General features: G+C 59.5%; 57 protein-coding genes (2 of these 57 running past the window's edge). 33 read left to right on the top strand and 24 right to left on the bottom strand.

Annotated features, from left to right (window positions below; genetic code table 11):
- The 21 genes from Q1A07_RS09555 to Q1A07_RS09455 form a co-directional block, all read left to right on the top strand.
- A protein-coding gene (locus Q1A07_RS09555; RefSeq protein ID WP_299780121.1) for an ABC transporter ATP-binding protein crosses the window boundary here: on the top strand, positions 1-771 show its 3' portion. It extends 225 nt beyond the left edge of the window; 771 of the gene's 996 nt are visible here — the last part of the coding sequence; the start codon falls outside the window, past its left edge; the stop codon is at positions 769-771.
- 12 nt (positions 772-783) lie between these two features.
- On the top strand, positions 784-2415 hold the full coding sequence (locus Q1A07_RS09550) for a dihydroxyacetone kinase subunit DhaK (RefSeq protein WP_299780119.1): 1632 nt from the start codon (positions 784-786) through the stop codon (positions 2413-2415).
- A gap of 10 nt (positions 2416-2425) precedes the next feature.
- Positions 2426-3502 (top strand): LacI family DNA-binding transcriptional regulator, encoded by a 1077-nt coding sequence (locus Q1A07_RS09545; RefSeq protein ID WP_299780117.1) that lies wholly within the window; start codon positions 2426-2428, stop codon positions 3500-3502.
- Between the two features lies 1 nt (position 3503).
- A complete protein-coding gene (locus tag Q1A07_RS09540; RefSeq protein ID WP_299780115.1) occupies positions 3504-4559 on the top strand; it encodes a sugar phosphate isomerase/epimerase in 1056 nt (351 codons plus the stop codon).
- A gap of 92 nt (positions 4560-4651) precedes the next feature.
- Complete coding sequence (locus Q1A07_RS09535) at positions 4652-5788, top strand: Gfo/Idh/MocA family oxidoreductase (protein WP_299780114.1); 1137 nt, start codon at positions 4652-4654, stop codon at positions 5786-5788.
- A 219-nt stretch (positions 5789-6007) separates the two neighbouring features.
- A complete protein-coding gene (locus Q1A07_RS09530; protein ID WP_299780113.1) occupies positions 6008-6715 on the top strand; it encodes a PAS domain-containing protein in 708 nt (235 codons plus the stop codon).
- A gap of 105 nt (positions 6716-6820) precedes the next feature.
- The gene (gene pcaF, locus Q1A07_RS09525) at positions 6821-8026 is read left to right on the top strand and encodes a 3-oxoadipyl-CoA thiolase (protein WP_299780112.1); all 1206 of its coding nucleotides are present in this window, start codon (positions 6821-6823) and stop codon (positions 8024-8026) included.
- 30 nt (positions 8027-8056) lie between these two features.
- Entirely contained in the window at positions 8057-9049 is a 993-nt protein-coding gene (paaA, locus tag Q1A07_RS09520) for a 1,2-phenylacetyl-CoA epoxidase subunit PaaA (RefSeq protein WP_299780110.1), read from the top strand.
- Between the two features lie 5 nt (positions 9050-9054).
- Complete coding sequence (gene paaB, locus Q1A07_RS09515) at positions 9055-9399, top strand: 1,2-phenylacetyl-CoA epoxidase subunit PaaB (protein WP_299780109.1); 345 nt, start codon at positions 9055-9057, stop codon at positions 9397-9399.
- Between the two features lie 29 nt (positions 9400-9428).
- Positions 9429-10151 (top strand): 1,2-phenylacetyl-CoA epoxidase subunit PaaC, encoded by a 723-nt coding sequence (gene paaC / locus Q1A07_RS09510; RefSeq protein WP_299781392.1) that lies wholly within the window; start codon positions 9429-9431, stop codon positions 10149-10151.
- Positions 10145-10612, top strand: a complete 468-nt coding sequence (paaD, locus tag Q1A07_RS09505; RefSeq protein ID WP_299780108.1) for a 1,2-phenylacetyl-CoA epoxidase subunit PaaD — start codon at positions 10145-10147, stop codon at positions 10610-10612. Before paaC ends, paaD begins: the two co-directional genes overlap by 7 nt.
- On the top strand, positions 10612-11676 hold the full coding sequence (locus tag Q1A07_RS09500) for a 2Fe-2S iron-sulfur cluster-binding protein (RefSeq protein WP_299780107.1): 1065 nt from the start codon (positions 10612-10614) through the stop codon (positions 11674-11676). Before paaD ends, Q1A07_RS09500 begins: the two co-directional genes overlap by 1 nt.
- Positions 11677-11697: 21 nt before the next feature.
- Entirely contained in the window at positions 11698-13728 is a 2031-nt protein-coding gene (paaZ, locus tag Q1A07_RS09495; RefSeq protein WP_299781390.1) for a phenylacetic acid degradation bifunctional protein PaaZ, read from the top strand.
- Complete coding sequence (locus Q1A07_RS09490; protein WP_299780106.1) at positions 13718-14494, top strand: PaaX family transcriptional regulator C-terminal domain-containing protein; 777 nt, start codon at positions 13718-13720, stop codon at positions 14492-14494. Before paaZ ends, Q1A07_RS09490 begins: the two co-directional genes overlap by 11 nt.
- A 42-nt stretch (positions 14495-14536) precedes the next feature.
- Complete coding sequence (locus Q1A07_RS09485; protein ID WP_299780105.1) at positions 14537-15151, top strand: ribonuclease D; 615 nt, start codon at positions 14537-14539, stop codon at positions 15149-15151.
- Positions 15148-16110, top strand: coding sequence for a KpsF/GutQ family sugar-phosphate isomerase (locus Q1A07_RS09480; RefSeq protein WP_299780103.1), 963 nt, complete (start codon positions 15148-15150; stop codon positions 16108-16110). Before Q1A07_RS09485 ends, Q1A07_RS09480 begins: the two co-directional genes overlap by 4 nt.
- Before the next feature lie 33 nt (positions 16111-16143).
- On the top strand, positions 16144-16725 hold the full coding sequence (locus tag Q1A07_RS09475) for a hypothetical protein (RefSeq protein ID WP_299780101.1): 582 nt from the start codon (positions 16144-16146) through the stop codon (positions 16723-16725).
- 42 nt (positions 16726-16767) lie between these two features.
- The gene (locus tag Q1A07_RS09470) at positions 16768-17220 is read left to right on the top strand and encodes an LptA/OstA family protein (protein WP_299780099.1); all 453 of its coding nucleotides are present in this window, start codon (positions 16768-16770) and stop codon (positions 17218-17220) included.
- Positions 17221-17979, top strand: coding sequence for an LPS export ABC transporter ATP-binding protein (gene lptB / locus Q1A07_RS09465; RefSeq protein ID WP_299780097.1), 759 nt, complete (start codon positions 17221-17223; stop codon positions 17977-17979). It begins immediately after the preceding gene.
- 252 nt (positions 17980-18231) lie between these two features.
- On the top strand, positions 18232-18798 hold the full coding sequence (gene raiA, locus Q1A07_RS09460) for a ribosome-associated translation inhibitor RaiA (RefSeq protein ID WP_195820973.1): 567 nt from the start codon (positions 18232-18234) through the stop codon (positions 18796-18798).
- A 42-nt stretch (positions 18799-18840) separates the two neighbouring features.
- Positions 18841-19305, top strand: a complete 465-nt coding sequence (locus tag Q1A07_RS09455) for a PTS sugar transporter subunit IIA (RefSeq protein WP_299780093.1) — start codon at positions 18841-18843, stop codon at positions 19303-19305.
- A gap of 36 nt (positions 19306-19341) precedes the next feature.
- Here the strand turns inward: Q1A07_RS09455 and Q1A07_RS09450 are convergent, their stop codons facing one another.
- The 6 genes from Q1A07_RS09450 to cysQ form a co-directional block, all read right to left on the bottom strand.
- On the bottom strand, positions 19342-21042 hold the full coding sequence (locus Q1A07_RS09450; protein WP_299780091.1) for a beta-1,6-N-acetylglucosaminyltransferase: 1701 nt from the start codon (positions 21040-21042) through the stop codon (positions 19342-19344).
- Complete coding sequence (locus tag Q1A07_RS09445) at positions 21039-22025, bottom strand: glycosyltransferase family 2 protein (RefSeq protein ID WP_299781388.1); 987 nt, start codon at positions 22023-22025, stop codon at positions 21039-21041. Before Q1A07_RS09445 ends, Q1A07_RS09450 begins: the two co-directional genes overlap by 4 nt.
- A 205-nt stretch (positions 22026-22230) precedes the next feature.
- On the bottom strand, positions 22231-23247 hold the full coding sequence (locus Q1A07_RS09440) for a glycosyltransferase family 2 protein (protein ID WP_299780089.1): 1017 nt from the start codon (positions 23245-23247) through the stop codon (positions 22231-22233).
- A gap of 227 nt (positions 23248-23474) precedes the next feature.
- Positions 23475-24368 carry a UTP--glucose-1-phosphate uridylyltransferase GalU gene (galU, locus tag Q1A07_RS09435; RefSeq protein WP_299780087.1) on the bottom strand — a complete coding sequence of 298 codons (894 nt, stop codon included), beginning with the start codon at positions 24366-24368 and terminating at the stop codon, positions 23475-23477.
- A gap of 259 nt (positions 24369-24627) precedes the next feature.
- Positions 24628-25428, bottom strand: coding sequence for a manno-octulosonate cytidylyltransferase (locus Q1A07_RS09430; RefSeq protein WP_299780085.1), 801 nt, complete (start codon positions 25426-25428; stop codon positions 24628-24630).
- Positions 25428-26225, bottom strand: coding sequence for a 3'(2'),5'-bisphosphate nucleotidase CysQ (gene cysQ, locus Q1A07_RS09425; protein ID WP_299780083.1), 798 nt, complete (start codon positions 26223-26225; stop codon positions 25428-25430). Before cysQ ends, Q1A07_RS09430 begins: the two co-directional genes overlap by 1 nt.
- A 118-nt stretch (positions 26226-26343) precedes the next feature.
- On the opposite strand from cysQ, the gene Q1A07_RS09420 reads away from it, so the two are divergent.
- Positions 26344-27168, top strand: a complete 825-nt coding sequence (locus tag Q1A07_RS09420) for an ABC transporter permease (RefSeq protein WP_299780081.1) — start codon at positions 26344-26346, stop codon at positions 27166-27168.
- Positions 27169-27171: 3 nt separating this feature from the next.
- Here the strand turns inward: Q1A07_RS09420 and Q1A07_RS09415 are convergent, their stop codons facing one another.
- The 3 genes from Q1A07_RS09415 to Q1A07_RS09405 all read right to left on the bottom strand — a co-directional run bounded on the left by Q1A07_RS09415 (position 27172) and on the right by Q1A07_RS09405 (position 30133).
- Complete coding sequence (locus Q1A07_RS09415) at positions 27172-28026, bottom strand: NAD(P)-dependent oxidoreductase (RefSeq protein WP_299780079.1); 855 nt, start codon at positions 28024-28026, stop codon at positions 27172-27174.
- 143 nt (positions 28027-28169) lie between these two features.
- Positions 28170-29396 (bottom strand): caspase family protein, encoded by a 1227-nt coding sequence (locus Q1A07_RS09410; RefSeq protein ID WP_299780077.1) that lies wholly within the window; start codon positions 29394-29396, stop codon positions 28170-28172.
- Positions 29397-29530: 134 nt separating this feature from the next.
- On the bottom strand, positions 29531-30133 hold the full coding sequence (locus Q1A07_RS09405) for an alpha-ketoglutarate-dependent dioxygenase AlkB (protein ID WP_299780075.1): 603 nt from the start codon (positions 30131-30133) through the stop codon (positions 29531-29533).
- 211 nt (positions 30134-30344) lie between these two features.
- Between Q1A07_RS09405 and dnaK the strand changes: the two genes are divergently transcribed.
- The 3 genes from dnaK (at position 30345) to radC (ending at position 34501) form a co-directional block, all read left to right on the top strand.
- Positions 30345-32255 (top strand): molecular chaperone DnaK, encoded by a 1911-nt coding sequence (gene dnaK / locus Q1A07_RS09400; RefSeq protein WP_299780073.1) that lies wholly within the window; start codon positions 30345-30347, stop codon positions 32253-32255.
- Between the two features lie 77 nt (positions 32256-32332).
- A complete protein-coding gene (gene dnaJ / locus Q1A07_RS09395) occupies positions 32333-33487 on the top strand; it encodes a molecular chaperone DnaJ (protein ID WP_299780071.1) in 1155 nt (384 codons plus the stop codon).
- 252 nt (positions 33488-33739) lie between these two features.
- Positions 33740-34501 (top strand): DNA repair protein RadC, encoded by a 762-nt coding sequence (radC, locus tag Q1A07_RS09390; RefSeq protein WP_299780070.1) that lies wholly within the window; start codon positions 33740-33742, stop codon positions 34499-34501.
- A gap of 3 nt (positions 34502-34504) precedes the next feature.
- Here the strand turns inward: radC and Q1A07_RS09385 are convergent, their stop codons facing one another.
- The 3 genes from Q1A07_RS09385 to secA all read right to left on the bottom strand — a co-directional run bounded on the left by Q1A07_RS09385 (position 34505) and on the right by secA (position 39934).
- Complete coding sequence (locus Q1A07_RS09385) at positions 34505-36064, bottom strand: phosphate ABC transporter substrate-binding/OmpA family protein (protein WP_299780069.1); 1560 nt, start codon at positions 36062-36064, stop codon at positions 34505-34507.
- A 22-nt stretch (positions 36065-36086) separates the two neighbouring features.
- Positions 36087-37115: a hypothetical protein gene (locus tag Q1A07_RS09380; RefSeq protein WP_299780068.1), complete on the bottom strand. Its 1029-nt coding sequence runs from the start codon at positions 37113-37115 to the stop codon at positions 36087-36089.
- A gap of 107 nt (positions 37116-37222) precedes the next feature.
- Complete coding sequence (secA, locus tag Q1A07_RS09375; protein WP_299780067.1) at positions 37223-39934, bottom strand: preprotein translocase subunit SecA; 2712 nt, start codon at positions 39932-39934, stop codon at positions 37223-37225.
- A 173-nt stretch (positions 39935-40107) separates the two neighbouring features.
- Between secA and Q1A07_RS09370 the strand changes: the two genes are divergently transcribed.
- From Q1A07_RS09370 to Q1A07_RS09355, 4 genes are all read left to right on the top strand, one after another.
- Positions 40108-40977: a peptidylprolyl isomerase gene (locus tag Q1A07_RS09370; RefSeq protein ID WP_299780066.1), complete on the top strand. Its 870-nt coding sequence runs from the start codon at positions 40108-40110 to the stop codon at positions 40975-40977.
- A 2-nt stretch (positions 40978-40979) separates the two neighbouring features.
- Entirely contained in the window at positions 40980-42206 is a 1227-nt protein-coding gene (argJ, locus tag Q1A07_RS09365) for a bifunctional glutamate N-acetyltransferase/amino-acid acetyltransferase ArgJ (protein ID WP_299780065.1), read from the top strand.
- Between the two features lie 5 nt (positions 42207-42211).
- The gene (locus Q1A07_RS09360) at positions 42212-42610 is read left to right on the top strand and encodes a (deoxy)nucleoside triphosphate pyrophosphohydrolase (protein ID WP_299780064.1); all 399 of its coding nucleotides are present in this window, start codon (positions 42212-42214) and stop codon (positions 42608-42610) included.
- Positions 42611-42739: 129 nt separating this feature from the next.
- Entirely contained in the window at positions 42740-42874 is a 135-nt protein-coding gene (locus Q1A07_RS09355) for a hypothetical protein (RefSeq protein WP_268247480.1), read from the top strand.
- 73 nt (positions 42875-42947) lie between these two features.
- Here the strand turns inward: Q1A07_RS09355 and infB are convergent, their stop codons facing one another.
- The 6 genes from infB to pip all read right to left on the bottom strand — a co-directional run bounded on the left by infB (position 42948) and on the right by pip (position 50281).
- On the bottom strand, positions 42948-45419 hold the full coding sequence (gene infB, locus Q1A07_RS09350) for a translation initiation factor IF-2 (protein ID WP_299780063.1): 2472 nt from the start codon (positions 45417-45419) through the stop codon (positions 42948-42950).
- 9 nt (positions 45420-45428) lie between these two features.
- The gene (locus tag Q1A07_RS09345; protein ID WP_299780062.1) at positions 45429-46049 is read right to left on the bottom strand and encodes an RNA-binding protein; all 621 of its coding nucleotides are present in this window, start codon (positions 46047-46049) and stop codon (positions 45429-45431) included.
- Between the two features lie 22 nt (positions 46050-46071).
- Positions 46072-47691, bottom strand: a complete 1620-nt coding sequence (gene nusA, locus Q1A07_RS09340) for a transcription termination factor NusA (protein ID WP_299780061.1) — start codon at positions 47689-47691, stop codon at positions 46072-46074.
- Positions 47692-48282, bottom strand: coding sequence for a ribosome maturation factor RimP (gene rimP / locus Q1A07_RS09335; RefSeq protein WP_299780060.1), 591 nt, complete (start codon positions 48280-48282; stop codon positions 47692-47694). It abuts the gene before it with no gap.
- A gap of 134 nt (positions 48283-48416) precedes the next feature.
- Complete coding sequence (locus Q1A07_RS09330) at positions 48417-49313, bottom strand: ABC transporter substrate-binding protein (RefSeq protein ID WP_299780059.1); 897 nt, start codon at positions 49311-49313, stop codon at positions 48417-48419.
- The gene (gene pip, locus Q1A07_RS09325) at positions 49310-50281 is read right to left on the bottom strand and encodes a prolyl aminopeptidase (RefSeq protein WP_299780058.1); all 972 of its coding nucleotides are present in this window, start codon (positions 50279-50281) and stop codon (positions 49310-49312) included. Before pip ends, Q1A07_RS09330 begins: the two co-directional genes overlap by 4 nt.
- Positions 50282-50329: 48 nt before the next feature.
- Here pip and ubiG point away from each other — a divergent pair, with 48 nt between their 5' ends.
- Positions 50330-51076: a bifunctional 2-polyprenyl-6-hydroxyphenol methylase/3-demethylubiquinol 3-O-methyltransferase UbiG gene (gene ubiG, locus Q1A07_RS09320; protein ID WP_299780057.1), complete on the top strand. Its 747-nt coding sequence runs from the start codon at positions 50330-50332 to the stop codon at positions 51074-51076.
- Here ubiG and Q1A07_RS09315 read toward each other — a convergent pair.
- The 4 genes from Q1A07_RS09315 to Q1A07_RS09300 are packed head-to-tail and all read right to left on the bottom strand — an operon-like array spanning position 51073 to position 53371.
- Entirely contained in the window at positions 51073-51516 is a 444-nt protein-coding gene (locus tag Q1A07_RS09315; protein ID WP_299780056.1) for a MarR family winged helix-turn-helix transcriptional regulator, read from the bottom strand. The genes ubiG and Q1A07_RS09315 overlap by 4 nt on opposite strands.
- Positions 51516-52346 (bottom strand): carbon-nitrogen hydrolase family protein, encoded by an 831-nt coding sequence (locus tag Q1A07_RS09310; protein WP_299780055.1) that lies wholly within the window; start codon positions 52344-52346, stop codon positions 51516-51518. Before Q1A07_RS09310 ends, Q1A07_RS09315 begins: the two co-directional genes overlap by 1 nt.
- Entirely contained in the window at positions 52343-52600 is a 258-nt protein-coding gene (grxC, locus tag Q1A07_RS09305; RefSeq protein WP_299780054.1) for a glutaredoxin 3, read from the bottom strand. Before grxC ends, Q1A07_RS09310 begins: the two co-directional genes overlap by 4 nt.
- A gap of 39 nt (positions 52601-52639) precedes the next feature.
- A complete protein-coding gene (locus Q1A07_RS09300; RefSeq protein WP_299780053.1) occupies positions 52640-53371 on the bottom strand; it encodes a ComF family protein in 732 nt (243 codons plus the stop codon).
- Positions 53372-53386: 15 nt separating this feature from the next.
- On the opposite strand from Q1A07_RS09300, the gene Q1A07_RS09295 reads away from it, so the two are divergent.
- Both Q1A07_RS09295 and hemH read left to right on the top strand, forming a co-directional pair.
- A complete protein-coding gene (locus Q1A07_RS09295; protein WP_299780052.1) occupies positions 53387-54199 on the top strand; it encodes a methyltransferase domain-containing protein in 813 nt (270 codons plus the stop codon).
- A 55-nt stretch (positions 54200-54254) separates the two neighbouring features.
- Entirely contained in the window at positions 54255-55325 is a 1071-nt protein-coding gene (hemH, locus tag Q1A07_RS09290; RefSeq protein WP_299780051.1) for a ferrochelatase, read from the top strand.
- Between the two features lie 80 nt (positions 55326-55405).
- Here the strand turns inward: hemH and Q1A07_RS09285 are convergent, their stop codons facing one another.
- Entirely contained in the window at positions 55406-55582 is a 177-nt protein-coding gene (locus Q1A07_RS09285; RefSeq protein ID WP_299780050.1) for a hypothetical protein, read from the bottom strand.
- Between the two features lie 140 nt (positions 55583-55722).
- Positions 55723-56334 (bottom strand): L,D-transpeptidase, encoded by a 612-nt coding sequence (locus tag Q1A07_RS09280; protein WP_299780049.1) that lies wholly within the window; start codon positions 56332-56334, stop codon positions 55723-55725.
- 165 nt (positions 56335-56499) lie between these two features.
- Here Q1A07_RS09280 and Q1A07_RS09275 point away from each other — a divergent pair, with 165 nt between their 5' ends.
- Positions 56500-56835 carry the 5' portion of a CAP domain-containing protein gene (locus tag Q1A07_RS09275; RefSeq protein WP_299780048.1) on the top strand. It continues 192 nt past the right edge of the window, so only the first 336 of its 528 coding nucleotides appear in the window; the start codon lies at positions 56500-56502; the stop codon falls past the right edge of the window.

Raw genomic sequence — 56835 nt, 5'->3', positions numbered from 1 at the left:
GACGTGGCAATGGTGTTCCAGCAATATTCGCTCTATCCACATCTGACCGTGCGCGAGAACCTGGAATTCCCTCTGAAGTCTCCAATCCTCAACACGCCGAAGGACGAGATCATCCGCAAAGTGAATGAGGTCGCAAACGTCCTGCAGATCAGCCACAAGCTCGACAACAAAGCGACGGCGCTCTCAGGGGGCGAGATGCAGCGGGTCTCTATCGGGCGGGCGCTTGTGCGTGAACCGCAGGTCTATCTGATGGACGAGCCGTTGTCCTCGCTGGACGCCAAACTACGCACCGATCTGCGGATCGAACTCAAACGCATTCAGGCCAGCCTCGGCGCGACCATCCTCTACGTCACCCACGACCAGATCGAGGCCATGACCATGGCGACCCACGTGGGCGTGCTGAACGAAGGGCGCCTGGTGCAATACGGCACACCGCGGGACATTTACGAGAACCCGAATTCTGTCTACGTCGCCTCCCGCCTCGGTCAGCCGCGCATCAATATCCTGCCCGCCGATCTCTTTGGTACCGCTCCGAAAGGCGCCCATCAGATTGGCCTGAGACCGGAACACGTCACACAAGGTGGAGGCCGAGCCGCACAAGTAGAGCGGGTGGAACATCTTGGCGATCACAGCCGTCTGCATCTGCACCTCGACGGGCATGACATTATCACACTGGCTGACCCACATGCAGACTATGCCCCCGGCAGCGCTCTGCAGATCGCGCCAAAAGACCCGCTTTGCTTTGACGCGCAGGGCGACCGAATCTACTAAAAGGAGAAGACGATGGCACAGTTTATCAACGGCAAGGACAGGCTGGTCACCGATGCAATCGACGGTCTCCTCGCGACGTCAGGTGACAGGCTTTATCGCCTCGACGGATACCCGCACATCAAGGTGGTCTGCCGCAGCGACTGGGATAAATCCAAGGTCGCGCTGATCTCGGGTGGCGGATCAGGGCACGAGCCAGCGCATGCCGGATTTGTCGGAGAAGGCATGCTGACCGCCGCCGTCTGTGGTGAAGTTTTCGCGTCCCCGTCGGTGGACGCCGTGCTCGCTGGTATCCTCGCCGTCACCGGCGAAGCGGGCTGCCTTCTGATCGTCAAGAACTACACCGGCGACCGGCTGAACTTTGGTCTCGCCGCAGAACGTGCGCGTGCGTATGGTTTGAAGGTAGCGATGGTCATTGTCGACGACGATATCGCTTTGCCCGATCTGCCGCAGGCGCGCGGCGTGGCGGGCACCCTCTTTGTCCACAAGATTGCGGGCCACCTGGCAGAAGACGGTGCAAATCTGGACACTGTGACCAAGGCAGCAGAAGACGCGGTCCGCGATATGGCCTCAATTGGGAAGTCGCTGGACACCTGCACAGTGCCCGGATCGACAAAGGAAGATCGGATTTCCGTGGGCATGGCGGAACTCGGCCTCGGCATTCATGGGGAGGCGGGCGTACAGCAAGTCGCCTTTGAAGGTGCAACTTCGGCGATGGACATGGTACTCGAAAAGCTGTTGCCGCACGTGAACGAACAGGAGTGTGTTGCGCTCCTGAACAATCTGGGCTCCACAACGCCGCTGGAAATGGCGGTACTGGCCCATGCGTTGACGTCATCGGACAAGGCAAAAACCGTGAAGGCCATGATCGGGCCCGCTCCCCTGATGACCTCGCTGGACATGCATGGCTTCTCCGTCTCGCTTCTCCCGCTAACCGCCGACCGCACCGCCGCGCTGAGCCGCGATGTGCCCTTGCCCGACTGGCCTGGCATGACCATGCTGTCCCCCGTCACAATCAAACCTCTGCCCGATGGGTTGAGCCCGATCCAGCCGATACCGTCGGATAATCCCGCAACACGTGCCCTGATCGAGACATGTTGCGACTTGCTGATCGCGGCGGAGGCGGACCTCAACAGCCTCGACGCAAAGTCGGGCGATGGCGACACCGGCAGCACGCTGGCCACAGCGGCGCGCGCGCTCAATGGATCGATGGATCGCATGCCCTTGGCCGACCTGACGCAGCTTTTCCGCGCAGTGGGTAACGAGTTGAGCCAGACCATGGGCGGCTCCTCCGGTGTGATCCTTGCGATTTTCTTCGGTGCCACGGGGGATGCCTGTGCCAACGGCAAACCTACAGCCGAGGCCCTGCAGACCGGCTTGCAGCGGATCAGTGAGGTGGGCGGCGCTGGGCTTGGCGATCGCACGATGATCGACGCCCTGCAACCGGCGCTGCAAGCCCTGACCGACGGTGTTGACGCCGCTGCACAAGCCGCCCGTACGGGTGCGAATGGAACTGCTGCTATGGGGCGCGCCAAGGCAGGTCGGGCGTCCTATGTGCCCGAAGAGAACCTGATCGGCCACAATGATCCCGGCGCCGAGGCCGTCGCCCGGCTCTTTGAAGGGCTGGCAGCTGCAATGAAAGGGTAGACATCGGACCATGAAGGTCAGCCGCGACGCCCCTTTGAACCCAACGGTGAACGACATTGCCCGTGTCGCGCAGGTCAGCCTTGCGACCGTGGACAGGGTGCTGAACGAACGTCCGGGCGTACGCAAGGTGACGGTCGAAAAGGTCAACCGCGCCATCGCCGATCTGGGCTATGTCCGAGATACGGCTGCGGCCAATCTGGCACGCGGGCGCGTTTATCGCTTTCTCTTCATTCTGCCGGCCACCAACAATGAATTCGTCGCGCTGATCGAACGGCAGATCACCGACCTGTCTGGCGGATTGAAACGGGAACGCACGCAGGTTGCCTGCACCCGCGTACCTGCTTTTGACCCCATGGCGCTGGCCGAGGCGATCAACGCGCTTGATCCGACACAGGTGGACGGGGTTGCGATTTTCGGTCCCGAGACACCCTCCGTACGGGACAGTATCTCAAGACTGCGCGCGCATGGGGTGTCGGTCGTCTCGCTGGTCTCCGACATCCCCAGTTCCGAACGCAACGCCTATGTCGGCATCGACAACATCGCGGCGGGGCGCACGGCCGCACAGCTGATGGGGCGTTTTCTCGGTCCGGTGTCCGGGAAGGTCCTGGTTGTCACCGGCTCCATGCTCGCCCGCGATCATCTGGAACGGCGCCTTGGCTTCGACGATGTGATGGCGCGGGATTTCCCGAAACTTACCGTGCTTGCGTCTTTGGAAGGGCGAGATGACCCCGATCTGATCGAACGGCTGCTGCCGCAAGCGCTGGCGGGCACAAAGGATATCGTGGGCATCTATTCTTCGGCAGCGGGGAATGCCGGGCTGATCCGACACTTCGACCAGCATCAAGAGGCCCCGTCTCCGATTATCGTTGCACATGAACTGACACCGCTCTCACGCGCAGCGCTCGGGGACGGGTTGTTTGACGCCGTGATCAGCCAGGATTCAGGCCATCTTGTGCGCAGTGCGATACGCATTATGCGCGCGCACAGCGACAGCGCGCCGATCAACCTGGCTCAGGAACGCATTCGAATCGACATATACATGAAAGAAAACATGCCGCCCGATCCGGACGGCGCATTGGGAGGATGACATGAAAACCATCAAGGGACCGGCGCTGTTTCTGGCGCAATTTGCAGGCGACGAGGCACCTTTCAACTCGTGGGACGCCATCACGAAATGGGCTGCCGACTACGGATACAAGGGCGTGCAGGTGCCCAGCTGGGACGCGCGGCTGTTTGATCTTGAGAAAGCGGCGACAAGCAAGGACTACTGCGACGAATTTAAGGGCCAAGCTGCCGCGAATGGCGTGGAAGTGACTGAGCTCTCCACGCATCTGCAGGGACAGCTTGTGGCGGTGCACCCGGCCTATGACACAGCCTTTGACGGCTTTGCGGATCCGGCGGTGCACGGCAACCCGAAGGCCCGGCAGGAATGGGCAGTGGATCAGGTGATGAAGGCAATCAGCGCCTCAGCCAATATGGGCATCAAGAACCATGTGTCCTTTTCCGGCGCGCTCGCATGGCCCTATATCTATCCCTGGCCGCAACGCCCCGCCGGGCTGATTGAGACCGCGTTTGATGAACTGGCCAAACGCTGGCATCCGATCCTCGACCATGCCGACGCGAATGACGTGAACATCTGCTATGAAATTCACCCAGGCGAAGACCTGCATGACGGTGTGACCTTCGAGATGTTCCTGGAACGTGTGGACAATCACGCCCGCTGCAACATGCTCTACGATCCATCGCATTTCGTGCTGCAGTGCCTCGACTATCTTGACCACATCGACATCTACAAAGACCGGATCAAGATGTTCCACGTCAAGGATGCGGAATTCAATCCGACGGGTCGGCAGGGTGTCTATTCGGGGTATCAGCCCTGGGTGGATCGTGCCGGGCGCTTCCGCTCCCTGGGTGACGGGCAGGTGGATTTTGCAGGTATCTTTTCCAAGATGGCGGCGAATGATTTCGACGGCTGGGCGGTGGTCGAATGGGAATGCTGCCTGAAGCACCCCGAGGATGGCGCGCGCGAAGGGGCACAATTCGTCAAGGATCACATCATTCGCGTCACGGAACGCGCCTTTGACGATTTTGCAGATGGCGGAACGGATGAGGCAGCCAATCGCAAGATGCTTGGGATCGGCTAAGCGTACCACGCGAAGATCTCGCCTGCTCGGGCCGTTGCGTATGCATATTTTTGGAACAATGAAGGCGGGGCAAGGCCCCGGGAGGAGACTAGATGTCACGGATCAGACTTGGGATGGTGGGCGGCGGCAACGATGCCTTTATCGGGGCGGTTCATCGGATTGCGGCGCGGCTGGACGACCGATACGCTTTTGTTGCGGGGGCACTGTCTTCCACGTCTGAGAAGGCCCAGGCCTCGGGGGCCGCACTAGGATTGGACCCGGCACGAACCTACGATGACTTCAAACAGATGGCGATCCGCGAGGCGCGACTAAAAAACGGTATCGAAGCTGTTTCCATCGTGACCCCGAACCACGTGCATTTTGCTGCCGCACGCGAGTTTCTGAAGCGCGGCATTCACGTGATCTGTGACAAACCCCTCACGTCGACCATGGCGGATGCCCGCAAGATGGCGAAAGCGGTCGAAGAGTCCGATGCTCTGTTTTTTCTAACGCATAACTACACCGGCTATCCAATGGTGCGGCAGGCGCGCGAGATGATTGCCAAGGGTGACATCGGCAAGATCCGCGTGGTGCAGGTCGAGTATCCGCAAGACTGGCTCACCAAACACGAGGATTTCAAACAGGCGGCATGGCGCACTGATCCCGCGCAATCCGGGGCGGGTGGTTCAACCGGGGACATTGGGACCCATGCGCATAATCTCGCATGTTTCGTCACAGGTCTGCGCGTTGAGAGCCTTGCCGCTGATTTGCAGGCTTTCGTGTCGGGTCGTCAGTTGGACGACAATGCGCATGTGATGCTGCGGTTTGAGGGCGGTGCGCGCGGCATGCTGTGGTCCAGCCAGGTCGCGCCGGGAAATGAAAACGCATTGCGCATTCGAGTCTACGGCGAGAACGGCGGGCTGGAATGGGCGCAGGAACACCCCAACCACCTGTGGCACACCCCGTTTGGCGAGCCCAAGCGCCTGATTACCCGCAATGGTGCCGGTGCGGGTGAGGCCGCAGCACGGATGAGCCGTGTTCCACCCGGGCATCCGGAAGGATATCTCGAAGGGTTCGCCAACATCTACAGCGAAGCGGCTGAGGCGATTGTCGCCCATCGCAGCGGTCAGAAACCAGGCGCGGCGGTCATCTATCCAACCATTCTGGATGGGATAAGAGGCATGCAATTCGTGGATGCTTGCGTGCGGTCCTCGGCGCGCAATGCCGCGTGGATCACCCTGCCGGATTGAACCATCGACCATCTGTGAACAGATTGTTCACGCTTCGGTTAGAACCACGCGCCAGTCTAGCCGGTTGGCGGGTAGCGCCTTGATCCTCATGGGAATTCGACCAGTGCAGTTTTCACCGGCTTCTTTGCAGATGCAGCATTTCAAAAAATACCTAAAAAGCATCAGTTTTCTGAAACCTCTTGGCAAGAAATTTGCGCGACCCTTCCGGCTTAGTAATTTTTGAGAGAGACAATGCTAGACACAGACTCCGCAGATCACCTTGCGGCGATTTTCAATCAGTTCACAGTCCCTATGTTCGCGGCCGATCGTCCGTCCGCACAGAGCGAATTCAAAATAACATGCATTAATCAGGCCCACGCAGAAGCAACCGGATTTCAACCGGAGGCGTTGCGAAACGTTGCGTTGCGCGACCTGCTGCCAGAAGGCGAAGCGGCCACTGTTATCGGGCGTTACACCGAATGCGCCGATGGGCAGAAAAACATCCGATATCTGGAGACATTGACGCTGCCGGATGGCGTGCAGCGGTGGGATACTTCCATTCAACATGTTCCACTGGCAGATGGTGGCGACCGCGTGATCGGCACTGCCTTCAAAGTGACCGGCGACCAGTACGCCGAAGGCACGCGCATGACCTTCGATAACATCCGCTTCTTTTCATCGCTGGCAGATATGCATTTACAAAATCTCGTGTCCATGTTCGAGACCGCGCGGGATCAGGGCTTGTTTCATAACGACAGCGCGAACAGGGTGTCACAATTGTGCAGCGTTTGCCGTTCCGTGCAGCGTTCCGTGGAAGACATCCGGGAAACCGTGCGCCGCGCGCATCCAGAGACCGCTGGGATAGACAGCAACGCCCAGGCAATGTTGAACGATCTCGGGTCCAGCACCCTACGTGCGCTTTATGACAGTGCGCGCGAGGTATCGTGACTCCGCAAAACGTTACATATATTTGACACCCCTCGATAAATCGTAACATTTTGATTGAACCGAATCCGCACCTGACTTAGACTTTTCCCTCAACGGGAGGATTCTATGCAGGCTTACATCTGTGACGCGCAGCGCACGCCCATCGGGCGCTATGGCGGGGGCCTGTCTGCTGTGCGTGCGGATGATCTCGCCGCCGCCCCGATTGCAGCACTCATCGCCCGCAATCCGTCGGTGGACTGGTCGCGCGTGGATGACGTCATTTACGGCTGCGCCAATCAGGCAGGCGAAGACAACCGCAACGTGGCGCGGATGGCAGCATTGCTCGCAGGTTTGCCCGTGGAGGTTCCGGGATCGACCATAAACCGGCTGTGCGCGTCGGGCATGGATGCCGTGGGGGCGGCGGCACGGGCAATTCGCGCGGGCGACATCGATCTGGCGATTGCCGGGGGCGTCGAAAGCATGAGCCGCGCGCCTTTCGTGATGCCCAAGGCGGAAACGGCATTTTCGCGTACGGCTCAAATTTATGACACGACCATCGGCTGGCGCTTCGTGAACCCGAAGATGAAAGCCGAATATGGCATCGACTCCATGCCGCAAACCGCAGACAATGTGGCAGAGGACTACGCGGTCAGCCGGGCCGATCAGGATGCTTTTGCCGCGCGCAGTCAGGCTCGCTGGGCCAAGGCGCATGCGGAGGGCGTGTTTGCCGAGGAGATCACCCCCGTCACCATTCCGCAGCGCAAGGGCGATCCGGTTGTCGTCGACACGGATGAACATCCGCGCCAGGACACGACCACGGATAAGCTGGCCAATCTGCGGGGGATCAATGGCGCGGAGCTGACCGTGACGGCGGGCAATGCGTCGGGCGTCAATGACGGCGCCGCCGCGCTGCTCATTGCGTCGGAGGAGGCTGCCGCTGCCCATGGCCTGACGCCAATGGCCCGCGTGGTTGCAATGGCGGCGGCGGGCGTCGCGCCACGGATCATGGGCGTCGGACCGATCCCCGCCTGCGAAAAAGTCCTGAAACGCGCAGGACTGAGCATCGAGCAGATGGATGTGATAGAATTGAACGAGGCTTTTGCCGCGCAAGGACTCGCTACGCTGCGCGCCTTGGGCGTGGCAGACGACGCGCCGCACGTGAATGCAAACGGGGGTGCCATCGCCATTGGCCACCCGTTGGGCATGTCGGGCGCACGGCTGGTGATGACGGCCGCCTATCAACTCAAGCGCACCGGCGGGCGCTACGCGCTCTGTACGATGTGCGTGGGGGTCGGCCAGGGTGTCGCGCTCATCCTCGAGCGCGCGAACTAGGTAACGCTTATCCTTGAGAGGGTTTGAACCATGTATGCACAGATGATCAAATCGACCGGCAAGGGCGTCAAATCGCTCGACGAGATGGAGCCGGAGGAACGCGCCTTTCAGGAGCGCATCAATGCGGGTGGCAAGATCGAGCCCAAAGACTGGATGCCCGACGGCTACCGCAAGACGCTGATCCGGCAGATCGGCCAGCACGCGCATTCCGAAATCGTCGGCCAACTGCCCGAGGGCAACTGGATCACCCGCGCCCCCACGCTGGAGCGCAAGGCGATCCTGCTCGCCAAGGTGCAGGATGAGGCGGGGCATGGGCTCTACCTCTACTGCGCCGCCGAAACGCTGGGGGTGAGCCGCGATCAGCTGACGCGCGACCTGCTCTCGGGCAAAATGAAATACTCCTCCATCTTCAACTATCCGACCCTGACATGGGCGGATATGGGCGCGGTCGGATGGCTGGTCGATGGCGCGGCGATCATGAACCAAGTGCCGCTGCAACGCACATCCTACGGGCCCTATGCCCGCGCCATGGTGCGCATCTGCAAGGAGGAATCATTTCACCAGCGGCAGGGCTTCGACATCATGATGAAGATGGCGAACGGCACCGAGGCGCAACGCAAGATGGCGCAGGATGCGCTCAACCGCTTCTGGTATCCCTCGCTGATGATGTTCGGCCCCTCCGACAAGGACTCGGTCCATTCCGCGCAATCGATGGCGTGGAAAATCAAGATGAACACCAATGACGAGCTGCGCCAGAAATTCGTCGACCAGACGGCACCACAGGCCGCCTATCTCGGCCTGACCATCCCCGATGAGCATCTGGAATGGAACGAAGAGCGGGGACACTACGATTTCTCTGAGCCCGATTGGGACGAGTTCTTTGATGTGCTGCAGGGCAACGGTCCCTGCTCGGTGGATCGCATGGAAGCGCGCAACAAGGCCTGGGACGAGGGCCGCTGGGTGCGGGAAGGCCTGTTGGCCCACGCGGAGAAGAAACGTGCACGCAAAATGGCAGCGGAGTAAGTGACATGAGCAGCCCTGAATCCGGATCCTATGACGCCACCGAAGCCGCACCGCACGGCAAGCCCCGCGCCACCGAGTGGCCCCTCTGGGAGGTGTTTATTCGTGGCCAGCACGGGCTCAGCCACCGGCATGTCGGATCGCTGCATGCCGCCGACGCGGAAAGTGCCATCAAGAACGCCCGTGATGTCTATACCCGCCGCAACGAGGGCGTGAGCATCTGGGTGGTCGAAGCCGCCGCCATCGCTGCCTCCTCCCCGGAAGAGAAAGGCCCGCTCTACGAGCCCTCCAACGACAAGGTCTATCGCCACCCGACCTTCTTCAACATCCCCGATGACGTAGGTGCGATGTGACCGATCCGCTCTTCGAATTCCTGTGCCGCATGGGGGACAACACCCTGGTGCTGGGCCACCGCGTCTCCGAATGGTGCGGCGTGGCGCCAGTGCTGGAAGAAGACATCGCGCTTGCCAACACCGCACTGGATCTGATTGGGCAGACGACGCTCTGGCTGAACCTCGCAGGCGAGGTCGAGGGCAAAAGCCGCGATGCCGATGCGCTGGCCTTTCGCCGGGACGTTTGGGAGTTTCGCAATGTGCTGTTGGTCGAACAACCCAACGGTGATTTCGGCCAGACGATGATGCGGCAATTCCTCTTCGACCTCTGGCACAAGGGCATGCTGACCGCCCTGCAGGACAGCAGCCACGACCAGATTGCCGCGATTGCGGAGAAGTCGCTCAAGGAGGTGACCTATCATCTGGAACGCACCACGGACACGGTGATCGGGCTGGGCGATGGGACGGATGAAAGCCATGCGCGCATGCAAAAAGCCCTTGATAGGCTCTATCCTTTTGTCGGCGAGATGTTTGTCGCGGATGATGTGGATGGCGCGATGGTAGCTCATGGGATCGCTCCTGACCCCGCACATCTGCGTCCCGAATTCGATGCGACACTCGACGAGGTTCTCTCCAATGCAACGCTGGTCAAACCCGACAGTGAATTCGCACATAAGGGCGGGAAATCGGGGCAACGACACTCGGAACATCTCGGCCACATGCTGAGCCAGATGCAGTGGCTGCAGCGCGCCTACCCGGATGCGACATGGTAACTGACAAACCCACGACCGAGGTGATCTGGGAATGGCTGGATGCCGTGCCCGACCCGGAGATCCCGGCGATCAGCCTGACCGATCTGGGCATCATCCGCAACGTCGAATGGGTCGAGGATACGCTTGAGGTGACCGTCACGCCGACCTATTCCGGCTGCCCGGCGACGCGGATCATCAACCTCGACATCGAAACAGCACTGCGCGACCACGGGATCGAGAACCTCACCCTCAAGACCCAGCTCTCTCCGGCCTGGACCACCGATTGGCTGACGGAGCGCGGCAAGCAGCGGCTGGAAGACTACGGCATTGCTCCACCGCAACCGGCAGGCAGCCCGCAGCATTGTCCGCTGTGCAAATCGCACCATGTCGAACGGATCAGCCAGTTCGGCTCCACCCCCTGCAAGGCCCAATGGCGCTGCCAAAGCTGCCTGGAACCCTTCGACTATTTCAAGTGTATCTGATGTCCCAGTTTCATCCTCTCACCGTGACAGACATCCACCACACCATCCGTGACGCCGTGGTGCTGACCCTGAAACCGGACAGCCCCGAGGCGTTCAAATTCACCCAAGGCCAGTATCTGACCTTCAAGCAGGATTTCGACGGGACGGAACTACGGCGCAACTACTCCATCTGCGCCGGGCTTGACGACGGCGTGCTGCAGGTCGGGATCAAGCGGGTCGATGGCGGCGCGTTTTCCACCTTTGCGAACACGCAGTTGAAAGTCGGCGACACCCTGCACGCCATGCCGCCGTCCGGGTCGTTTTTCACCGCGTTAGAGCCTGAAAAGGCGAAATCCTACCTGGGCTTTGCCGGTGGCTCGGGTATCACGCCGGTCTTGTCGATCCTGAAAACGGTGCTGCGCCGGGAACCGCATGCGACCTTCACGTTGGTCTACGCGAACCGCGCGGTGAACACGATCATGTTCCGCGAGGAGCTGGAAGACCTGAAAAACCGGTACATGGGGCGGCTGACAATCATCCATATCCTCGAATCCGGTCAGGATATGGATCTCTTCACCGGACGCGTCGATCAGGAGAAATGCGACAAGCTGTTCCAGCACTGGATCGACGTCGAATCGGTCACCACCGCCTTCATCTGCGGGCCGGAACCGATGATGCTGGCCATTGCCGACAGCCTGAAAACCCACGGGTTAGAGCCTGATCAGATCAAATTCGAGCTCTTTACCGAGAGCCAGCAGGGACGTCTGGCCAAGCAGGAAATCGCGGCCCGCGCCGCCGACCAGAAAGGCACCGAGGCACAGGTCACGGTCGAGGGTGTCACCCGCAATTTCACCATGCCCAAGGATCAATCGGTGCTGGAAGCCGCCCTCGACAACGCGCTGGATGCGCCCTTTGCCTGCAAGGCGGGCGTCTGTTCCACCTGCAAGGCGCGGGTTTTGGAGGGCGAGTACGAGATGCTCTCAAACCACGCGCTGGAAGATTACGAGGTGGAGCAGGGCATGGTGCTGACCTGCCAGTGCTACCCGCTGAGTGACAAGATCGTCGTCGAATACGACACCCACTGAGGAGTCCCCATGCCCAAGGATCTGAACCTGCGCGATGTCATGAGCTTTGCCGCCGGGCAGTGGATCGGCCCCGGCGAAGGCGCGCGGTCGATCGCAAGCGCCATCACGGGCGAGGTCATCGCAACCGCGGGCAATGATGCGCTGGATGTGCAGGCCATGCTTGGTTACGCCCGCGACGTTGGTGGGCCGGGCTTGCGCAAGCTCACCTTTCACGACCGCGCGCGCATACTCAAGGCGCTGGCGCTGTATTTGAAGGACCATAGGCAAACCCTCTATGACCTCAGCTTTGACACCGGCGCCACGCAATCGGATCACATGATCGACGTTGACGGCGGGATCGGTACGATGCTGGTCTTTGCCTCCAAGGGACGTCGCGAGATGCCGGATGCGCGGGTCTATCTTGACGGGCCGGTGGAGCAGCTGGGACGTCACGGGCAATTCGTGGGCCGCCATATCGCAACCCCGCTGCAAGGCGTCGCGGTGCATATCAACGCCTTCAACTTCCCGGTCTGGGGCATGTTGGAGAAACTGGCCCCCACCCTGCTGGCCGGGGTGCCCGCCATCGTGAAACCCGCCACCGCGACCTGCTACGTGACGGAGGCCTGCGTGCGGCTGATGCTCGACAGCGGCCTCTTGCCCGAGGGCGCGGTGCAGCTGGTCAGCGGGGGGCTGGGCGACATGCTGGACCACCTCGATTGTCAGGACGCGGTCAGTTTCACCGGATCTGCGGATACGGCGCTAAAACTGCGCGCCAACCCGCGTCTGCTCGAACGGTCGGTGCGTTTCACGGCTGAACAGGACAGTCTCAACGCCTCGATCCTTGGCCCGGATGCCACGCCCGGCACCCCGGAATTCGACCTCTTCGTGAAAGAGGTGCAACGCGAAATGACCGCCAAGGCCGGGCAGAAGTGCACCGCGATCCGGCGCATCATGGTCCCGCAGCCGCAGGTCGATGCGGTTATCTCCGCCCTGTCCGAAAGACTGGCCAAAACCGCTATTGGCGATCCGCGCCTGGAGACCTCGCGCATGGGCGCATTGGTCTCTAACGCGCAGAAACGGGACGTTCTGGAGAAAGCCAACGTGATCGCACAAGAGGCGGACCGTGTCTTTGGTGACCCAATGGATTTCACCGTGCAAGGCGCAGACCGGGACAAGGGGGCCTTCCTGCCACCGATGCTGTTTCACTGCGCGGACCCGGACGGCGCGCAGCGGCTGCATGACACCGAAGCCTTCGGGCCTGTTTCCACCATCATGGGCTACCGCGACCTGGACCACGCGACCCGGCTGCTGAACCGGGGCAAGGGCTCGCTTGTGGCCTCCGTCATCACCAATGACCCCGAGGTTGCGACCGAGATCACGATGGGGGCCGCCGCCTTCCACGGGCGGCTCTATTTCAACAATCGGGCGTCGATGAAGGAAGCGACCGGGCACGGATCACCGTTGCCCCATATGGTGCACGGCGGACCGGGACGCGCTGGCGGCGGCGAGGAGCTCGGTGGCATTCGCGGCGTCATGCATTACATGCAACGCACTGCGATACAGGGCAGCCCCGATGTGCTCACCGCGATCACCGGCCAGTGGGTGCCCGGCGCGAACGAAAACCAGAACGCCGCGCATCCCTTCACCCGTCCCTTTGGCGCGCTAAACATCGGCGACACCCTCAACGCCGGGCCACGCGAGATCACGCTTGAGGACATCGAGACCTTCGCCCAATTCACCGGCGATACCTTTTACGCACACATGGACGAGGACGCGGCGGCAGCGAACCCGTTCTTTCCCGGGCGCGTTGCCCATGGCTACCTGCTGCTGAGTTTCGCGGCGGGCATGTTCGTGCAACCCGATCCCGGCCCAGTGCTGGCCAACACCGGTCTCGACAATCTGCGCTTCATGGCGCCGGTGCAACCCGGGGACAGCATCAACGTGCGACTGACCGTCAAGGCCAAAACCCCGCGCAACGAAGACTACGGCGAGGTGCGCTGGCACGTGACCCTGACCAATCAGGACGACGAAGCCGTCGCCGAATATGAATTGCTGACGATGAATGCTTTCTGATCCACTGGACCACCTGACAACCGCCCTGACCGACCTGGGGGGCCAGCGGGTCTGGTCTCTGCTGGTGACCGTATTCGGTGACCTTGTGCCGGACGCGGGCGCAGGCATCGACGGGCCGGTGCTGTCCACGCTTATGGGGCGGATGAACGTCCGGGCGGAAGCAACGCGCGTGGCCCTGCACAGGCTGCGCAACGACGGCTGGATCACCTCCGCCAAATCGGGACGCACCAGCCGCCACAGCCTGACGGAACATGGACGTCGCGAAACCATTCAGGCCAGCCGCCGCATCTATGCCGCACCGGATGACATGCCCGGCGGATGGGTGGTTCTGCTGACCGAAAAGGCAAATGGCGACCCGCGCAACCTGCTGGAAACTGCGGGGTTCACACAAATGATGCCGCGTGTCTACATCGGCCCCGCCGGGCGCGCAGTGCCAGAAAATACGCTGGCGCTGAGCGGTGATGCGGTGCCGGATTGGCTGCGCCGACAGCTGACGCCCGAGACACTTTGCGCGGATTACAGCAAGCTGCACGGTATCCTGACCGAGATCGACAGCGCCTTGCCAAACGGTGCCGATCTGTCGCCGGTTGACTGTGCCGTGCTGCGCTGCCTGATCGTGCACAACTGGCGGCGGCTGGTGTTGAAACACCCCGATCTGCCCGCCGCCCTCTACACCGAGGACTGGCGCGAGCAGGAGTGTCGCGCGCTGGTGACCGCGCTGCTGCACAGATTTCCACGGCCAGACCTCGCCGATCTCGCCACGTAACCTGTGCTTTCCCAAGCCAATAAGGCAGGCTATAGGGAGCACATGACACATAGCGTATACAAAAATGACCTTCCGGACGGGCTTGATCTGGGGCCTGTTGTTGCCATCGATTGCGAAACGATGGGCCTCAATCCACACCGCGACCGGCTCTGCGTCGTGCAGCTGTCAGGCGGCGACGGCAAGGCGCATCTGGTACAGATCGCCATAGGCCAGACCGACGCACCGAACCTCTGCGCCCTGCTGGAAGATCCGGCTGTGCTCAAACTCTTTCACTTCGGGCGGTTCGACATTGCCGCGATGCTGAACACCTTCGGCGCGACCGCGTCGCCGGTGTATTGCACCAAGATCGCCAGCCGCCTCGTGCGGACTTTCACCGACCGGCACGGGCTGGCCAAGCTGCTGCAGGAATTGCTGAACATCGACATCTCAAAGCAGCAGCAATCCAGCGACTGGGGTGCAGACACCCTGACCGATGCACAGGTCGATTATGCAGCCTCTGACGTGCTTTACCTGCACCGGCTGCGGGAGGCGCTGAACGTGATGCTGGAACGGGAGGGGCGTATGGAACTGGCGCAATCCTGCTTTGATTTTCTGCCGGTCCGGGCGCGGCTGGACCTCGAAGGCTGGCCCGACACGGACATCTTTGCGCATTCATGAGCACACCGTTTCTTGATACGGCCCGCCGGGTGATCCGGACCGAGGCCGATGCGCTCACCACGCTGGCCGAGGGGCTGGATGCGCGGTTTCGCGACGCCATCGACCTGCTGCTCAACAGCAATGGCCGCGTAATCGTCACCGGCATTGGCAAGTCAGGCCATATCGCGCGCAAAATCGCCGCCACCATGGCCAGCACTGGCACACCCGCGCAATTCGTGCACCCGGCAGAGGCGAGCCACGGCGATCTCGGCATGATCACCAGCGCCGATGTGGTGCTGGCGATATCTAACTCGGGCGAGGCGCCGGAGCTTGCCAACCTGCTGGCCTACGCGCGCCGCTTTGACATTCCGTTGCTCGGGATCACCAGCGCAGAAGGCTCCAGCCTTGGCCGCGAATGCGACGTGGTGCTGCTGCTGCCGAAACTGGGCGAGGCCTGCGGCACCGGCGTCGTGCCCTCCTCCTCAACAACGATGACGCTGGCCCTGGGGGATGCGCTGGCCATTGCGCTGATGGAGCACCGCGCCTTCACGCCTGAAAACTTCCGCGACTTTCATCCCGGCGGCAAGCTGGGCGCACAACTCAGCCGGGTGTCGGACCTGATGCATACCGGCGACCAGCTGCCGCTCGTCCGCCCTGACACGCCGATGTCGGATGCGCTGATCGAGATCAGCCAGAAAAGCTTTGGCGTGGTCGGGGTTGTTGACCAAAACGGGCTGCTTGCGGGCATCATCACCGATGGCGATCTGCGACGACATATGGACGGGCTGCTGTCGTTGACGGCGCAGGACGTCATGACACCCTCGCCCGTGACCATCGATCCCGGCGCGCTGGCTGAAAAGGCCGTCGCCATGATGCAGGCCCGTCAGATCACCAGCCTCTTTGTGGTCGACACCACGGGACCGGCCAAGCCACTTGGCCTGATCCGCATCCATGATTGTCTGCGCGTCGGTCTGGGGTAGGCCACGATGCGGGGGGATCGGTATTCACGCACGGTGGCCTGGCTGAAAGTGGCCCTGCCGCTTGCGGCCCTTGGCCTACTTTCGACCCTGTTTCTTTTGTCCCGTGTCGTCGACCCCACGGAATCGATCCCCTTCGCCGACACCGAGGTGCAGGACCGGCTGCTGAACCAGCAAATCTCGGGCCCCTATTATTCAGGGACGACGGCGAACGGTGACAAGATCGCCTTTGTGGCGGAGAAAGTCGTGACTCCAAACGGCCTGACCGGCGCCAACCGCGCAGAGGATGTCTTTGTGAAGATCGAGATGGTCGGTGGCACAACTGTGAACATAAAGTCGAAAACGGCGCGGGTTAACGTTGGACAGGACGTCGCGGACTTGACCGGCAACGTTGTGATCACCACGTCGCAAGGGTACATCATCACCAGCGAAGCGCTGATAGCGAGAATTGCCGCCTTGGACCTCCATTCCCCCGATACAGTATTTGCAACCACCCCTGCAGGCGAGCTGGTGGCGGGGTCCATGCGGCTGATGTCGCCCGAAACGGACGCGCCGGCTCAATTGGTTTTCACAAACGGTGTGAAACTGATATATCAGCCGAAACAGGTGAAAGACTGACCCGTGACTTTGTTAAGAATATTTATCCTGCCCCTTTTCCTTATGGCCATCGCGTCGGCATTGCTTGCGCAGGGAACGCAGGTTGCTTTCGGCAGCCTTCAACAGGACACCGGTCTTCCCGTGGAAGTCACCGCGGACAATCTCGCGGTTGATCAGGACACCGGAGAGGCCGTGTTCACGGGGAATGTTGTGGTCGGTCAGGGCGAAATGCGGCTGTCCGCCAAACGGTTGCTGGTTGTTTACCGCGAAGACACGGAAGGGATCGAACGGATGGAAGCCACCGGCGGCGTGACGCTGGTGTCCGGTCCGGATGCCGCCGAATCAGAACGCGCAGACTACAACATTGACGATGGTACGATCGTGATGACCGGCAACGTGCTGCTGACCCAGGGCCCCTCCGCTTTGACGGCGGACAAGATGACGGTGCAGCTCGACACTGGCACCGCCCAGATGGCCGGATCGGTAAAGACCATTCTGCAGACCGGCGACAATTAAATGGCACGACCCACCCTGACCGTCGCCGAAGGCTCTGCCGGGTTGCATGTAGAGCACCTGCGAAAATCCTATCGCAAGAAGACCGTGATCCGCGATTTTTCTATGTACCTGGAGCGCGGGGAAGTGGTGGCGCTGCTGGGCCCGAACGGCTCCGGCAAGACCACCACCTTTTATGCCGTCGCCGGGCTGGTCACGCCTGAAGGCGGCACCGTTCTGATTGATGGGCAGGATGTCACGGCCTTGCCGATGTATCGTCGCGCCCGACTGGGCATCGGCTATCTCCCACAAGAGATGAGCATTTTCAGGGGCTTGTCTGTACAAGACAACATCAGCGCCATCCTCGACATCGCCGAGGCAGACCGTCACAAGCGCCGCGAACGGCTCGAAGAGCTGCTCAGCGAATTTTCCATTGAACATCTGCGACGTGCGCCTGCCCTCGCCCTGTCGGGGGGCGAACGGCGCCGGGTCGAAATCGCCCGCTGTCTCGCGGCCAATCCCAAATACCTGCTCCTGGATGAACCTTTTGCAGGGGTTGATCCGATCTCCGTCGGGGATATCCGGCACCTCGTCGCCGACCTCAAGAAGCGCGGCATCGGCGTGCTGATCACCGATCACAATGTCCGCGAAACCCTCGAAATCGTTGATCGCGCCTATATTCTGCACGAGGGTCGCGTCCTGATGTCGGGCACCCCGGACGAGGTTGTCGAGAACGAAAACGTGCGCCGCGTCTACCTCGGCGACAACTTCAAAATCTCCTGATCCAGCCGCGCGCGCGTTAACGCTTTTTTCCGCGCACGCGACCCGCTTTTGTTTGACTCTGGTGTCGGTTATCGGGCTCAATGACGGCATGGCACGTACCAGTTTCTGTCTGACCGCGCATCAGCCTGCCTGCCAAGGCCCCGGAAGACAATCATCATATGGAATGCCATTTTCCGTGATCCTCTGACCCGTTGTCCCGGCGTATCTGCGCCCGGAAACCCGATGCAGGATCAACCATTCGAAGGAGAGACTATGCGGTATCAAATCAGCGGCAAACAGATCGACATCGGCGAAGCCCTGCAGACCCACGTGAAAGAAGAATTGGGTGAAGCAGTGAAAAAATATGCCGAACGCCCGACCGAAGCGGTTGTGGTGTTTTCCAAGTCGGCGCATGAGTTTGTCTGCGAGGCGACCGTCCATTTGTCTACGGGCCTGACGGCACAGGCAAAAGCGCACCAGACCGAGATTTACGCCGCCTTTGATTCGTGCTGCGACAAGATGGAAAAACAGCTGCGTCGCTACAAGCGTAGGTTGAAAGATCATCACAAAGATCGGGCGGAACCGGTTGAAATCTACGGCGCGTCCTCCTATATCCTCGCATCAGATGCCGACTCAGAGGCGCAGGAACCAGAGACACTGCAACCGATCATCGTCGCCGAGATGGAAACCAAGATCCCCTCTCTCTCCGTAGGTGAAGCCGTGATGCAGATGGAGCTTGCTGGTGCACCGGTTCTGGTCTTTAGAAACGAGGGCAAAGAGGGCCTAAATGTCGTATACCGTCGCGATGACGGGAACATTGGCTGGATAGACCCGCAGTAGGATTTCTTCGAGGCGATGGAGCCTCCCGAAAGTGCGAGCAGAATGGATTTTAACAAACTCCTCAAGCCTGAGGCTGTGAAGGTATTGACCTCCGCCTCGAGTAAAAAGCGCCTTATGCAAGATCTCGGCGATCTTGCGGAACAGGCATATGGGCTGAAATCAGGCCACGTTCTCGACGCGCTGCTGGCGCGCGAGGCGCTGGGGCCCACCGGTGTTGGACATGGGATTGCCCTGCCCCATGCACGGCTTGATGGGCTGGACAAAGTCGTGGGTGCATTTGTGTTGCTCGACAAACCCATCGACTTCAACGCCGTGGACCGTCAACCTGTTGACGTCGCCTTTGCGCTCTTTGCCCCGGAAGATGCCGGTGTAGAGCACCTCAAGGCGCTGGCCCTCGTGTCCCGTACACTGCGCGATCCGGGAATCTGTGCAAAGCTTCGGGCGAATCCGAACCCCGGCACACTGCACACCATTCTCACATCAGCGGAATCAGAACAGGCAGCTTAAATCTGCGCTGCAGATACGAGACGTTTGGCTGGCTCGTCACCGCACGAGATAGGGTTTGCGCGGTCTGTCTCGATCAATACCCGCGTCGGCCTGTTCTACGGGGAAATCCCCCATCAGATAGGGATGCATGCCCTGATTCTTAAGGTTCTGCAGGAACTGGCCAAAGCCGTTCAGATCCACCATGCGCGGCACCTCGGATAGGCGGCGCGCCGTGTTTGGCCCGATCTCATCCAGTATCGTCTGGAGAGGCTCCATCGGTGCTTCTATGAATTCCGCCATCGTCCAGATACGGACACGCGCCTTGACCCAAGTGGAGCGCAAAACATCCAGGTGCTCGCTTTCTGTCTTTTGCAACTGTGCAGCGGCTTTACGCAAGTCCATGAAATTGGCGTTTGACCGAAAGAGCGGCACAGCCCACGCGCCGCTGATCACGGAAATCTGCGCATTGGGGTCCTTGGCCACGCGCCAGTTTATCACCTGATTGTCCCGCGGGCCAAACTGAAAGCATTGCCGCTCGCCGCGGGTATTCCAAATCAGATTGGTCAAAAAACCGTGCGGGTTGTAGTCACGCAACGTCGCGCTGTTGCTCAAGGCACCATTCATCGCGGTCTGATTATCCGCAAAGTAAGCCTGCTCCGGCGCGAAGAGATGACCATGCACCCGCGCGCCCGTTGCCTTGGCAAGCCAGGGCTCAAAATTCTCGAAAAGCTCGGCAAATCCTTGGAACATGGAATAGGGTGCGGCGGTCACTCCGTTTTCCCAATCTTCGCGGGGAAAGCGGCTCTGCATATAGAGACCGGCACGGCCTCGCGTGCGACGCTCCACCGCCTTGGCAAAAATGCGGTCGATCTTGCCGGGATTGGGCTCTGTCTTTTTCATCGCGCCAGACGGGTCGGTAAGGAATGCGTCATAGAGCCGATGCGCGTGCGGCCAGATCTTGCGCGCGACAAAACAATCTGATCGACGTAGCAGCTGCAGATGATCGTCATAGAAGATATGCGGTTTGCCCTGAAAGTCGAACTTGGACAACGTCAGCGACCGGCTTTCAATGTTGATCGCGTATTGGCGCACCAGCGTCTGGAAATAGCTCTCGTCCGGAATCCAGACGCGGCGGAAGTAGTGGTCATATTCTGTGCGCGCCGGGTCCTGCAGAATGGCGGACAGCGTTTGCCGGGTCAGACACCACCATTGTGATCCCATATGCGGCACAAGACCTCCGGGCACCTGCCGGTTCACCCGCAACCGACGTTGCAAGGCCACGTAGCGGTCAAAAAGGAACCTTTGGCGCTTCCATGAAAACGGGAACCGCAGGGTGAACCGTTCGGCGTCCAAACCACCAACCGTCCAGGGAACGTCAGCCGTCGTCGCACTTTCAATGAAATCGGTCTTGGGTCGATCCGCGAGGTAGTCGATTAACTCCTGAACCGGGCGCAGCGGTAAGCAGGAGCCAGATGCGAGGTAGACATGCCGCACATCCGGAAAGCTGGAGAGTATCTGTTCTGACGCGGTCTGCGTCGCCGCCACGATCCCCCAGGTGCCCCATTCGCACCGATAGCGTTTTGAAAACGACACGTTCGGGACATCTGCCAGCGACTGCGTAAATGCGCTGAAAGCCTTGCGCGACACGCTCTTGTCCACATGGATCACAACCGGGCAGCCCGCAGCCGACCAGTGGCGCACAACTTGTTCCGCCCGCCCAAAGGCGGTGTGTACCAACATGACGACGCCGACGCTCACGCCCAGTTTCCTTTGGACATCAGGCCGAGTATCTCCAACTGCCTCCAGTTGATGTATTTCTCAGACCACTTGCACCAGAGCTCCGAATCCTCTGTCAGGCCTTGAGCATATGCCCGGTACTCGTGGGACTCCGCGTAATGCTGCTGGCGTTCGATCTCTTCGCTCGCCTTGTCAGCAAAGGTATCAAGGAACTTTGCGTGCAACAGAATCCCAGATGCCTTTTCTCCACCCCATTCGTCATAGACGAGGTTCAGGCCCCGCGGCAGTAACATATGCGTCGAGTGCACGTAGGCATAGCGTCGGTCCCATTTGACCAGGGGAACCTTGTTCAACGCAGGTGCGCGCTTTGGCTCCTCCGGGAAAAACACGCGGCTGCGCGGCCCACCCTGAATCCACAGGTTTCCATAAAGATGGTTGCGCGACATCGTGTAATTGCCACTGTCGAACCAGCAGGCAATGTCGATGGGATTCTGACCGGGCAGGTATTGCTGATCCTCCAGCCGTCCCTTGGGGTACATGTCCAGCAGCATCGCCGAAAAGGCCCGAATGGAGCAGCTGTCGAGCCAATCAGTCAGCGCACGGAGAGGTCGCGTATCGCAAAACGGATAGAGCAGGAATTCATCGGGATCGACCACGACGCACCAGTGGCCGTGGGCATACTTGCTTTGCAAGTAGTTCAGCCAATCCACCCCGTAACGCGATTTCTTGTAGCTGCTTTTCGTCCGCCACAGGGACACATCCGGTTGATCGGCAAGGTAATCCGCCGACCCATCTGTGCTGTCGTTGTCGACGATAAAGAAATGGGACACGCCCATCTCGCGGTAGTATTCCAGAAAATAGGGGAGGCGCACCTTCTCGTTCCGCTGGGTCGAAAACAGCAGGATATCCCCATCGCGCAGTTGCGCGGTTCTGTCGACAATCCGCTTTAGGTCAAAGCTCTTGCGCCGCGCGCGTACACGCAGACGCTTGCGCGCCAGACGCATCCGGTAAGATCCCAGAACACCCAAAGCTTCAGCCCTCTCCACCGCCCCACCGCCGGTGTTCAAAGGACCCCTGTCCCCATCTGCCTGCGGTCGATCTTGTGCCGCTTTTTTGGTTAATCGCGACTTATTGATATTTTATTGCTCAAAAACTCTATTTTCGCAATGATTTAAAGCGTTTTTGAAAGGCGGCGCGGTCAGCAGGACACTACCAATCCCCACGCGACATCAAGCGTAGGTCCAGAAGCTGCTGCCAACCAGTGAAACGGGTGGCGTCCGGGGACCACATATCGGGGTCTTCCGCCACCGCATCGTAATACTCATCGTAGAGCGCCGAGTTGGAAAAATGCTCCTTACGCATCTGCTCTTGTCGCGCACGCTCCGCCGATCCGGGCAAGAACTTGGTATGCAAAAGAACCCCGCTGACTTTGGATCTACCGGTCTCGTCATAAGTACGGTTCAACCCGGAGGGAAGTGCATTATGTGTCGAATTTACAAAGACATAGCGTCGGTTCCATTTGACCAATGGAATCTTGTTCAACGTCGGAGCACGCGCCGGATTCTTCGCAAAAAAACATCTCGCCCGCACCCCGCCCTGTAACCAGAGGTTTCCCATCTTGGCCTGCCGCTGAACCCAGTACCCATGCGCATCGAACCACTGGAGCACCTCACAGGGATTTTGCCCGGGTCTGTAAGCCTGATCATCGGGTGGCCCCTTGGGATAGAGATCGAGCATCATCGCCCCCATCATCCGCTGCTCTCTCGCGTCAAGCCACTTGGTGAGGTCAGGGAGAGGTCTCGTTTCGTGATCGGGGTAGATCAGCAGTTCATCTGCATCCACCGTTACCGTCCAATGGCCGTGGCCATAACGCATCATCAACCATGTCAGCCAGTCCATTCCGAAGCGCGCCGATTTGTAGCTCGCATCCGTGCGCCACACTGAGACATCCGGTGCATCCGTGAGCAGCGCCACCGTACCATCGTCACTGCCATTGTCGATGATCAGAAAGTGGCGCACGCCAAGCGCTCTGTAGTGCTGCAGGAAATAGGGCAACCGCAGGGCCTCGTTACGCACTGTCGCGAAAAGCAGGATATCCGTCGGTGCAATCTGCCGCGTATGGTTCTGCACAGGCGTCAGCTTGTGGCGACTGCGAAAACCGCGCCACAGCAATCGCCTGCGCCGCAGCCGCAACTTGTATCTGGACCAAAGCGTGGGCGGCGCCATCACGCGACCTTTCAGAACCGAGGGGCCGTACAGGCAAAGCCGTTACGATCTTGTCGCCATATTGCCCGAATTGATTGCGCAGCCAAGCTTTTCCCTGACCGGCATCGGCCTCTGACCTGCCTGCTGCCCCGGAGGGCTGCAAAACAGGCCCTGGCGTGGCAATAGAAAACGGCACAGAGATGCCTCTGCGCCGTCGTTAAGCCATTCTTGTTAGTTGGTGCGCGCCGTTACTCCGCCGCTTTACCCATGCTGACGACGTCATGCAGATACGCAGACAGGTCCTCACGCAGATCATCCCGATCAAGGCCGAAAGCAACTGTCGCCTGCAGGAATCCGGATTTGGAGCCGCAATCGAAACGCTGCCCGCGGAAGCGGTATCCATAGACATTGCTCTTCTTCTCAATGTCCTGCGCGATTGCATCCGTCAGCTGAATTTCACCACCGGCGCCGGATTTCATCTTGTTCAGGTTCGTCAACACCGACGGCGACAGGATGTAGCGTCCGATCACCGCAAGATTGGAGGGTGATTCCTCTGCCTTGGGCTTTTCGGTCATGCCTTTGACCTTGACCATCGAGCCCATGTCCTCGGAAACATCCAGCATCCCATAGGACGAAGATTTCTCAGGTGCAACTTCCATCGCCGCGACCATGTTGCCGCCTGTCTCCGCATAGGCCTCGACCATCTGCTGCAGACAGGGCTTGTCGGCGGCGATCACATCGTCCGGCAGGATAACTGCAAAAGGCTCGTCTGCAATCAAGCGACGCGCGCACCAGACGGCGTGTCCTAAACCCAACGCCTTGTGCTGGCGAATATAGGCGATTGCGCCGCTGTCCATGTTGGTTGTTTCGAGCACTTCAAGAAGGTCGTGTTTGCCCTTCTTGCGCAATTCCTGTTCGAGTTGGGGAGCATGGTCAAAGTAATCTTCCAGCGCACCCTTGCCGCGTGACGTCACGAAAATGAATTCCTTGATGCCAGCAGCGCGCGCCTCGTCGATCGCGTATTGAATCAACGGGCGATCCACCAATGTCATGATTTCCTTGGGTACCGACTTGGTCGCAGGAAGAAAGCGTGTTCCCATCCCAGCCACGGGAAAAATCGCCTTGGTTACCTTGCGTTTCATACTGTTGCCCTCACACTTAAAAAAAATCAATCGCACCCCGCGAGCATAAAACTAGTGCTCGAATGCGTCAAAAACACGACTTGCTCGTCAATTAAAGCTATTTTTGAGCACAATTGGTTCGATTTCACGAATTATAGCGGAGTCTCGCCAATATACTCGCATAACGGGCATAATATTAATCATTGTTGCAACTGGTCAGCACATTTTTCTCGGTGTTTTCAGAGAGCGAGATCACGTGGAAAATCGGGGCAATCTACGCTCAATCCAAACCCATTTGTGCCATCATCCCTTCAATCTTCGGCACGTCCTGAGGGTTGTTCAGTTCCCAGAAGTGACGCCCTTTCGCTGCGACTTCCACGCAGAGCACGGCCCGGCCATTTTCCATGAATCGCAACTGCTCAAGGCCCTCAAGCTGTTCCAATGGGCCCATGGGCCATGTCGGGTAGGCAACCAGCGCCTCGGGACGATATGCATAAACGCCAACATGATGAAAAACAGGTGTTTCTTCTGTATCCGGATAGGTTTGCGGTGTGAAAGGGATCACCTCTTTGGAAAAGTATAACGCATGGCGGCTTGCGTCGAAAACAGCCGTTGTGCCGCCAACGCGCCCGGCTTTGCGATCGTTCAGAAAACCGTTGAGCGTGGCGCCGTCGCAGCGCAACACCGGCGTCGCGATCTCCGCCTGGGGTGCCGCCCGCAGCCCGGTGACCAGATCTTCGATAAACCACTGTGGCGTCAGGGGCGCATCGCCTTGCAGGTTAACGACGATCTCATATCCCCCACCCAAAATCTCATGTGCCTCTGCGCAACGCTCCGTGCCGTTCACCCAAGTGGAGGATGTCATGACGACCTCTGCGCCAAACTCTTCCGCCGCCTCTCTGATACGGTCGTCGTCAGTGGCCACGACGACCCGTGCGACACCGGCAACCTCCTGCGCGGCCAGCCAGCTGCGTTCAATCAGGCTGCGTGACTGGCCTGATGCGCCCTTCAGGCCTACAAGAGGTTTGCCCGGATAACGGCTGGACGCATAACGCGCCGGGATTACGATCAGGACCGACATCAGCTGTCTTTCAGATCGACGGTTGGCGCGTGAGCGATGAAAAACGGATTTGCGTAGTCCTCCTTGCCGTATCCAAGCGGTTTCAGATTATCAAAACGAACAACGGATCCCCCCGCACCCGACAGCACCGCATGGCCTGCCGCTGTATCCCACTCCATCGTGCGACCGAGACGCGGGTAAAGATCTGCCTCCCCGGTCGCCACGAGACAGAATTTGAGCGACGAGCCCGCACTCTTCATATCTTTGACAGAGTATTTGTTGATGTAGTCATCGGTCGCCTGATCCCGGTGGGACTTCGACGCAACGACCATCAGAGCGGTGTTGTCAGCCTTAGATACCGACATCGGTGTCAGACCCCCTACCTGATCCACGACCAGATCACCCGTTTCCTCGACGGACTGACCATTGGCATCAGTGTAGAACATCCGGCCCTTGGCAGGCGCATAGACAACCCCCCGCGTCGGGACACCCCCCTCGACCAGAGCAATGTTCACTGTGAAATCGCCCCGTCGGTGAATGAACTCCTTGGTCCCATCGAGTGGGTCAACGATCAGGAATGTATCGCCCGAGGTATCATGTGTCGCCGATTGTTCCTCGGTCACCAGCATGACGTCGGGAAACGCGGCACGCAGGCCAGCCGAAATCAACGCATCCGCAGCTTCATCTGCCGCCGTGACCGGGCTTTCATCCGATTTCACTTTCACGTCAAAATCGTCCGATTCATAAATTTCCATGATCTTAGCACCAGCCTCAATCGACAGTCGACGCATGACCTCAACCAGTTTCACATAATCCATGACGTCACCATCCATTCCACGATCATTGATGTTCAAAACGATGCCCCTTATGGTCAAGCTCTAACGGAACAGCAAGAATTCCGTGCGATACTCGCGCAGATCAAAAGGCAAAGCGGTCATGTTTCAGGCAACAAAACGCAATGAGGGCGGATTAACTTCTGCGCTGACGATACTGGAGTTGGTGTATCACTCCGTTGTCAGATCCGTGCGCAAAACGCACAATAACGCCTTTGCCGCGATCTTCATCAATGTTCTGCAGATGCTGATCTTCGTGCTTGCGTTCTATTTTATGTTCTCGGTGCTGGGCCTGCGCGGTTCCGCGATCCGGGGCGATTTCCTGCTCTACATCATGTCGGGCATTTTCCTGTTTATCACCCACACGAAATCGATGAGTGCGGTCGTCGGATCGGAAGGGCCTGCCAGCCCAATGATGCAGCATGCGCCGATGAACACGATTATTGCCATCGCCTCTGCCGCCATTGGCGCGCTCTACATTCAGGTGCTCTCGCTGGGCATCATTCTCTTTGGGTATCACGTCGCAATTGCCCCGGTGATCATCGAGGAACCGGCGGCGGCCTTTGGCATGCTGATGGTGGCCTGGTTCACGGGTGTGGCACTGGGCCTTGTGCTCCTGGCTCTGAAACCCTGGATGCCGCAAGTGGTCAGCATCTTTACGACCATTTACCAGCGGGCAAACATGATCGCGTCAGGAAAAATGTTCGTGGCGAACAGTCTGCCGGGCTTCATGCTGGCAATGTTTGACTGGAACCCGCTGTTTCACGCCATCGACCAGACGCGGGGCTTTGTCTTCATCAACTACAATCCCCGCTATACGGACTGGCACTATGCCATGTGGGTCGGCGTAGTGCTTGTGATGATCGGCCTGATGGGGGAATTCTATACCCGTCGGCACGCCTCGCTCAGCTGGAACGCGCGACGTTGAAGATCAAGGCTTTGCGTCACCCTCATAGGCAAAACGGATAAAGGCAGCGGGATCATCTTCGCCCAAACCGGCCTCTATGGCGCCGCCGCTCATCTCCGCAAAACTATCCAGCATCGGCGACGGCAGATCAAAAGACTGCATGACGCGCCGGAAGACATCCGCGTCCTTGTAGGTCGCGTTGATCGTAAAACCGATTTCCTTGTCCTGACCCAACACCTTTGGAATGCGGTCGGCGACCATCGGCATGCCTGCGGGCCCGCCACTGAGGATTTTCAGCGCTGTTTCGAGTGGCAATCCAGCCCTTTTTGCCAAGGGCATGAAATCAGCGAGACCGTTGAAGTAGGTCTGGATCATCCCGTTGTTGATTACCTTCATCGCGAGGCCGGCCCCCAGCGGGCCCACGTGAAAGATGCGACTGGAAAGCGACGCAAGCGTGTCCTGAGCCCGCGCGGCCGCAGCCTCCTCACCGCCCATGAAAATCCCGCATTTTCCGGCCATGACCAAATCCGGGCCCCCTGAAATTGGTGCATCGACCGCCGTTGCTCCGGCCGCTCTGATCGCTTCCATGCGGGTCTTGAGGATGTCGGGCACCACCGTGCTGGTGTCGATGATCTGTCTGCCCGTCAAATCGCAGCCAATCAGCGCCTCCAGCACCTCAGACACCGCCGCATCGTCGAACAGGCTGAGGATCAGGGTATCGCTGCGTTCCACCAAGCTCCGTAGATCCGGGGCGCTGTCGACACCCGCCACGGCACGACCGCTGCGTGTCCATCCTTGCACCGAATGTCCCATGGCGGACATGCGCCGCGCAATGGCACTGCCCATGCGGCCCAGTCCAACAACCCCGATTCGTTCCATTCAACACTCTCCCTGGACAGCGGGCCTGCACGTCAGGCACCAAGTTCATTTGCATGTCCCATAACAGAATTGGCTTGGCAATCACGTGGACATCTCTGGGCGTTCACGCTGGCTTTCGCCACGTGCCTTACCGTCGAAACGATCTAGGGGCACCCCATCGCGCGTTCCTGCGCCTTGATCTGCGACACGGCGGCTCGTTCGGCAGAGCTCAACGGCACGTTTGCCGCGCTGAGCCCGGGAATGCAGTTCTGATTGGAAAACGCCGCTTGCCCCCGCGCTGACTGAAAGCAATAGCCCCGCTGGTGGAAATACGCGTTGCGTTGCTGCCACAGCGCCTCGCAGGTGGTCTGGGCGGCGCTGGTCTGCGCACCTGTAAACCTGATCCAGTTGGAATGCGCCCACCCCTCCAGCCCGGTCTCCGTGCGCACGTGGAACCACACACCGTCCTGCCCCAGAAACTGCAGCCGTGTGCCTTCGGTCATTTTCGCAAGACGCGCCGCGCCGCTGTACGTCCCCGCGCGCAGGGCCAGAAACCCATCGCCATTCGGATCAAGCCCGGATACCACATGCGTCAGAACCAGGTCGGGCCACTGCGGTTGCGGTTGAGCCGGGGTGGTCGTTTCCGGTTGCGGCGCGGGCGTCGGCAAGTTTACCGGTTGCGCACAGTGGCCGCCCGGTTGTGCGAGGCATATTTTCTTGAGCAAAGAGGAGCTTTCCCAAGGGGTCTGCACGCTGTTGGTTTCCTGAACAACATCATAGCGGACCTTGCGCATCAGCTCGTGCACGTCCTTTTCTTCATCGTTGATGTAACGCAGCAGAGCGCCGGTAAAGGGGCTGTTCCTGCCAGCACCGTCCGATGCAGCCAGACCCGGTTCGGTCGCGAAGGCGACGAAGGTGCTGAGCCCGCCTTTGAGTTCTGCAAGACCCGTTGCGCCCATGCTCTGCAGCGGTTCATCCAGACCTTGGGCAAACGGATTGTCCCGGCATGCATCCATGATGACCACGTTCCTGCTCGCCCTTTGTTCGATATCTTTGATAATGGACTGCAATCGGATCGCCGATTTCTGCACCGTTTCTTCGGTGGTACCTGTCGCATCGACGGGCAGAATGTAGTTTTGTGACCCGAACTGAACCCCATGTCCGGCATAGTAGAAGAGGGCCAGATCGTCTTCATCCAGCCGCGACATCACTCGGAACACCAGCCGCCCGATCTGCTTGCGCGTCAAATCAATGCCTTCGAAAACTTCGAACTCCAGCGCGCGCAATGCATCTGAGACATCCTGAGCGTCCTGGGCCGCATTCGGCAAGTAGCCCAGATGCGCGTAGTCGGAATTGCCCAGCACAAGCGCCACACGATCCTTTGACGACACGGCGACAGGTAGGGACAACACCAAAAGGGTTACAAGAAAAAAGGGGCGAAGAAACAGCATGAATGAGACGCGCATATTGAAAACGACTTATCGTTGCACAGCGCTGGTGTCATTTCAATTGTTCATGGCTGTCGCTATGTCGTCACCCGAAGCGTCAGGTTGATGCGCCCGCCCTTGGGCATCAACGTGCTGGAGCCAAAGCGGATTCGGTCCACACCGTGATAGGCCAGCCGCGCGGCACCGCCCATGACCACGACATCCCCGGAGTTCAGCCAGATCGATTGCGTCTTGCCGCCCCGTTGCGTTCCCCCCATGCGAAACAGCCCATCATCGCCAAGCGATATGGACACCACCGGCCAGTCATAACTGGCCTCGTCTTTGTCCTGATGCAGGCCCATGCGCGCGCCTTTGCCATAATAGTTGATCAAACAACACTCTGGCATGCGGGCCAGCCCCGTCAGGTCGCGCCAGATCTCCAGAACGCTTTCGGGAATATCCGGCCAGGGCGTCCCTTGGGGATGCTGTGGCGCGTATCTGTAGCCCTGCCGGTCGGCGATCCAGCCGTATTGCCCCGCTGCGGTCATCCGCACCGACATCTTTTTACCGCTGGGGGTCACCGGATCAACGAAGGGCGCGGCCCGAACCACCTGACGCAGGGCGTCGAGCAAGGCGTGTTGCGCGTCTGGCGCGAGGTAAGATGTGTGGATTTCGAAGCCCGCAACCGTCAAATGTGCCATGCGTCCCCCGTCGAAGTGCCAATTGAGCAGAATTTGCTATAAGAATCCCCGAGGATGCCGCGCCTAAAGGTTGCAGCGCCCGAGACCCCTCCTTATATACGCTGCGAACCGCACGAAGCGACCCGCTTCCTGTGTTATCCAGATCGGGGCAACGGCGCCATAACGGGCCAATGCTCCGTGTCATCGCCTTGAGTAAATGAGGGATCTAAAAATGGCCAAAGTGATTGGTATCGACCTGGGCACCACCAACAGCTGCATTTCCATCATGGATGGCAGTCAGCCCCGTGTAATTGAAAACTCCGAAGGCGCGCGGACGACCCCGTCCATCGTTGCTTTCACGGATGATGAGCGCCTCGTGGGTCAGCCCGCGAAACGGCAAGCCGTCACCAACCCTGAAAACACCGTCTTTGGCGTCAAGCGTCTGATTGGTCGTCGGTTTGACGATGCGGACCTCGCCAAGGATAAGAAGAACATGCCGTTCAACGTCATTGATGGCGGCAATGGCGATGCCTGGGTGGAAGCCAAGGGTGAGAAATACTCGCCCTCTCAGATTTCCGCTTTCATCCTCGGCAAGATGAAAGAAACCGCCGAGAGCTATCTCGGCGAAGACGTCACGCAAGCAGTCATCACCGTGCCTGCCTACTTCAACGACGCCCAACGTCAGGCGACCAAGGATGCGGGCAAGATCGCGGGCCTCGAAGTGCTGCGGATCATCAACGAGCCCACAGCAGCGGCGCTCGCCTATGGTCTGGACAAAGAGCAGACGCAAACCATCGCGGTTTATGACCTTGGTGGCGGGACCTTCGACGTGACCATTCTGGAGATCGACGACGGCCTGTTTGAGGTGAAATCCACCAACGGGGACACTTTCCTCGGCGGTGAAGACTTCGACATGCGCATCGTCAACTACCTGGCGGGTGAATTCAAAAAAGAGCACCAGGTGGACCTGACCGCTGATAAAATGGCCCTGCAGCGCCTGAAAGAAGCGGCGGAGAAAGCCAAGATCGAGCTCAGCAGCGCCAGCCAGACCGAGATCAACCAGCCGTTCATTTCCATGGGTGCCAATGGTCAACCGTTGCACATGGTCATGAAGCTGACGCGCTCCAAGCTGGAATCGCTGGTCAGCGATCTGATCAAGAATTCGATCAAGCCTTGTCAGGCGGCCCTGAAAGACGCAGGTCTCAGCCCCTCCGACATCGACGAGGTTGTTTTGGTCGGTGGGATGACCCGCATGCCCAAGGTGGTCGAGGAAGTGACCAAGTTCTTCGGCAAAGAGCCGCACAAGGGTGTGAACCCGGACGAAGTGGTCGCCATGGGCGCCGCCATTCAGGCCGGTGTTCTGCAGGGTGACGTGAAGGACGTGGTCCTCCTGGACGTGACCCCGCTGTCGCTCGGCATCGAGACGCTGGGTGGCGTGTTCACCCGCCTGATCGACCGCAACACCACGATCCCGACCAAGAAGTCCCAGATCTTCTCCACCGCCGAAGACAACCAGAACGCGGTGACAATCCGGGTCTTCCAGGGTGAGCGTGAGATGGCCTCCGACAACAAGATCCTCGGCGCCTTCAACCTTGAGAACATCCCGCCCGCCCCGCGCGGCATGCCGCAGATCGAAGTCACCTTTGACATCGACGCCAACGGCATCGTGTCGGTGGGCGCGCTCGACAAGGGCACGATGAAAGAGCAGAAGATCACGATCCAGGCGTCGGGTGGTCTGTCGGACGAAGACATCGACAAAATGGTCAAGGACGCCGAGGAGAACGCGGAGGCCGACAAGGAGCGCCGCGAGCTGATCGAGGCCAAGAACCAGGCGGAAAGCCTCATCCACTCGACCGAGAAGTCGATGGAAGAGCATGCCGACAAGGTCGATCCGACCACCATCGAAGCCATCGAACTGGCGATTGCCGCACTCAAGGACGAGCTGGAAACCGAGAATGCCGAGAAGATCAAATCCGGTATCCAGAACGTGACCGAAGCGGCGATGAAACTGGGCGAGGCCATCTACAAGGCCGCGCAAGAAGAGGGTGAAGACGTGGCCGAGGCCACCGACGAGCCCCGCGCTGATGACGATGATATCGTCGACGCCGAGTTCGAAGATCTCGACGACGACAAGCGCGCGTAAGTTGCGCGATACCCGGAACCACTGCATAGGCCGACCCCCGGGTCGGCCTCTCACGTTCCAGTAAGGGGACCTACCGGATGGCAAAACGTGATTATTACGACGTACTTGGTGTCGCCAAAGGCGCCTCTGCGGACGAGATCAAGAAGGGGTATCGCCAAAAGGCGAAGGAACTGCACCCGGATCGCAACAAAGACAATCCAGACTCTGAATCGCAATTCAAAGAGGCCAACGAGGCCTATGAAGTTCTGAAAGACGCAGACAAGAAAGCAGCTTATGACCGCTTTGGTCACGCCGCTTTCGAAGGCGGCATGGGCGGCGGTGGTGGCCGTCCCGGCGGCGGGTTTGGCGGCGGCCAGGGCGATTTTGGATCTGCCTTCTCGGATGTCTTCGATGACCTCTTCGGCGATTTCATGGGTGGCCAACGCGGCGGCGGTGGACGCCGGGCCGCACGGGGCTCCGATCTGCGCTACAATCTGCGCATCTCGCTCGAAGACGCCTACGCTGGTCTGCAAAAGACGATCAACGTACCGGGCTCGGTCGGTTGTGACAGCTGCAACGGCTCCGGCGCAGAGGGCGGCGCCGAACCGACCACCTGCCCGACCTGTTCCGGCATGGGGAAAGTGCGCGCTCAGCAGGGGTTCTTCACGGTCGAACGGACCTGCCCGACGTGCTCCGGCCTGGGTCAGCACATCAATAATCCCTGTAAATCCTGCAATGGCGCTGGCCGGATCGAAAAAGAGCGGGCGCTTAACGTGAACATCCCCGCCGGTGTCGAAACCGGCACCCGCATCCGTCTGGCTGGTGAAGGCGAAGCGGGCATGCGGGGCGGACCGTCGGGCGATCTCTATATCTTCATCGATGTGATCGAACACGAACTGTTCTCGCGCGAGGGTGGGAACCTTTTCTGCCGCGTACCCGTTTCCATGGCCAAGGCGGCTCTTGGCGGGTCCATCGAAGTACCGACCATCGACGGCGGGCGTGGGCGCGTGCAAATCCCGTCGGGCAGCCAATCCGGTCGCCAGATGCGTCTGCGCGGCAAGGGCATGCCCGCGCTGCGCGGCGCCGGATCAGGGGATATGTTCATCGAATTGGCGGTGGAAACCCCGGTGAACCTGACCGCCCGGCAAAAGGAACTTCTGGCTGAATTCGAGGACCTCTCCGAGAACAACAACCCGGAGACCTCCAGCTTCTTTTCCTCCGTGAAAACCTTCTGGGACTCCATGAAAGGGTGATCTTGCGCCTTGGAAACGCTCCGGTGGAGCGTTTCGCCAGATCGCCTGTGAAGCCCCGATTTCTGTAACCTCCGGAAGACGCAAACCAAAAGGGTGGCCTAAAGCCCACCTTACCTGTCTGGTCGACGGTCGCCTATGAGCCCGACATGTTTGGTGTTGTGGGGCAGGTCGGATCATCATGCGCATCGCACCAACTTCATTTCACATCTCGGGTTAACCAATCAGAAACCATGACTCCGCAAAGTCAGGCACATGAGTCGTGACCCACATACCTTCGCCGAATCCACCCTGCCCTTCCTGCTTGACGAAGCGGAGCCTGTCCCCCTTCCCAGCGGCACGACACCCTCCTACATCGCAGATCACCGCAAGCGTCTGCGCCTTCGTTTCACTGAAGGCGGCGCAGCCGCCATGCCGGATTATGAGATGTTAGAGTTGGTTCTGTTCCGGGCAATCCCGCGCCGCGATGTGAAGCCACTGGCCCGCGCCCTGATGGACCGGTTTGGCGATTTCAACCGCGTGTTGACCGCGCCCGCGGAACGGCTGCGCGATGTGCCCGGCGTTGGCGAGGCGGTGATAACCGAACTCAAGATTGTCGAAGCCTCGGCCCACCGGATGGCCCGCGCCCGCGTACTCGAACAAAACGTCGTTAGCAGTTGGGACGCCTTGCTGGATTACTGTCACACAACCATGGCGCATCGCGAGACCGAACAATTCCGCGTACTGTACCTCGACCGGAAGAACGTGGTCATCGCCGACGAAGAGCAGGCCCGGGGCACTGTCGATCATGTGCCGGTTTATCCACGCGAAGTTGCCAAGCGAGCGCTGGAGTTGAATGCCAGCGCTTTGATTTTGGTACATAATCATCCTTCAGGCGATCCAACACCTTCACAGGGCGATATCGCCATGACGGATCAGATCAACGCCGCTTGTCAGGCCCTCGGGCTCACGCTGCATGACCACCTGATCATCGGTAAATCGCGTGAGTTGAGTTTTCGCAGCGAAGGCTATCTCTGAGCTTTAGCGCACCCAGACCTCGACCCGGCGGTTGGCCTGACGCCCCCAGGCGCTGCCGTCGCAGGCCATGGGCATCGCCTCACCGAAGGCATCCACATCTATCACAACACGATCCAGATCGGCCGTTTCCGCCGCCTCGATGATTGCGCTGCGCACCGCCTCCGCGCGGCGCAAAGCAATGCCGCGGTTGGCCTCAGCAGGACCTTCACCATCGCTGAACCCGACAAGCAAAAGCTTACGCGCGTCATAGCGACCCTGTTCCAGCCCGCGTGCCAATTGCTGGATATTGGAGCGCGACTGGGCATCCAGCCGAACAGACCCGGCCTCAAAGCGAAAGGAGGTTGTCAGCCGCTTCATGGGTGACAATACGGAGACCATGCGTTGCAATTCGGAGAGCGGCACCTCGGCGCCTGCAGAGGCGATTGCATTGACAAACCTGTTGCCCTGATCGTCCACCGGCACCTCTTCCGGAGCCTGATCAACGAACCCGGCGCGCCGGATCACGATCTGCGCTGAGGGGCCACGTGTATAGGCCAGAAACTCGCGCGCGATCCTGGGCAGGCGGCGCGCGGGCAGGTAGATGAACATAGGGGCGGTAAGCGGGTAATCCTCTGTCTTGATCGTGCGCCGGGTTGCGCGCAAGGGCCGCCCGCAAACGCCTGTCAGCGTAAGGGCCTGTGCGTTTCCAACCTCGGCAAAGCTCGCCACACCCAGTGCAAAAGCGTCCCGCGCCACGTGATCTGACAAGTCGGCACCCCGCGCATGGCGTATTATTTCCGATGACATCTGCAGTTGAGCAGGGGCGATGATCTCATCCTCAATGGCCTGCCCCAACCCGGTTTCAGGCGCGGGCGCGTGCAGGGCGATGGGCGCATCAGGTCCCCCCAGGTCGGACCAATTGGTGATCTGACCCGCATAGGCGCGTGCAAGATCAACGGGCGAGATATCTCGGACGGGATTGTTCGGCGCAACAATGGGCACCACGGCATCCAGGGCCAGCACACGGCTGCGGTTGTTGCCGGTCATGTCCCCCATGCCCGCTTCCGCGGCACGCAACAGCTCGTCTTCGCGAATTTCACGCAGCGCCATGACAATATCCGCCTCATTGGCCAACAGATCGGCAAAGCCTTCGTCTGTATTGGTCACGCGAAAGAAGAAGACGGCTGCAAGCTTGCCAGTCCGTTCGTCGGTCAGGCTGTAATTGAAACGTGTTTTTCCCTCGACCATGCGCAGCGCAATATATCCATTACGCAGGGCAAACCCTTCGATGAGCGCGGGCATCAGGACCGCGCCCATGGTTGCCGATCCGGAGATACTCAGTTCTGCCACGTAGTCCTGAAGATTTGGACAGCCGGGCCCGTCACACAAAACGCCGGAGCCATCCACAGTCAATTCGCCGTAGAGCGTGTCGATGCGGTAAAACTCTCCGTCAAACCCAAGCAAGGTACCGGTCAGCTCGATACGGCCATCGCGCGATGTCAGGGTCACATCTTGCGCGACCGCAGGAAGCCAGAGACTGCATAGAAAAAGTGCAGCGAAAACCGCCGCACGTCTCAATTTCATTTGAAAGGACCTCGTCGCAGTGTCAGTTCGATGCGACTGTCAGGTCTTCGAGCGGATTATTCAACACCAGAAAGTTGCCAACGGCTCCACATCCTGGCACGGAGAGTGATACCGTGCGGGCCGGCAGCGCGGTTCCGCTCATCAGTTTCAACGCGGTTGCCTCTACTTCGCGACCGCAGTTGGCCGCTGTGACTTCCGTCTCAATGCTGACTTCCAGCGCGTCTATGGTCTGCGCGATCTTCGCCGGATAGGTATAAACTTCGGCCATTCTGGCGTTTGCAGCGGCACTGTCCCCGTGGCGTGTCAGAAAGCCACCAGATCCATCCGTCACAACCGAAATGTCGCGCATGGCACCGGCCCAAACGTGACCTGATTCACCATAATGGGCACCGAACTCCCGTACGTGAAGCTGAACGGTGTTGTTGCCTTCCCACTGGACGGCCACGCGATCATAGAGCGAAACGCTGGGCACCGATGCCTGAGCATGCGCCATGTACTCATTGACAAATATGACGTCGAATTTCGCATCTTCGGCCAGAGCCGGTACGGTCATGTCCAACCCGCCGGACGCGGATGTGGTTTCAGTGAATTCCAGTCCATCGTGGCGCACAGTCACCCGTTCGTTCTGCATGCACGGGGCTGTCAGGCTCAGCTTTACCATAGCGGCGGCAAAGGGCTCGGCGGACAATTTCACGGGGCATAGATGTTTTGGGCGACTCTCAGGCGCGACAGGCTCATAAAGAGGACTGACCGCTGAGGCGTAGACCAAAACCGGTTCATCCAGTGTTGGCAGTTTACGCAAAGTCTCGACATCGGCAGAGGTCAGGATGATTTCGCTGATGTCCAATGCCGGTTCATCTTTGGAAAACGGTGTGTCGGGGAATTCAATGACATCCAGCGGCAATGCGCTTTGCACTTTCAGCTTTTCGGGAGACGCCTGCGCGGATCCATAACGAAGCTCGGCAACTTCGCCGCTCTGCATCACGAAACCGATGCCGACAGCGCAGGCTAAGGTGCCTACAGCCGTCATGATTTCTGTCTTATGCGACATCTGTTTTGATCCCTCTCCACCAGTCGGACAAAACCTTAATGAAAGGTAAACACGGCTGAGTTGTGACCGCGGAGAGGAGTCATTCAGGCAAGAAGAAGGCAGACAGGTTAGACGAGGCGTCCGTGACAGTGTTTGAACTTTTTTCCAGACCCACAAGGGCATTGCTCGTTCCGCCCGGGATTTCCCCAGGTCGACGGATCGTCTTCGACAAAGCCTGGTGCCGCATCACCGCCCGATTCACCGGCTGCCGCACTGCCCGCCGTCGCAACGGCTGCCGCAGTCTGAGCCGCTGCCTGCTGTGCCCGCATCTGTTCAAGCATCTCGCGTTGCTCTTCTTCGGACAGAGGCCGGATCTGCGAAAGCTTCTGCGTAACGTCCGACCGCAGGCTATCGAGCATGCCTTCAAAAAGCTGAAAGGACTCGTTCTTGTACTCGTTCAGCGGATCACGCTGGGCATATCCGCGGAACCCGACAACAGATCGCAGGTGTTCCAGCGTCAGCAGATGCTCGCGCCACTTGCTGTCAATGGCCTGCAGCAAAAGCTGCTTTTCAATGTTGCGCATGTTCTCGGAGCCGAACTGTTCGGCCTTGTTCGCCATGAATTCGTCAGTGGCCGCAACCAGACGCTCCTGGATCGCCTCATCATCGACGCCTTCTTCTTCGACCCAGTCCATGACCGCCACGTCAACGCCGAGCTGGTCTTTCACCGCCTCATAAAGACCTTCGGAGTCCCATTGGTCCGCATAGGTATTCGGCGGCAGGTACTGATCGATCATATCGTCGATCACCTGGTGGCGCATGTCGGTCGTTATCTCGCTGAGATCGGCGGCTTCCATGATATCCCGACGCTGGGTGAAGACCACTTTGCGCTGCTCGTTCATCACGTCATCGAACTTCAAGAGCTGCTTGCGGATGTCGAAATTGCGCCCTTCGACCTTGGCCTGTGCCCGCTCCAGTGACTTGTTGACCCAGGGGTGAATGATGGCTTCCCCCTCCTTGAGGCCAAGCGTTGTCAGCACCTTTTCGAGACGTTCGGACCCAAAAATACGCATAAGATCGTCTTCGAGGCTCAGGTAAAACGACGACCGGCCGGGGTCTCCCTGACGGCCAGAGCGACCGCGCAGCTGGTTGTCGATCCGTCGGCTTTCATGGCGTTCGGAGGCCAGAACATAGAGGCCACCTGCCTCCAGCACTTTGGATTTCTCATCTGCGTGCTCGGCTTCAACCTTTGCCCGTATCTCTTCCGGATCGGCGTCAGGATCAGCTGCAATGGCGTTCATCACCTGCATGTCCACATTGCCACCCAACTGGATGTCCGTCCCGCGACCAGCCATGTTGGTCGCGATGGTCACCGCGCCGAATTTGCCCGCGTCCGCGACGATCTGCGCCTCCTGCTCGTGCTGGCGCGCGTTCAGAACGTTGTGCTTGATCCCGGCGTCCGTCAGCATCTTGCTCAGCACTTCGGACTTCTCGATCGAGGTGGTGCCAACCAGCGCCGGCTGGCCCTTGGCATTGCTTTCCTTGATCTGATCCAGCATGGCGGAGTATTTCTCGCGCACGGTGCGGTAGACCTGATCGTCATCGTCAATCCGGGCAATCGGCCTGTTAGTGGGTACCTCGACAACACCCAGCCCGTAAATTTCCTGGAACTCTTCTGCTTCGGTCAGCGCCGTCCCGGTCATGCCTGCCAGCTTGTCATAAAGACGGAAGTAGTTCTGGAAGGTCACCGAGGCCAGCGTCACGTTCTCGGGTTTGATGGCCACGTGTTCCTTGGCCTCAATCGCCTGGTGCAAACCGTCCGACAGACGGCGTCCTGCCATCATCCGGCCGGTGAATTCGTCAATCAGCACCACCTCGTTATCGCGGACGATATAGTCCTTGTCGCGCTGAAACAGCTTGTGCGCCCGAAGGCCCTGGTTCACGTGGTGCACGATGGTCGTGCTTTCCGGATCGTAGAGGGTTTGTCCCTCTTCCAACAACTCGCGCGACCGCAGCAGATCTTCCAGGAATTCGTTGCCTTCATCCGTGAAGGTCACGTTCCGGGTCTTTTCGTCAAGCTCGAAATGGCTCTCATCCAGCTCCGGGATCACCACATCGATGGTTTTGTACATCTCGGACCGATCCTGCGCTGGACCGGAAATGATCAAGGGCGTGCGGGCTTCGTCGATCAGGATCGAATCCACCTCGTCCACAATCGCGAAGTTGTGATGCTTCTGGAAAATCTGGCTCAGCTCCGACTTCATATTGTCGCGCAGATAGTCAAACCCAAGCTCGTTATTCGTCGCATAGGTGATGTCACTGCCATAGGCGTTGCGCTTGTCCTCCTCGGACATCTCGGAATAGGCCACACCCGTGGTCAGACCCAGCGCGCCAAAGACCTGACCCATCCAGGCGGCATCGCGTTTGGCAAGGTATTCGTTCACGGTGACGATGTGCACACCCTTGCCGGTCAGACCGTTCAGGTAGGCGGCAAATGTCGCGGTCAGCGTCTTGCCCTCACCGGTCTTCTGTTCCGCGATATTGCCCTGATGCAGGAACACCGCCCCCATGAGCTGCGTATCAAAGGCGCGCAGGCCCAGCGCCCGGCGCGCCGCTTCACGGCAGTTGGCAAAAGCTTCGGGCAGCAGGTCGTCAAGGTTTTCGCCATCCAGAGCGCGCTTGCGCAGCTCTTCGGTCTTTTCCTTGATGCCATCGTCGCTCAGTTTTTCGAACTCTGGCTCTAGCGCGTTGATCTTTTCGATCAGCGGGCGGGTCGCTTTGACTTTGCGGTCGTTTGGTGTCCCAAAGACCTTTTTTGCGATTGTTCCGATGCCCAGCATGCGTTCTCCAGCCGAAGTTTAGGGAATGGCGCCGATTTGCTTGCTCGTCTGCGGCACAGCCCATAGATAGAAAGGGAACGCAGCACCCTAGCCGCGCCCATAGGGCGATGTAAGGGTCACGCCAAACCGTGTCAATGTCGCGCCCTGCCGTGACGCAGCCCAAGGACCAATCCATGCAAAAACACCTCACCCTCATGGCCAGCGCCGCGCTGCTGGTCACATTGGCTATGCCGTCCTGGGCCCAGACAGAAACGGAAACCGATGCGGAGCCGCCCACCGCTGAAACGGTTGTCGCGACGGTTAATGGTGTCGAGATCACACTGGGTCACATGATCGTTGCGCGCGCCAGCCTGCCGCAACAATATCAGCAGCTGGATGACAAAGTCCTTTATGACGGCATTCTGGAGCAGCTGGTTCAACAAAGTGCCCTGGCGCAGAACTTCGAAGGCGAATTGCCCCTGCGGATCACCAAATCGCTGGAGAATGAACGCCGTTCGCTGGTGGCTGGCGAAGTCGTAGAGGCCGTGTTGCAGGACGCGATCACAGACGAAGCCCTCCAGGCGCTCTATGATCGGCAATTCGGGGATATCGATCCCGAAGAGGAATACAACGCCTCCCATATTCTGGTGGAAACCGAAGAGGCCGCCTTGGCCGTCAAGGAAACCATTGACGGGGGTGCAGATTTCGGCGCCACCGCGCGGGAAAAATCGACGGGGCCGTCCGGTCCGAACGGTGGGGAGTTGGGGTGGTTCGGCGCCGGTATGATGGTGCCTGCGTTCGAGGCCGCGACCATCGCGCTTGAGGTGGGTGAGGTTTCGGCCCCGGTGCAGACCCAGTTCGGCTGGCACATCATCAAGCTCAACGAAACGCGCAAAGCGGATATCCCGGCGCTGGAAGATGTCCGGGAAGAGTTGACCCAGGAACTCAGTCAGATTGCGGCGCAGGAAGCGATCCGGGACGCAACCGATGCGGCGGATGTTCAGGTCCCTGCCGATCTGGAAGTCGACCCGGCGGTGCTGAAACAGACAGACCTTCTGGAATAACGATGGCCAAGATTTCCGCGGTTTCGCCGCTGGCGCCCAAGGCGTTTCCGGACCTGCCCGCTGTCGAGGGTGTGACATTTGCCACCATCGCTGCCGGTGTTCGGTATCAGGGACGCGATGACGTCATGCTTGCATGCATGTCACCCGGCACGGCGATTGCCGGTGTCTTTACCACCTCGGCGACCCGGGCTGCACCAGTGTTGGACTGTCAGGCCAAGCTGGGGGGGGATGCCGACTCCGGGGCCGCTATTCTCGTCAACTCGGGCAACGCAAACGCCTTTACCGGGCGCAATGGAGAAGATGCGGTGGGTGCCATCACCCTTGCCGCTGCCACCGCCTGCAATATCCCGCAAGAGCGTGTTTTTACCTCTTCAACCGGGGTGATCGGAGAGCCGTTGCCCTTCGACCGCATCACCGCGCATCTGAAAACTCTGTCTGACACACAAGACGCAAAAGGCATCGCCGCGGCAGCGCGGGCCATCATGACGACAGACACCTTCCCCAAGGGGACCAGCGCCACGGTCGATATAGCGGGCAGAGCCGTCACCATCGCGGGCATCGCTAAAGGCTCGGGCATGATCGCGCCGGACATGGCGACGATTCTGGTCTATATCTTTACGGATGCGAAAATACCGCAAGCGGAACTTCAGGCGATGGTGTCGGGTCACAACGCCAGCACCTTCAACTGCATTACGGTCGACAGTGACACCTCGACCTCCGACACGCTTCTGGTGGCGGCAACGGGCGCATCGGGCGTGGATGTCAGCGGTGATCTCGCCTTTTCCGACGCGCTGCATGGGGTGATGCTGGAGCTGGCGCATCAGGTTGTGCGGGATGGTGAAGGCGCCACGAAGTTCGTGGAGATCTGCGTCACCGGCGCCAAAACGGATACCGACGCCAAAACGCACGCCCTTTCCATCGCGAACTCCCCACTGGTGAAGACCGCCATTGCAGGCGAAGATCCCAATTGGGGCCGTGTGGTCATGGCCGTGGGCAAATCCGGTGCGGCGGCGGATCGCGATCTGCTGTCGATCCGGTTTGGTGACGTGGTCGTGGCCGAAAAAGGATGGGTCAGCGCGGGCTATGACGAGACACAGGCAGCCGCACATATGAAAGGCCAGGAGTTGTTCATCGGCGTGGACATCGGTTTGGGGGATGGCAGGGCCACCGTCTGGACCTGCGATCTGACCCACGGCTACATCGACATCAACGCCGATTACCGGTCCTGACCTCCATGAAAACTGTTCTCGTTTCCGCTGTCGCCCTGATTGATGTGGATGGGCGCGTCCTGCTGGCGCAACGGCCCGAAGGCAAATCCATGGCCGGTCTCTGGGAGTTTCCCGGCGGCAAAGTCGAGCCGGGCGAGACACCCGAAGTGGCGTTGATCCGCGAACTGGAAGAAGAGCTGGGGATCAATACATGGGCCTCCTGCCTGGCCCCGCTGACCTTTGCGAGCCACAGCTACGATGACTTTCACCTGCTGATGCCGCTTTTTGCCTGCCGCAAGTGGGAAGGCACCCCGATGTCACGCGAAAATCAGACATTGAAATGGGTGCGGCCGACAGCCCTCAGGGACTACCCGATGCCGGCTGCGGACGTGCCTTTGATCCCTATTCTGCGCGATTGGCTGTAGGCAATCTCGCTGCGGGCGACATTGTTCGCAATTTTTCGCCTATTAGAGGAAAACACGAATTTTGTTTATGGTAATTTAATCAAACTGAGATAACTGTTTCATAGTCATTATCCTGGGGAGGAGAACGACATGTTACGGACGATCACTCTGGGGAGTGCTGTGTCGATTCAGGGGCTATACGTGAGGGCATTGCCCGACGGGCGTATCGTCGTGAAAGTAGATGACACAAGCTACACGGGCGCGCCGGTCACCAAAGCGGCCTGATAAAGCACTCAAACACACACGAAAAAGGGAACAGCGTCCGCGCTGTTCCCTTTTTTCTTTTTTGTTCTGCTGCTTAACTCAGAGTCCGCGTGATTTCCTCGCGCTCGAAAATCTCGATCACATCGTCAGCACGGATATCGTCGTAATTCTCGAACGCCATACCACATTCCTGACCGGACTGAACTTCGGCAACTTCGTCCTTGAAGCGCTTGAGCGTTTTCAGCGTGCCTTCGTGAATCACAACGTTGTCCCGCAGCAAGCGCACCCCGGCAGACCGGCGTGCAACGCCTTCCGTCACCAGGCAACCGGCAACTTTGCCGACGCCCGTCACCTTGAAGACCTCTTTAATCGTTGCGTACCCAATGAAGTTTTCGCGGATTTCTGCGCTGAGCAGGCCGGAAGCCGCCGCTTTCACGTCGTCCACGAGATCGTAGATCACCGAGTAATAGCGGATTTCCACGCCTTTCTGGTTGGCCGTGTTCCGTGCAGAAGCATTTGCCCGCACATTAAAACCCATGATGGGTGCGCCCGATGCTTCGGCCAGACCCACGTCCGTTTCGGTGATGGCGCCGACACCCGAATGCAGCACGCGTACGCGCACTTCATCGTTGCCGATCTTTTCCATCGCTTGAACGATCGCCTCTGCAGAACCCTGCACATCCGCTTTGACCAGAATGGGCAACTCGTTGACGTTCTCATCGGCCTTGGCATTTGCCATCAGCTGTTCGAGCGTGGTCGCCGCACCCGCCGCCGCACGTTTGTCTTTCGCGGCATTCGCACGGTATTCGGCGATTTCACGAGCCTGTGCTTCGGTTTCGGTCACGTTCAGGACGTCGCCCGCTTCGGGTGTGCCGTTCAGGCCCAACACCTCGACGGGCACTGACGGACCGGCTTCTTTCACGCGGTCGCCCTGATCGTTGATCAGCGCACGCACCTTACCGTATTGCTCGCCCACAACGAAGATATCGCCCTGACGCAATGTGCCGTTCTGTACCAGAACAGTCGCCACAGGCCCGCGGCCCACATCCAACTGTGCTTCGATCACGGCACCCTGGGCCGCACGATCCGGGTTGGCCTTCAGCTCCAGAATTTCGGCTTGAAGCGCAATGGCTTCCAGCAGCTCATCCAGACCCTGACCGGTGATCGCGGAGACTTCGACGTCCTGCACTTCACCTGACATCTTCTCGACGATAACCTCGTGCTGCAGCAGGTCTGTCCGCACCTTGTCCGGATCAGCCGCCGGGCGGTCAATCTTGTTGATCGCCACGATCATTGGCACTTCCGCCGCCTTCGCATGGTTGATCGCCTCGATGGTCTGCGGCATCACCGCGTCATCCGCAGCCACCACCAACACAACGATGTCTGTCACCTGCGCCCCGCGGGACCGCATCGATGTGAACGCGGCGTGACCCGGCGTATCAAGGAAGCTCAAGAGCTGGCCGCCATCGGTTTTCACCTGATAGGCACCGATGTGTTGCGTGATCCCGCCCGCTTCACCGGCAACAACCTTGGCGTTACGGATCGCATCGAGCAGCGAAGTTTTACCGTGGTCAACGTGACCCATGATGGTGATGACTGGTGGCCGCGCCTTGAGATCTTTTGCGTCGTCTTCGACTTCCTTGATCACGTCTTCGACGTCCGCATCGGAAACCCGGACCACCTTGTGACCGAATTCCTCGACGATCAGCTCGGCGGTGTCCTGGTCAATGGTCTGGTTCTGCGTGACCATCATGCCGTTGTTCATCAACGCCTTGACGACCTCGCCAACTTTTTCAGACATCCGGTTCGCCAGTTCCGAGACGACAATCGCCTCAGGCACCTGCACATCACGCATGACCTTTTCACGCTCGACCTGACCGCCCATGGCTTTCTGACGTGCGCGTTCCTGCTTGCGTTTCATCGCAGCCATGGAGCGTTGCCGCCCGCCTTCGCCGCCACGCAACGCCTGATTGAGCGTCAGCTTGCCGGAGCGACGGTTGTCGTCACCACCCTTGCCGCGCTTGTTATCGCGGTCACGGTCCTGCTGTTTGCGCGGGGCCGCTTCCGGTGCCTTGGTGCTGGTGGGACGTGCAACAACGGGCTCTTCTACGGGAGCCGCAGCCGCCTTGGCCGCTGCTTCCGCCTCCTCCTTGCGGCGCGCGTCTTCCTCGGCCTTGGCCTTGAGGCTTTCTTCGCGCTCGCGTTCCTGCTGTTCCTTGGCTTCCTGCTCGGCGCGGCGACGCTCGCGCTCTTCGGCGCGTGCTTTCTCCTGCGCTTCACGTGCCGCGGCCTCTTCGACCTCACGTGCCTTGGCAGCCTGAACAGCCTTCAGACGGCGGTCCATTTCCGCATCGGAAATACCCGCCGGGCGTCTGGAGGGATCACCGGTCGCCGCGCTGCCGGACCCGGTTTTACCCGCACCCGGTTTCGGCACCACAACGCGCTTGCGCTTGGTCTCCACCACGACGTTTTTGGTCCGTCCGTGGCTAAAGCTTTGCTTTACGTTGCCCGGACGCGCGCCACCGCCACGCAGACCCAATGTTTTCTTGCCGTCAGTATCGCTCATGAAGCTCGTCTATCCTTTCGAATGGCCGTTGCCACCCTCGTTTTCGCGCACGCCTTTAAGTCGGTTGGCTTCCTCTACAACACGTTGCGTGAGTCCACCAGAGGCGAGCGCCCCATGTATCACAGTTTGACGTCCGAATGCCAAACCCAATTCGTCCGCCGTCAGCCAGCCGATATAATGGCCATAGTGCGGCGTGCTCAATTTCGATTTCCCGCGCCCCGATCCATCCACCGCCTGGATCAGAACCTCTGCCTCTTCCAACTGCAGCCAGCTTTTGACCTTTTCGTATCCGGCAACCGCCTTGCCGGCCTTGCGTTGCAGGGAAATAAGGTCGATCACCCGGCGCGCCAGCTGCCGTTCGACTTCCCCCACCAGATCTTCCGGCACCGTCACCGGTTGTTTTGCGCCACGGGCAAAGAGGCGTTTCTGAACCGCCTTCTCAAGCGCAGCCCTGTCCGCCGCTACATAAATCCCGCGACCAGGCAGTTTGCCCAGAATATCCGGCACAATCTGCCCCTCCGGACCTGCTACAAAGCGGATCAGCCCAAATTTTGGCTGCACCTCGCCTGTGGCAATACACTTGCGGTCTGGACCGTCGGTGCGGTCTTTGGGAGCGCCACCGCGACCCATCAGTTGACCCCGAGGCCTGAAATCAGGCCTCGGTCTCCTCGGCGTCTGCCTCTTCCAGCTCTTCTTCGGCGGCAGCTTCCAGATCGGCGGGATCAACCCAGCCCAACATGACCCGTGCGGTCATGATCAGATCCTGCGCCTCTTCCAGCGAGACATCAAAAGGTTCCAGGACACCGTCATCCTTGACGCGCTCGCCGTCGATGGTTGTCCATCCGCCAGCCAGCTCCCAATCGGCGCAGGTGGCGAAGTCTTCCAGTGTCTTCACATCATCCTTTGCGAGCGCCTCAATCATTTGGGGCGTCAGGCCTTCAAATTCAACCAGGCTGTCCTCGACACCCATGCTGCGGGCGTTCTCAAGGGCCGCCTTGTTCTGCGCTTCCAGCACATCGCGGGCCCGAGCCTGCAGTTCGTTCGCGGTGTCTTCGTCCACCCCGTCAATGACCAGCAGTTCATCCAGTTCCACATACGCTACCTCTTCGAGGTTGGTGAACCCTTCGGACACCAGAAGCTGGGCAAAGAACTCGTCCAGATCGAGGTTATCGACAAAGAGCTTGGTGCGCAGCTCGAACTCGGCCTGACGGCGCGCGCTTTCCTGCTCTTCGGTCATGATGTCGATGTCGAGCCCGGTCAGTTGCGACGCCAGACGCACGTTCTGACCGCGACGACCAATGGCGAGGCTCAGCTGCTCTTCGGGCACCACCACTTCGATCTTGCCTGCTTCCTCGTCCAGAACCACCTTGCTGACTTCCGCAGGTTGCAGCGCGTTCACCAGGAACGTCGGCTGATCCTCGTTCCAGGGGATAATGTCGATCTTTTCGCCCTGCAGCTCGTTCACAACGGCCTGCACGCGGGAGCCACGCATACCGACGCAGGCACCCACCGGATCGATGGACCCGTCATAGGAAATCACCGCGATCTTGGCGCGGGACCCCGGGTCGCGGGCCACCGCCTTGATCTCGATGATGCCGTCATAGATTTCCGGCACTTCCATCTTGAAGAGCTCGGCCATAAATTCCGGTGCCGTGCGGCTAAGGAAAATCTGCGGGCCGCGCTGCTCGCGGCGCACGTCCTTGATGTAGACGCGGATACGGTCGTTGGGGCGGTAGCTTTCGCGCCCAATCTTCTCGTTGCGGCGCAGGATCGCTTCGCCCGCACCCACGTCAACGATGACGTTGCCGTATTCCTCGCGCTTGACGAGCCCGTTGATGATGGTGCCCGCGCGATCCTTGAATTCCTCGAACTGACGATCGCGTTCAGCTTCGCGCACCTTCTGCAGGATCACCTGCTTGGCAGACTGCGCAGCGATGCGGCCCATCTCGACCGGGGGAACCTCTTCAATGAATTCCTGACCAACCTCGGGCGCGTCCATATACTGTTTGGCCTGCTCGACCGTGAATTCGGCCTGATAGTTTTCCAGCTCTTCATCCTCAACCACGGTGCGCACGCGGGTAAAAGTGGCGCGGCCCGTCTTGCGATCAATATGCACACGAATGTCCATCTCGGCGCCGTAGCGGGACTTGGCCGCGCGGGCGAGGGATTCTTCCATCGCCTCGACCACAAGGCCGGGGTCGATCATCTTTTCGCGCGCCACGGCCTCGGCGGTTTGCAGCAGCTCAAGCTGGTTTGCAGAAGTAATTGCCATTTATTGGTCTCCCTCAGCGGAACTCTCCGATGACACCTCATCGGAAATTTCGTCAAATTTTGTCTCGTCGATTGCGCCGCTTGCTTTGCGCTGGCGCAGCATTTCCTTGATCAGATCGTCCGTCAGTACGAGCTTTGCATCCGACAGCCAGTCAAACTTCAAGCCAATCGTCCCTTCGGCGACGTTGATCAGAACTTCGTCATCCTCAATGCCTGCCAGCTCACCCTTGAACCGGCGGCGGCCGTCAATCATCTCGCCCGTCTCGATCTTGGCCTCATAGCCTTCGAACATCTCGAAGTCCTTGAGCCGCGTCAGCGGGCGGTCGATGCCGGGGCTGGACACTTCCAACGTGTATTCGTCGAGAATAGGGTCTTCGACATCCAGAATAGCGCTGACCGCCTGGCTGATCTCGGCGCAGTCGTCGACTTCGATCCCGCCGTCAGGCTTATCGGCCATGATTTGCAGGATCGTGGATTTTCCCGACATCAGACGCACGCGCACCAGCTCAAACCCCATGTCCTCGATCACCGGGGTGATGATCTCGGCCATGCGGCGATCAATGGCAGCTTTTGCAATCAGGTCGTTTGTCATCAGTCTTTCAGGCACAAAAAAACGGGCGCGCGGCCCGTATCGTGTTTCGGTGGTGCGTCTGGTTTGGACCCGAACGCGCCGCTGTTACCGCAGGATATACGCATAGCACACCGAGTCTGCAACCCCTGATAAGGTCAGCCCATCCACCACCGTTCCGCCGCGCGCAGATTATCCAGCGGGGCGCGGGTGCCGACCATCTGCGGCATGTGCAGATTCACCGTTGCGGCAGAGGTGATCTGTTTGGAATCCGGCAGCAGGGCGACATGTGCCAGACCTTCCAGCAGGTCCGCCTCGGTCAGATCAACCGCATCGACGTAGCCGTCCCGCAAGGCCTCTGCCCGCACCATCTCTGCCGGGACAGAGACGAGTTCAACGCGATCAAACCACCCCGCCTCACCATCCTTGTAGTGCTGATCAACCCGTTGGCCGATCAATTGCCGACCGGGCAGGAATTTGTGCACCTGGTAAAGACCGGTGCCGATCCCGCCCGACATCGCCTCGGCCATGTGCTTGGCGGGGTAAATCACAAGATGCGGCGCAGACAGGCGATAGGGGAAGTCCGGATCAGGGCCGGTCAGCGTGATCCGGATCTGGTCCGCGGTCACGGCATCGACGTCGGCAACGTCGGACAGAATGGTGTCGCGGTGCAGCGCAAAGGAGGCCAGCACATCCGCCGCGGTAAAGGGTGCTCCGTTGTGAAAAGTGACATCAGGGCGCAGGTCGATGTGCCAGACTCGGGCATCTGCGCTGCCTTGCCAACGGGCTGCAAGCTCTCCCCGCAGGGTGCCGTCGGCTCCGACCTCGGTGAGTGTGTCAAACACCATGCCCGCCATCGCAACCTGCATGAAAAGACCCTGCGAAAAACGTACATCAAACGCATCGGACCGCGACGCGCCGGATAGCGCCATGCGCAACCGTCCACCGCGCACGGGCGACGGGCCAGCAGACACGCCGGTAGCCGCAAGCAGCGCCGCCGCCGCGCCGGAGGCAAAGAGTGCCCGCCTGTCGATAGGGCGCAAGGCGCGGGTCATTTGCCGCCAATCCTGTCCATGGTGCGCACCAACTCCGCGCTGATGCCCGGTTCCGACAGGGCATGACCCGCATTGCGCACCATCTTGAGATCGCAATTGTCCCACTTCTGCGCCACGGCATAGGCGCTGTCCGGGGGGCAGATCATGTCATAGCGACCCTGCACGATGACCCCGGGGATATGCGCGATCCGTCCGATATGGGCAAGGATCTGGCCATCGAATTCCAGAAATCCATTGTTCGAGAAATAGTGATTCTCGAGCCGGGCAAAAGCCCGCGCATATTCGCCGGGGCTTTCACCGGTGGAGCCTGACGAATGGATCGAGGCCAGCGCGTTCTCCCAGGCCGACCAAGCCTTGGCGTATCGTGTCTCCAGCCCGATATCGCCGGAGAAGAGACGACGACGATAGGCCTCGATCAGATCGCCGCGTTCGTCTTCGGGGATCAGCGCCGTGAACCGCGCCCAGACCTCGGGCCAGAACTTGCCCGCCCCGCCGCCGTAGAACCAGTCAAGCTCGGCACGGGTCATCAGGAAGACCCCCCGCAGCACGATATGACGCACATGATCGGGATGCGCCTGCGCATAAATCAGCGACAGCGTCGCCCCCCAGCTGCCGCCAAAGACGATCCAGTGATCGATGTCCAATTCGCGCCGGATCAGCTCGATATCATCCACCAGATGCCAGGTGGTGTTATGCGTCACGCTCGCATGCGGACGCGACCGGCCACAGCCCCGCTGGTCAAACAGAATCACCCGGTAGATCTCCGGGTCGAAATAGCGCCGCATCGCCGGGCTGCAGCCGCCGCCCGGGCCACCGTGTAAAACAATCACCGGAATGCCGTCCGGGTTACCGCATTGCTCCACATAGACCTTATGTCCCTGACCCACGTCGAGCATCCGCTGATCGAAAGGATCGATCGGCGGGTACAGATATTGCACTGCGCGCTTTTGGTCCGAGAATTTGTCCATTACAGGCCTATATAATACGAAAACGCACTTGAGCACATGGAGATCAGAATGCAAGCGCCTCAAACCACGGTTGACCCCTCCGAGATTGCTAAATTCGAGGCGATGGCGGCGGAGTGGTGGGACGAGAACGGCAAGTTCAAGCCGCTGCACATGCTGAACCCCTGCCGGCTCGACTATATCACCACTCAGATCGCCGCCGAATTCGACCGTGATTTAAAGGCGCCAGCGCCGTTCAAGGGTCTGCGCATTCTGGATATCGGCTGCGGCGGCGGGCTGCTGGCGGAACCCATGGCGCGTCTGGGCGCGGATGTTGTCGGGGCTGATGCCGCCGAACGTAACATCCCGGTTGCGAAAATCCACGCGGAACAATCCGGGCTGGTGATCGACTATCGTCACACCACAGCCGAGGATATGGCCGAGGCGGGCGAGCAATTCGACGCGGTCCTCAACATGGAAGTGGTGGAGCACGTGGCCTCGCCCATCGACTACCTGATCGCCTGTCGCACACTGCTGAAACCCGGTGGGCTGCACATCTGCTCCACCCTGAACCGGAACCCGAAATCCTACATGATGGCGATCATCGGCGCGGAGCATGTGATGCGCTGGCTGCCCAAAGGCACGCATGAATGGTCGAAATTCATCACGCCGGATGAACTTTATGACCTGATGCGGCAGGCGGGCCTCGATCCGGTGGATCGCAAAGGGTTCGTCTTCAACCCGCTCACCTGGTCCTGGCGGCTGTCGGACCGGGATCTGAGCGTGAACTACGTGACCGCCAGCCTGAAACCGGCCTAGGTGTCTTCGCCCAGCTGACGGCGCATTTCACGCAGGATCGGCAGCGCTTCGCGCACCTGGGCATCGCCCAGCTTTTCGACCACCTGATTGATCAGCGGCGTGATTGATCCCACCGCATGGTCGCGCGCCTGCCGTCCCGCCGGGCTGATCGCGACCATCTTGCGCCGGGCGTCGTCCCAATCGGGCCGAATATGCACGTAACCGGCCCACTCCAGCTTACTCAATGTATTTGTCATGGCCCCGCGGGTGACATGAAATGTCTCTGCCAGCTGCGCCGGCGTGCGTTCGTCCATCGTACGTGCCAGATGGTTGAGCACCGAAAAGTGAGAGATTTCCATGCCCTTCGGCAACACCTTGCTCAGGCGCGCGCGCACCATCTGGTCCGCTGCGAGCACTTCGCTAAAGAGCGCAATCGCCAAGGCATTTCTGTCTTCGTTCATCAGGGTCCATCAAAGGGTCGCGCATTCTCAAGGCTGGGCACGCGGGCCCGAGCCTTGGCCACTTCTCCCATATCGAGGTCCGTGATGTAAACGCCCGGCGCCTCTCCTGCGTCCATTTGGACCTCACCCCAAGGGGTTACGACCAGCGAATGCCCGTAGGTGCGACGTGTTTTATGGCCCGCGCTGGCGTGCAAACCTGTCTGCGCCGGAGCGAGGACAAAGCACCCGGTTTCGATGGCGCGCGCCCGCAACAATGCGTGCCAATGCGCGGCACCGGTCACAGGTGAAAAAGCGGCGGGGACCGTCAGAACCTGCGCACCTGCATTCGCAAGTGCGGCGTGCAGTTTGGGAAATCGCAGATCGTAGCAGATGCTTAGACCGACGGGGCCAAAGGCAGTATTCGCGACAACAGCCTGCGTCCCGGGACGATACCCCTCGGATTCGCGCCATGTTTCCTCGGGTGTGACATCCACGTCGAACATATGGATTTTATCGTAACGCGCGACGATCTCGCCACCGGGGTTGATCATGAACGATCGATTGGCAAAGCGACCGTCCGCATCGGTTGTCTTCAGACCCAGAGAGCCGATCAACAGCCAGAGACCCAAGGCCTTTGCCTCTTTGCGCAGGGCTGCCAACGTGATGTCATCCGCCTCAAGCTGCAGCACATCCTTCTGGTGCGCGCGACTGGTAGAGACGCAATTCGTGACTTCGGGCGTCAGGATGAATTCCGCCCCCTCCGCAGCCGCCTGTCGCAGATACCCGAGCGTGCCCTCCAGGTTCGCCACGGGATCGTCAGAGACATTCAGCTGCAGTAGGGCGGTTCTCATGCCGCCAGAAGCGTGTCGAGTTTCCCGGCCCGTTCGAGCGCGTAGAGATCATCGCAACCGCCCACATGGGTTTCACCGACGAAAATCTGCGGCACGGTGCGCCCACCATTCGCGCGCTGGATCATCTCCGGCTTGCGGTCCGGGTTCGCCCAGACATCGACCTCGGCGAAGTCGATGCCTTTCTGTTTCAGCAGGCGTTTGGCCGCATGGCAAAAGCCACAGAGCGGCGAAGTGTAAATTTCAACGGTTTGCATCCTAGTCTTTCCTCATTGCGCGAAGCGTTGGTGAGGAACTTAGGCATCCTTGACCACGCGTGCCAGTGTTACGACGTATACCGGCCCTGACCCTGCTGCAAGGCAGGCATCCGCAGCCGCCGAAAGCGTCGCCCCGGAGGTGAACACATCATCAACGATCAGCACCGGACGCGATACCAGCCGGTGCCTGCGCCGTGGATGCACCGAGATCGCACCCTTGACGGATGAGAACCGTACTTCCCGCGTCATACCTTCCATCGGCAGCGTACGTTTTTGCCGCTGCAAAAGGTCCGGACAAACGGGTAATCCTACATTTTTTGCAAGGGCTTGGGCCAAAAGTGCAGACTGGTTGTAGCGTCGCTTGATCATCCGCGTCCAATGCAGCGGCACGGGGGCGATGATCATATTGTCCTTGGGCAAATCCGCCATTGCCTGCGCCATCCACTGTGCCGCAGGCTTTGCGATCTCCTGCCGGTCGCCGTGCTTCAGGCCCAGCACCAGCCGCCTGCCGTTATCCTTGTAGATCAACGCTGACCGACCCTGTTTCCAGGGGCGCGGCGTGCGCATGCAGTCATCACATTTAAGTGTATCCGAATGATCCTCCCCCGGCAGCGGCGTCCCGCAGCAATCACAAATCGAACCGCCGATAAAAAGGGTATCGCGCCAACAGGTCCCGCAAAGACCAAAGTCGCTCAGCACCTTGCCGCCACAGCCCAGGCACCGTGGCGGATAGATCATCGAGACCGCTGTTTGAAAACTCAGTTCCGCCACCCTATTGTCCCCTTCATGACTGGCCCTAAAACCCTGACCGACATCCCTGCGTTGCAGCGACACCGTGCGCGCGCCGACGCGCTCTTTCTGCAAGAGGCCGCGGCGGACGAAGTGCAGGATCGCCTCATGATGGTTAACAGGTCGTTTACAACGCCCGCTGTTGTGACGCCTTTCCCGCAAGTCTGGATGCCACGACTGCCGAATGCGGAGATCTGCGCAGACAGTGATCGACTGGATTTATCCGAAGCCGCCCACGATCTGGTCATCCACGCGATGGGGCTGCATTGGGCAAACGACCCGGTGGGCCAGCTGATCCAATGCCGTCGCGCGCTGAAACCGGATGGCATGTTGATCGTGGCAAGCCTGGGCGGGCAAACACTTGAGCAATTGCGCAGCTGTCTTGGTCAGGCGGAAATCGCGCTGACCGGCGGGCTGTCACCACGCATCGCACCCATGGGGGAAATCCGCGATCTGGGGGCCTTGCTGCAGCGCGCAGGCCTCGCCCTGCCCGTGGCAGATAGTCTCACCCTGACGGTGGAATACCGCGACGCCTGGCACCTGATGCGGGATCTGCGGGCGATGGGGGAAAGCAACGTGCTGCACGACCGGCACCGTACACCGACGCGCCGGGCGCTTTTTGAAGAGACGTCGCGGCTCTATACTGCGCATTACGCCACGGGTGAGGGTCGTATCCCGGCCACGTTCGAAATGGTGTTCCTGACCGGATGGGCCCCGGATGAAAGCCAGCAAAAACCGCTGCGCCCCGGCTCCGCCCGCCAGCGTCTGGCGGATGCTCTGGCAGTACCTGAAACCCCCCTGCGCGATTGACGCCCGCGTAAAACTGTCTATCTGAGGCGCATACGTGCTGCACAAGGACCATATCATGCTGGACAGCCGCGCCTCCGCGCCCGTGACCGTGCGCCCGGCACATGCCAAAGACGACCATCCCGAGGTCGCAACACCCAAGGTGGGCATTCTGCTTGCGAATCTCGGCACGCCGGACAATTACGATTATTGGTCGATGCGCCGCTATCTGAACGAATTCCTGTCCGACCGCCGGGTGATCGACTACAGCCCGTGGATCTGGCAACCGCTTTTGCAGTTGATCATCCTGTCGAAACGTCCGTTTTCCAGCGGCGCCGCCTATAAATCCATCTGGAACGAGGCAGAGGGTGAAAGCCCGTTGATGACCATCACCAAGGCGCAAGCCGCCAAGATCACCGCCGAAATGCACAAGCGCCACGGTGACGAAGTGATGGTGGATTTCTGCATGCGCTACGGCAACCCGTCGACCCGGTCAAAGGTGGCCGCCATGACTGCGGCGGGATGTCGGAAAATCCTGTTTTTCCCGCTCTATCCGCACTACGCGGGGGCCACGTCGGCCACGGCAAACGACGAATTCTTTCGCGCGCTGACCTATGAAAAGTGGCAGCCGGTGACCCGCACCGTGGAGCCCTATTTCGACCGAACCGACTACATCGAAGCGCTGGCGCAATCGATTGAGCGGGCCTATGGCCACATGGAAAAGAGGCCCGATATCCTGGTCTGTTCCTATCACGGGGTGCCCATCCGCTATCTGATGGAGGGTGACCCCTACCACTGCCAATGCCAGAAGACGACACGGCTTCTCAAGGAACGTCTTGGCTGGAAAGACACTGAAATCACAACGACATTCCAGTCGAAGTTCGGCCCCGAAGAGTGGCTGCAGCCCTACACCGTCGAAGAGGTCGCGCGTCTGGCGGAAGCGGGCAAGAAGAATATCGCAGTCTGTGCTCCTGCATTTTCAGCTGACTGCATCGAGACGCTCGAAGAGATCAATGAAGAGATCAAGGAGAGCTTTGAGGAAGCGGGGGGCGAAACCTTCACCTATATTCCCTGCCTCAACGATGACCGGGCCCATATCGAAGCTCTGTCGAATGTGATCGATGACAATCTCAAGGGATGGATCGACTGACGTCGTCACATCACCTTTTAAACGTAAAAAAGGCGGTGCAAAACACACCGCCTTTTTAAACTGCAGTACTGAATTTCCGATTAGGAAATGGCAGCAGCAACAATGATCAGAAGCAGGATCGGCAGAAGAACGCCGGAAGACGAGCTTTCTGCTTCTTGAACCACAACTGGTGCTTCAACGACTGGCTCTGCAAGCGAACCTGCGTATGCTGTCGATGCGGCGGCTGTCAGAGCAGCGGCGAGAACGAGTTTTTTCATATCATAACCTCCAGAATCGGCGAGCCACGCAAAGCGATAGCACGCACCCAAGACTTACCTCGTGATTGTTGGTAAAGCATCATAACGTGATGTTTGCAAACTGGATTCCCCCGCCGCCCAACAGATCAAGGTTAATGTCGTCAAATTAGCAACACTTGCGTACCGACCTTGGTCAGCCCGAAAAGCTCGGCGATATGCTCGTTGTAAAGACCGATGCAGCCGTTCGAGGATTGCCGCCCGATTTTGCGTGTATCGTGCGTTCCGTGGATACGGTAATAGGTCCAGCTGAGGTAAAGTGCGTGTGTTCCCATCGGGTTATCGGGACCGGGGCCAATGTACTCCGGCCATTCCGGATTGCGCTTCAGCATGGATGGTGTCGGCCGCCAGCTGGGGCCCTCGACTTTGCGCACGATTTTCGTGCGCCCGCGCCGCGTTAACTCCTCGGTCAGCGGGACACTTGACGGATACAGCTTGTAGAAGCTTTCATCTTCGGCCCAGTAATGCAGGGCGCGACTATCGATATCCACCAATACGGCACCGTTTTTCAGGTTGGAGAAATAGGGGCGCCAGTCCAGTGTGCGAAAGCTGGAAATATTCCGGCGCACAACCTCGCTCAGATCGCGCTCGCCCTGCGTGGTCGCAGCTGAATTCACGGAAGAGGCGTCCTGCGCAATCGCAGGCGTGGCCAACATGGCTGCGCTGCCAGCCAGGAAGGACCGGCGGCTTGGGGATTTGAAACGTTTAACAGACATCGGATGCCTCCATATGCACGAAAGACAAGAAATTCCGCGCAGTTTATTGCGCGAAAGTCGCAGTCGCAAATCAAACACTTGTCATCTGAACTTCATGCCCTGATGTGCGTTTGAATTACAACGCATTGCAAGATATGCGGTAAAGCAACGCTTAAGGAGTGCAAAATGATCCGCCTGATTTCGATTTTTCTCGTGCTGGGGTTAACATTGGCGGCCTGCGCGCCCGGGCCGGTCGTCACCGGTGGCGCGGATGCACCCCAACTTTACCGAATCGGTCGCGGGGATACGGGCAAAATCCAATTTCGCATGTTGGACTCCGTGAACGCGCTGCGCAGCGCCTCGGGGCAGACCCCCCTCGAACTTGATCCCAAGCTGAATGCGGCCGCCGCGACCCATTCCCGCGACATGTCCATCCAAAATCGTCCATGGCATTTTGGCTCTGATGGATCCTCGCCAATTGATCGGGTGCAGCGCGTGGGATACCCCGGCGTTCTCATCGGC

This window comes from uncultured Roseobacter sp. (assembly GCF_947492555.1).
In the GTDB taxonomy this organism is placed as follows: domain Bacteria; phylum Pseudomonadota; class Alphaproteobacteria; order Rhodobacterales; family Rhodobacteraceae; genus Roseobacter.
The sequence above is the reverse complement of the archived record's forward strand: the minus strand, read 5'-3'. Positions and strand labels throughout refer to the sequence as shown.

Coding starts and splice junctions, on each gene's coding strand:
- Q1A07_RS09550 (WP_299780119.1), top strand. CDS start 784: ATGGCACAGTTTATCAACGGCAAGGACAGGCTGGTCACCGATGCAATC.
- Q1A07_RS09545 (WP_299780117.1), top strand. CDS start 2,426: ATGAAGGTCAGCCGCGACGCCCCTTTGAACCCAACGGTGAACGACATT.
- Q1A07_RS09540 (WP_299780115.1), top strand. CDS start 3,504: ATGAAAACCATCAAGGGACCGGCGCTGTTTCTGGCGCAATTTGCAGGC.
- Q1A07_RS09535 (WP_299780114.1), top strand. CDS start 4,652: ATGTCACGGATCAGACTTGGGATGGTGGGCGGCGGCAACGATGCCTTT.
- pcaF (WP_299780112.1), top strand. CDS start 6,821: ATGCAGGCTTACATCTGTGACGCGCAGCGCACGCCCATCGGGCGCTAT.
- paaA (WP_299780110.1), top strand. CDS start 8,057: ATGTATGCACAGATGATCAAATCGACCGGCAAGGGCGTCAAATCGCTC.
- paaB (WP_299780109.1), top strand. CDS start 9,055: ATGAGCAGCCCTGAATCCGGATCCTATGACGCCACCGAAGCCGCACCG.
- paaC (WP_299781392.1), top strand. CDS start 9,429: ATGGGGGACAACACCCTGGTGCTGGGCCACCGCGTCTCCGAATGGTGC.
- paaD (WP_299780108.1), top strand. CDS start 10,145: ATGGTAACTGACAAACCCACGACCGAGGTGATCTGGGAATGGCTGGAT.
- Q1A07_RS09500 (WP_299780107.1), top strand. CDS start 10,612: ATGTCCCAGTTTCATCCTCTCACCGTGACAGACATCCACCACACCATC.
- Q1A07_RS09490 (WP_299780106.1), top strand. CDS start 13,718: ATGCTTTCTGATCCACTGGACCACCTGACAACCGCCCTGACCGACCTG.
- Q1A07_RS09485 (WP_299780105.1), top strand. CDS start 14,537: ATGACACATAGCGTATACAAAAATGACCTTCCGGACGGGCTTGATCTG.
- Q1A07_RS09480 (WP_299780103.1), top strand. CDS start 15,148: ATGAGCACACCGTTTCTTGATACGGCCCGCCGGGTGATCCGGACCGAG.
- Q1A07_RS09470 (WP_299780099.1), top strand. CDS start 16,768: ATGGCCATCGCGTCGGCATTGCTTGCGCAGGGAACGCAGGTTGCTTTC.
- lptB (WP_299780097.1), top strand. CDS start 17,221: ATGGCACGACCCACCCTGACCGTCGCCGAAGGCTCTGCCGGGTTGCAT.
- raiA (WP_195820973.1), top strand. CDS start 18,232: ATGCGGTATCAAATCAGCGGCAAACAGATCGACATCGGCGAAGCCCTG.
- Q1A07_RS09455 (WP_299780093.1), top strand. CDS start 18,841: ATGGATTTTAACAAACTCCTCAAGCCTGAGGCTGTGAAGGTATTGACC.
- Q1A07_RS09445 (WP_299781388.1), bottom strand. CDS start 22,025: ATGCGTCTGGCGCGCAAGCGTCTGCGTGTACGCGCGCGGCGCAAGAGC.
- Q1A07_RS09440 (WP_299780089.1), bottom strand. CDS start 23,247: ATGGCGCCGCCCACGCTTTGGTCCAGATACAAGTTGCGGCTGCGGCGC.
- galU (WP_299780087.1), bottom strand. CDS start 24,368: ATGAAACGCAAGGTAACCAAGGCGATTTTTCCCGTGGCTGGGATGGGA.
- Q1A07_RS09430 (WP_299780085.1), bottom strand. CDS start 25,428: ATGTCGGTCCTGATCGTAATCCCGGCGCGTTATGCGTCCAGCCGTTAT.
- cysQ (WP_299780083.1), bottom strand. CDS start 26,225: ATGGATTATGTGAAACTGGTTGAGGTCATGCGTCGACTGTCGATTGAG.
- Q1A07_RS09420 (WP_299780081.1), top strand. CDS start 26,344: ATGTTTCAGGCAACAAAACGCAATGAGGGCGGATTAACTTCTGCGCTG.
- Q1A07_RS09415 (WP_299780079.1), bottom strand. CDS start 28,026: ATGGAACGAATCGGGGTTGTTGGACTGGGCCGCATGGGCAGTGCCATT.
- Q1A07_RS09405 (WP_299780075.1), bottom strand. CDS start 30,133: ATGGCACATTTGACGGTTGCGGGCTTCGAAATCCACACATCTTACCTC.
- dnaK (WP_299780073.1), top strand. CDS start 30,345: ATGGCCAAAGTGATTGGTATCGACCTGGGCACCACCAACAGCTGCATT.
- dnaJ (WP_299780071.1), top strand. CDS start 32,333: ATGGCAAAACGTGATTATTACGACGTACTTGGTGTCGCCAAAGGCGCC.
- radC (WP_299780070.1), top strand. CDS start 33,740: ATGAGTCGTGACCCACATACCTTCGCCGAATCCACCCTGCCCTTCCTG.
- Q1A07_RS09385 (WP_299780069.1), bottom strand. CDS start 36,064: ATGAAATTGAGACGTGCGGCGGTTTTCGCTGCACTTTTTCTATGCAGT.
- Q1A07_RS09380 (WP_299780068.1), bottom strand. CDS start 37,115: ATGTCGCATAAGACAGAAATCATGACGGCTGTAGGCACCTTAGCCTGC.
- secA (WP_299780067.1), bottom strand. CDS start 39,934: ATGCTGGGCATCGGAACAATCGCAAAAAAGGTCTTTGGGACACCAAAC.
- Q1A07_RS09370 (WP_299780066.1), top strand. CDS start 40,108: ATGCAAAAACACCTCACCCTCATGGCCAGCGCCGCGCTGCTGGTCACA.
- argJ (WP_299780065.1), top strand. CDS start 40,980: ATGGCCAAGATTTCCGCGGTTTCGCCGCTGGCGCCCAAGGCGTTTCCG.
- Q1A07_RS09360 (WP_299780064.1), top strand. CDS start 42,212: ATGAAAACTGTTCTCGTTTCCGCTGTCGCCCTGATTGATGTGGATGGG.
- Q1A07_RS09355 (WP_268247480.1), top strand. CDS start 42,740: ATGTTACGGACGATCACTCTGGGGAGTGCTGTGTCGATTCAGGGGCTA.
- infB (WP_299780063.1), bottom strand. CDS start 45,419: ATGAGCGATACTGACGGCAAGAAAACATTGGGTCTGCGTGGCGGTGGC.
- Q1A07_RS09345 (WP_299780062.1), bottom strand. CDS start 46,049: ATGGGTCGCGGTGGCGCTCCCAAAGACCGCACCGACGGTCCAGACCGC.
- nusA (WP_299780061.1), bottom strand. CDS start 47,691: ATGGCAATTACTTCTGCAAACCAGCTTGAGCTGCTGCAAACCGCCGAG.
- rimP (WP_299780060.1), bottom strand. CDS start 48,282: ATGACAAACGACCTGATTGCAAAAGCTGCCATTGATCGCCGCATGGCC.
- Q1A07_RS09330 (WP_299780059.1), bottom strand. CDS start 49,313: ATGACCCGCGCCTTGCGCCCTATCGACAGGCGGGCACTCTTTGCCTCC.
- pip (WP_299780058.1), bottom strand. CDS start 50,281: ATGGACAAATTCTCGGACCAAAAGCGCGCAGTGCAATATCTGTACCCG.
- ubiG (WP_299780057.1), top strand. CDS start 50,330: ATGCAAGCGCCTCAAACCACGGTTGACCCCTCCGAGATTGCTAAATTC.
- Q1A07_RS09315 (WP_299780056.1), bottom strand. CDS start 51,516: ATGAACGAAGACAGAAATGCCTTGGCGATTGCGCTCTTTAGCGAAGTG.
- Q1A07_RS09310 (WP_299780055.1), bottom strand. CDS start 52,346: ATGAGAACCGCCCTACTGCAGCTGAATGTCTCTGACGATCCCGTGGCG.
- grxC (WP_299780054.1), bottom strand. CDS start 52,600: ATGCAAACCGTTGAAATTTACACTTCGCCGCTCTGTGGCTTTTGCCAT.
- Q1A07_RS09295 (WP_299780052.1), top strand. CDS start 53,387: ATGACTGGCCCTAAAACCCTGACCGACATCCCTGCGTTGCAGCGACAC.
- hemH (WP_299780051.1), top strand. CDS start 54,255: ATGCTGGACAGCCGCGCCTCCGCGCCCGTGACCGTGCGCCCGGCACAT.
- Q1A07_RS09285 (WP_299780050.1), bottom strand. CDS start 55,582: ATGAAAAAACTCGTTCTCGCCGCTGCTCTGACAGCCGCCGCATCGACA.
- Q1A07_RS09280 (WP_299780049.1), bottom strand. CDS start 56,334: ATGTCTGTTAAACGTTTCAAATCCCCAAGCCGCCGGTCCTTCCTGGCT.